This is a genomic window from Jiella soli (assembly GCF_020615385.1).
Lineage (GTDB): Bacteria > Pseudomonadota > Alphaproteobacteria > Rhizobiales > Rhizobiaceae > VKMB-3413.
The window spans coordinates 15,047-72,540 of sequence record NZ_JAJAVB010000015.1; the positions used below are offsets into that span (position 1 = coordinate 15,047).

The following is a 57,494-nucleotide window of genomic DNA, read 5'->3' on the forward strand; positions in this document are numbered from 1 at the left end:
GGCGCTGTGATCTTCGGCGCGCACGACAGCCGGCGCGCAACAGCCGCGGGATCGGTTATTGATCCAAGGTGACCGATGCCCGCCCCATTGGCCCCATCGGCATGGGCATCGACAAGGAAGGCGGACCGATGGACGCCCCTTCGTCATAACCGTCAGGTGAGGTCGATGCCGCCAGAGGGCCGTCTGCGCAAATTCTGGCAGAAGAGCGGATGGGCGCCTCGGTCCGGCAGTGCCAGGACCTGGCTGGCCAGGTATCAAGACAAGGGGGGAGATGAGGCGACATCAACGGTTCGTTCGGCCCGTGCGACGTCCTTAGGTTCCGGCTATCCGCGCGAGGTCGCCATGGTGTGTCCGATGCAGACAATCACCGCGTCCCGCGGACGGCACACCAGCCCTCAGGTGGAACGCATCTCCGCCATCTGCCAGGCAGCGCTTCAGATCAGCTCGATGGTCCAGTCGACGATGTCCTTCGAAATCTTGTCGAAGGCCTGGTCAAGGGCGGCGACATAGGCAGAATTCGAGCTACCGGAGACGGGCGCCGTGGCGTCGAAGATCCGCGTCGCTCGCACCGTCCCGTTGCGGTCGTTGAGCGCCTTGACCGAGATCTCGATCAGCGCGCGCGAGCCCTGGCCGATCGCGTCGATCTCGAATTTGCGGATCTCCATGACCAGCTGGTAGTCGATCGCAAGCCCCTGCCCCGGCACGCCGACGGCGCCGATGCCGCCGGTGTTTTCGAAAGCCTGCAACAGGCGCAGCTGCACCATGCGGGGCAGCCGGTCTCCCCATTGGCTGTTGGCCAGGAACTCGACCGAATACGGCGTGGGCTTGACCACGATCTTGTCGGAATCGAGCGTCTTGATGGCCGTCGGCTCGGGGATCAGGACCTGCAGGCGCGATCGGCGCATCGCGACCTGCGCCATGGCCGGCGAGGAGATCTCGAACGTGTCCGGCGGGACCGTGCTGGAGCAGGACGAGAGGCCGATCACTGTCAGAGCCGCCAGGATCGGCCGCGTCGCTTGCCGCTTCATACGCAATATCCCCAACGCCCCTGTTCCCCTTGGATTCTGCTGGCATCCGTCGCCGCAAGTGTCAATGTCGGGGCGTCTCCAGCCAGTCCACGCCTCCGGTATAGCGGCTGACCGGTGCCGCCGGGCCACGGTCGCGCCGCGGCCCGGCGTCGCACGGCCGGTCAGCGACGGGTGCGCCCGTCATACTGCTTCACCTCGTCGCCGCCATAGATCAGGCGACTGGGATTGTTGGAGAAGTCCGTCACCGCGTCCTGGATGCGGCTGACCGATTGGGTGACACCGCGGACCATCGTCTGCAGTTCGCGCAGCCCCTGGCCGGAGAACTGCTGCAGATTGGCCGAGATCGGCTTGATTTCCGTCTGCAGCGACGTCGCCATGTCGCGCACGGCCCTTGCCGCCGAGGCGACGTCGGAGCCGAGCGAGGTCCCATCGCCGGTGCCTCCCAGCGTCGTGTTCAGCGAGGCGAGCACGCTGTCGACCTTGGCGGACGCTTCGCGCAGCGTCGCGCTGATCTTGTCGGCGTTGGTGATGATGTCGTCGATGTCCTTGCGCCGGGCCCCGATATCGTTGGCGACGCCTGCGATCGAATCGGCGGCCTTGGCGACGTTGTCGGTCGCCGCGGAGACGTTTTCGACGGCCGTGTTCACCTTTCCCGGATCGATGCTGGCGAGGAGCGTGTCGAGCTGTGCCCTGGTTTCGGAGAACCCGCTAATGGCGCCATCGAGCGTCGTGACGGTGGAATCGACGCCGTCGATGATCGATTCGATCTGCGGCGTCTTCCGGTTCAGCGAAGCGGTGACGCCCTGGACATTGTCGATGACCTGATTGACCTTTTCGGTGTTGACCGAATTGACGAGGCCCTGCGCGGAATCGAGCGTCTGGTTCAGCTTGGCGCTCGCCTCGCCGACATTGTCGGAGATCGGCCCGAGATTGGCCATGAGCTTGTCGATGTCCTCCGACCGCTTCGCCACCGTCGCGGTGATCTGTTCGACGTTCTGCGCCGCGTTCGAGGCGCCGGTGATCGCCGCGTCGATCGCCTCCTGCCGCCCGGCAAGGTTCTGGGTCAGGCTCGACACGTCGGAAGCCGCCGCGGACAGGCTGTCGACCGTGCCGGAGACCTTCGCCGGGTCGACGACCGCAACCAGCTGGTTCGCAGACGTGACCGCCGTGTCGAGATTGCCAGCGACACGCGTCGCCGTCTCCGAGAGCGGCGCCAGATTGGCAAGAAGCTTGTCGACGTCGCCCGAACGCTGCGCCACCGTCGTGGTAATCTGGTTGACGTTCTGGATCGCGTGCGAGGCGCCCGAGATCGCCGTGTTGATCGCCTCCTTCTGCGAGCCGATCGTCTGGGCGAGGTCCGCTACGTTGGTCGCAGCGGACGAAAGGCCCGAGAGGGTCGACCTGACTTCGGCCGGGTCCACCGCCGCGATGACCTGATTGGCCCCGTCGAGCGTCTGGTTCAGCTTGGCGCTCGCCTCGCCGACATTGTCGGAGATCGGGCCGAGGTTGGCCATCAGCCTGTCGATGTCCTCCGACCGCTTCGCCACCGTCGCGGTGATCTGTTCGACGTTCTGCGCCGCGTTCGAGGCGCCGGTGATGGCTGCATCGATCGCTTCCTGCCGCCCGGCAAGGTTCTGGGTCAGGCTCGACACGTCGGAAGCCGCCGCGGACAGGCTGTCGACCGTTCCGGAGACCTTCGCCGGGTCGACGGCCGCAACCAGCTGGTTCGCAGACGTGACCGCCGTGTCGAGATTGCCCGCGACCCGCGTCGCCGTCTCCGAGAGCGGCGCCAGATTGGCAAGAAGCTTGTCGACGTCGCCCGAACGCTGCGCCACCGTCGTGGTGATCTGGTTGACGTTCTGGATCGCGTGCGAGGCGCCCGAGATCGCCGTGTCGATCGCCTCCTTCTGCGAGCCGATCGTCTGCGTCAGATCCGCAACGTTGGTGGCCGCGGTCGAAAAGCTCCCGATCGCGGTCTTCACCTGCTCGGGATCGACCGCAGCGATCAGGCCGTTCGCCGATTCCAGCGTGGTGTCCAGCCGCCCCGCAACCCGCGACGCGGTATCGGAAATCGGGGCGAGATTGCCGAGGAAGTGGTCGATCCCGTCGGTGTTCCGGCTGATCACCTCGCCGACCTCGCCGACGCTGTTGGCGGCCGTCTTCACCGATTCCACGACGCTCGCGACATTACCCGACTGTTCGCGCAGCGTGTCCGAGAGCGAGGCGACGTTGTCGACCGTGCGCCTGACGGCGGACGGTTCGACGGCGCCGAGGATGTTGCGGACATCGTCGATCGCGCCCGGCAGCCTCTTCGCAACGGTGTCGGCGCTGTCGGCGACCTGACCGAGGCTGCTCATGAAACTGTCGATCGCCCCTGTCTTCGACGCCAGCGCGTCCGTGAAGGTTTCGACATGGGCGGAGGTTTTGGTGATGTTCTCGGCTGTCGTCTGCACCGAGGGTCCGACGGCGTCCACGATCTTCTGGAACTGTCCGAGGATGTTGTTGGCGCGGTCGGCGATGTCGCGCGCCGTCGCGAGGATGTCGGTCACGTCGGAGGGATTGGCCCGGATCACCGGCACGACGTCCTGCTCCTGCGCCAGCTGGATGAGGTTCTGCTGGTCGACGCCGCCTCCCTTCAGCTCGATGAACGCGTAGCCGGTCAGGCCCTGGAAGCCGATATTGGCCTGGGTGGATTCCTTGATCGGGATGGTCGGATCGACTTCCGTCGAGGCGATGACGACGCGCGGATTGTTCGGATCGATCCGCAGCCCGGTGACCTGGCCGACGGGAAGGCCGTTGAACAGTACCTGGCTGCCCTGCTGGAGGCCGGTGACCGAGCCTTCGATGCGCACCAGGAGCGGCACCCGCGAGGAGCCGCTGGACGCGAAGACCGCCCAGTAGACGAAGCCGACGGCCAAGGCGAGGACGATCAGCGTGAAGATGCCGACGCGGACGTAGTTGGCTCTGGTTTCCATCACTTGGCTCCCACGAGGGCGGAGGAAGAGGAGGACGACGAGGGCTGCACGATGGTGCGCGCACGCTTGCCGTGGAAATAGGATTTCACCCAGGGGTGATCGAAGGTGAGCATCTTCGACAGCGGCCCCTCGACGAGGACCTTGCGGTCGCCGAGGACGGCGATGCGGTCGCAGGCCTGGAACAGGCTGTCGAGGTCGTGGGTCACCATGTAGACGCTGAGGCCGAGCGTGTCCCTGAGGGTCATGATCAGCTGGTCGAACTCGGCTGCGCCGATCGGGTCGAGGCCCGAGGTCGGCTCGTCCAGGAAGACGATCTCCGGATCGAGCGCGAGCGCCCGGGCGAGCGCGGCGCGCTTGATCATGCCGCCGGAGAGTTCCGACGGATATTTGTCCGCGGCGTCCGGGGCCAGGCCCACGAGATCGATCTTCAGCCGCGCCAGCTCGTGCATGAGGGCGGGCGAGAGATCCAGATATTCACGCATCGGGACCTCGATGTTCTCGCGCACCGTCAGCGACGAGAACAGGGCGCCCTGCTGGAACAGGACACCCCAGCGGCGTTCGACCGCCAGCCGCTGGCTGTCGTTCGCCTTGTCATAGTCGATCCCGAATATCTCGATCGTCCCGTCTTGCTTGCGGTTGAGCCCGAGGATCGTGCGCAGAAGCACCGACTTGCCCGCGCCGGACGGGCCGACGAAGCCCAGGATCTCGCCGCGCCGGACGTCGAGCGAGAGGTTTTCCAGGACCGGTGTGCTACCGAACGAGACGCACACGTCCCGGACGCGGATGATGATATCCTCGTCGGCCGGCTTTTCCTCGGCCGGCGTCTGGCGGGGAGCGGTGTCCCGGGCGATGGTCTCAGATTCCGATGGAGGCATAGAAAATCGCGAAGAGCCCGTCCATGAGGATGACCAGAAAGATCGACTTGACCACCGAGGCGGTGACCCTGAGGCCGAGACTCTCGGCGCTTCCGCCGACCTTCATCCCCTCGGCCGCGGCCACCAGCCCGACGATGATCGCCATGAACGGCGCCTTGCTGAGGCCGACCATGATCGTCGGCAGATCGACAGAGTTCTGCAGCCCCTGCAGGAAGTTCGCCGTGCTGATGCCGGAATATAGCTTCAGCGTGAGCATTCCCCCGACCAGAGCCGACAGATTGGAGATGAAGGTGAGAAGTGGCAGGGTGATGGTCAGCGCGACAAGCCGCGGAAAGATCAGCACGCCGATGGGGTTGAGGCCGATGACGTGCAGCGCGTCGATCTCCTCGCGCATCTTCATCGAGCCGATCTCGGCGGTGATCGCACTGCCCGAGCGGCCGGCGATCATGATCGCCGTCAGGAGAACGCCGAGTTCGCGCAGGACCAGGATCCCGACCAGGTTGACCGCATAGACCTCGCCGCCGAACCGGCGGAGCTGGAAGGCGCCCTGCTGGGCGATAATGCCGCCGACGAGGAAGCTTATCAGCGCGATGATGGGGATCGCCCTCACCCCCATCTGATCGACCTGATTGAAGATCGCAGCCGGCCTCATGCGGGTACGGCCGCTCAGACGGCGGCCGGCTCCGTACATGGCGCCGCCGATCAGGTTGAGCGAGCCGACGATCTCGTCCCTCACATTGAAGACCGCAGACCCCAATGTCTCGAGGAAGACGACGATCGGGTTGACCGACTTCGCCTGCTTCTCGGCTTGCTCGCTGTCCATCGACCGGCGCACTGCGGCAAACAGTGCCTGGTTCTGCTCGCCGATCCCGTCGAACTGGACCGAGCGGCCCGGCGATCCGAGTTCCCGAGCCAGTCGTTCCAGCACGTAGGCGCCGGCGGTGTCGATCCGGCCGATCTGCCCGCAATCGACCACGACCGACTTGCCGAGCTCCGACTGTCCCGTCTCCGCGACCAGTTTTTCCATGCGGCCGACCGTGCGGGACAGCCAGTCTCCTGATGCGCGCAGGCGCACCGCTCCGTCCTGCTTCTCTCCTTCGAGATGAGGCTCGACCGCGCGGCGCCGTCCGGGTTCTGCCGACTGAGCTGTATTGGTGCCGGGCATCCGCTTTCGAGCTGTCCTTGTTTCGGCCGGGTTGGATCAGATGACGCCGGAAGCGTATTGCGACGCACTCCGCGCGTTCGACGCCGCCATGCTTAACCGGTTAAGAACGCCTTGTCATGAATGGCCAGAGCGGCCGAGGTTCGAGGAGGTTTTTGCCCATGCCGCGTCGTCTTTCGGTCACAGTGGAGCACTTTCCGCTCGCCAAGGAGTTCCGCATCGCACGCGGCGCCAAGACTGAGGCGGTCGTCGTCACCTGCGAGATCGTCGACGAATATGGGCGCGGCTGGGGAGAATGCGTTCCCTACGCGCGCTACGGTGAGAGCGTCGAGAGCGTCGTCGCCGAGATCGAGAGCATCCGGGCCGAAATCGAAGGGGGCGCCTCGCGCGATACGCTCGGCCGCCTCCTGAAACCCGGCGCGGCGCGCAATGCGCTTGACTGCGCCCTCTGGGACGTCGAGGCGAAGTCGACCAGCCGCAGCGTCGGAGCCATGATCTGCGGCGAAACGCCTCGCCCGATCGAGACCGCCTATACGATCAGTCTCGGCGAAGCCGGCGACATGGCCGCGGCGGCCCGCGCTTCGGGACGCGGCCTCCTCAAGGTCAAGGTCGGCACCGGGAACGATCTCGAGCGGATCCGGGCGGTGCATGCGGCGGCGCGGGGCGCGCGGCTGATCCTCGATGCCAATGAGGGATGGCGCGCCGAAACGATCCGCCAGCACATGCTTGCCGCTGCGGCGGCGGGAGCCGTGCTCGTTGAACAACCGCTACCGGCCGGCGATGATGCGATTCTCGCCGAAATCCCGCACCCCGTCCCGATCTGCGCCGACGAGTCGGTCCATGCGACCGCCGATCTCCAATCGCTCGTCGGCCGATACGACTATGTGAACGTCAAGCTCGACAAGACCGGCGGTCTCACCGAGGCGCTGCGGCTCGTCGCCCGGGCGCGCGAACTCGGCTTCGGCGTCATGGTCGGCTGCATGGTGGGTACGTCCCTCGCCATGGCACCTGCCGTGCTGCTTGCGCAGACGGCGGAATTCGCAGATCTCGACGGTCCGCTCCTCCTCAAGCACGACCGCCGCCACGGCCTCACCTACGCTCAGACACTGGTCTCGCCACCAGCCAGGAAGTTCTGGGGATGACGGCGGCGGGAATGCGGGGGGCATATCGGCTGCTGCCGCTAAAGGCGGACGACCGTCTGCGAGCCCGGCATGCGGGCCGTTGGCAGGCTTTCGGCTCAGGCCGCGATGTCGGCCGGCCCGCGCGCTGTGGCGGACGCGATCCCGGCGGCCGCATCGAGAAAGATGTCCGCGCAGGCGTCCCAGCTGTAGGCCATCGAGCGATCCAGCGCATCGACCCGGTCGAGCGCCAGAGCCGCAAGGCAAGCCGTCCGCAGATCGTCGTCGATCGCGCCGGCATTCGTTCCGCCAACGACATCGTTCGGTCCGGGCTCGGGGAAGGCCGCGATCGGCAGCCCGCAGGCCAGCGCCTCGATGAGCACGATCCCGAACGTGTCGGTCTTCGACGGAAACACGAAGACATCGGCCGACGAATAGTAGCGGGCGAGCGCATCGCCGAACTGGGCGCCGGCGAAATGGACGTCGGGATACTGCCGTACCAGATCGCGCATGATCGGCCCGTCGCCGACCACCAGCTTGGAGCCGGGCAGATCGAGATCCAGGAAGGCCTCGATGTTCTTCTCGGGCGCGAGGCGCGAGACGGTGAGGAAGACCGGCCGCGGCAGGTCGAGCAGTATCGGTTCGGTCGGCCGGAATACCGCCCTGTCGACGCCGCGCGTCCAGTTCACCAGATTGACGAAGCCGCGCGCGAGGAGCTGCCGACGCATCGATTCGGTGGGAACGAGGCAGGCCGAAGCCGGCGCGTGGAACCAGCGCAGAAAGCCGTAGGTCAGGCTCTCCGGCACGGGCGCGCGCTTGCGCAGATATTCCGGAAACCGCGTGTGCAGGCTGGTGGTGAACGGCAGTCCGGACCGGATCGCCGCACGCCGCGTGGCAAGGCCGATCGGACCTTCCGTGGCGATGTGGATGGCGGTCGGCCGGAACTCGGAGATCGTTCTCGAAATGCCGTCGGCCGAGGCCAGCGCCAGCCGGATCTCGGGATAGGTCGGACAGGGCAGCGTCCGAAAGTCCTGCGGGCTGACGATCTTGACCGCATTGCCGCGCTCGCGCAGCTGGTCGGAAAGGCTCGACAACGTGCGCACCACACCGTTCACCTGCGGATGCCAAGCGTCGGTGGCGATCAGGAAGCGTTCCATCATGCGGCCTTTGCCGCGCGCTGGGCCTGCGCGGTGACGCCGCTCGGCAGCGGGTTCACCGACATTTCCTCGGAATGATGTCCCTGGCGCACCACCTCGCTCCAGCGGATCAGCTCCAGCGACCCGTCATGGCGCTCGGCGATCGCCGTGCAGCTTTCCACCCAGTCGCCGGTGTTGACGTATTCGATATTGGCGTGGCGGGTGAGCTGGGCGTGGTGGATATGGCCGCAGATGACGCCGTCGCAGCCGTGCCGCTCCGCCTCGTCGGCGAGCGCGGTCTCGAAGGCGCCGATGAAATTGACGGCGTTCTTGACCTTCAACTTGGCCCAGGAGGAGAACGACCAGTAGGGAAAGCCGAGGCGCCGCCGGATCTGGTTGAACACGAAATTGATCGCGATCGCCGCGTCGTAGGCCCAGTCGCCGAGATAGGCGATGATCCTGGCATTGCGCACGACGACGTCGAACTCGTCGCCATGGATCACCAGGAACCGCCGTCCGTCGGCCGTTTCGTGGACGTCGGTCAGCTTCACCTCGACGCCGCCGAAGTGCTGGCCGGGAAAGTCGCGCAGGAACTCGTCGTGATTGCCGGGGACATAGATGATCTCGGCGCCCTTGCGCGCCTTGCGCAGGAGCTTCTGAACCACGTCGTTATGCGCCTGCGGCCAGTGCCAGGACCGCTTGAGCCGCCAGCCGTCGACGATGTCGCCGACGAGGTAGATCTTCTCGGCGTCGTGGAACCTCAGAAAATCCACGAGCATGTCCGCCTGAGCCGCCCGTGATCCGAGATGGACATCCGAGAGGAACAGCGTCCGGAAGTGGCGCGTCGTCGTCAGCTGGTGCATGGTGGATGTCCCGTGCGGCTGGTCTGGGCTTGGGTGTCGGACCGCAAATGCCTGAGTCTGATTGCATTCGTGTGACGCAAGCAGGATCTGGGCCAATCGCGACCGCGGATCGGGAGGCGAAATCGCCGACGCGCGGGCAGCGGCGACATTGCCTGAAACGTGCGAATGGTTAGAACGGCCGCGAGATCGCGAACGGCGACGGCGACCGCGAGTGGGGGAACGGGAAACATGTCGGAAACGGAGATCGGCGGCGAACATCCGCCCGCGGGAGACCTCGACGAGCAGGCCCTGTTCTTCCACCGCTATCCGAAGCACGGCAAGCTCGAGATCCAGGCGACCAAGCCGCTCGGAAACCAGCGCGACCTGGCGCTCGCCTATTCGCCGGGCGTGGCCGCGCCCTGCCGCGAGATCGCCCGCGATCCCTCGACCGCCGCTCTCTACACCAGCCGCGCCAACCTCGTCGCCGTCCTGTCCAACGGCACGGCCGTCCTCGGTCTCGGCGATATCGGGCCCCTCGCCTCCAAGCCGGTGATGGAGGGCAAGGCTGTCCTGTTCAAGAAGTTCGCGGACATCGACGTCTTCGACATCGAGATCGACGCCCACGAGATCGACCACATCTGCGAGGTGGTCGCTGCGCTGGAGCCGACCTTCGGGGGGATCAATCTCGAGGACATCAAGGCCCCGGAGTGCTTCGAGGTCGAGGCGCGGCTGCGCGAACGGATGCACATCCCGGTCTTCCACGACGACCAGCACGGCACCGCGATCATCGTCTCCGCGGCGATCCGCAACGGGCTGATGCTGGCGGGCAAGAGGCTGGAGGACGCCAAGATCGTCACGTCGGGCGCGGGCGCGGCGGCGATCGCCTGCCTCAACCTTCTCGTCGAGCTCGGCGCCAAGCGCGAGAACATCACCTGCACCGACATCGAGGGCGTCGTCTACAAGGGCCGCGAGAAGCGGATGGACCGCTGGATGGCGGTCTATGCGCGGGAGACTGACAAGCGCACGCTGGCCGAGGTGATCGAGGGCGCGGACGTATTCCTCGGCCTGTCGGCCGGCGGCGTCCTGAAGCCCGAATTTCTTGCGGCGATGGCCGAGAAGCCGATGATCATGGCGCTCGCCAATCCGACGCCGGAGATCATGCCGGATCTCGCCAGAAGCGTCCGGCCCGACGCCATGATCTGCACCGGCCGCTCCGACTTTCCGAACCAGGTCAACAACGTCCTGTGCTTCCCCTACATCTTTCGCGGCGCGCTCGACTGCGGCGCAACGGGGATCACTGAGCGAATGAAGAAGGCGGCGGTCGACGCGATCGCCGCCCTCGCCCGCGAGGCGGTGTCCGACATCGCGGCGCAGGCCTACGGCACCGAGCCGGTCATCTTCGGACCGGACTATCTCATTCCGGCGCCGTTCGATCCGCGCCTGATCCTGAAGATCGCGCCCGCCGTGGCGAAGGCGGCCGAGGCGGACGGCGTCGCAACGCGCCCGATCACCGACATGCCGGCCTATCTCGATCGGCTGAACCGCTTCGTCTTCCGCTCCGGCCTGATCATGAAGCCGATCTTCCAGATCGCGCGCAGTTCCGGCAAGCGGGTGATCTTTTCCGACGGCGAGGACGAACGCGTCCTCAGGGCAACCCAGGTTCTGCTCGAAGAAAAGCTCTGTGAGCCGATCCTCATCGGCCGCCCCTCCGTGATCATCTCACGCCTCCAGCGCTTCGGGCTGAAGCTGACGCCCGGCGAAGACTTCCAGGTGGTCAATCCGGAGGACGACCCGCGCTATCGCGACTATGTCGACCACTATTTTGGCAAGGTCGGGCGCAAGGGGGTCAATCCGGACACCGCCCGGACCATCGTCAGGACCAACACGACGGTGATCGGCGCGGTGTCGGTGTCGCGCGGGGAGGCGGATGTCCTGATCTGCGGGCTGGAAGGCCGGTTCCCGCACCATGTGCGCGACATCAGCCAGGTGATCGGCGTTGCCGAAGGGGTCAAGCGGCTCGCCGCAATGAGCGTGCTGATCACCCAGAAAGGCACCAAGTTCTTCGTCGACCCGTATGTCCAGCGCGATCCCGGACCGGAAGAGATCGCCGAAATGACGCTGGCCGCGGCCGCCGAGATCCGCCGCTTCGGCCTGACGCCGAAGGGCGCCCTCGTCTCCCATTCGAATTTCGGCTCGGACGAGACCGAAGCGACGGTCAAGCTGCGCCGCGCGCTGAAGCTGATTCGCGAGCAGGCCCCCGAGCTCGAGATCGACGGCGAGATGCACGGCGACGCGGCGCTGAACGAAACCATGCGCCAGCGCAGCATGCCGAATTCGACGCTGACGGGAGAGGCCAATCTCCTGATCTTCCCGAGCCTGGACGCCGCGAACATCACGCTCAATGTCGTGAAGTCGATGACGGAGGCGCTGCATGTCGGCCCGATCCTCCTCGGCGCCGCCTGTCCGGCTCACGTCCTGACGCCGTCCGTCACCTCGCGCGGCGTAGTCAACATCGCCGCGATTGCGGTAGCCCAGGCGGTTGACCAGGGCGGGTGACGCGGCCGGCAGGGCGCGCGCGTCCTGTGGCACCGACGCTCTCGCCGCCGGGATCCAAGCGGTCGTCGTTTGGCGGAACGTCTCGGACCACCAGGCATCCTCGAACGGTTCTTCTCTCCGGTCGCTGAGATGCGGCGGAGCCGTCGATCATTCGGCCGGCGCCAGAGCCTTGCTCCGCGCGATCATGAAGCCGGCGAAGTAGTCCGCCAGCGCGCCATGCGCATCGAGCGGCAGGATGGACGCCACGTACTGGTCCGGCCGAACGAGAACCATGCAACCCTCACGGTCGATGCTTCGCAGGTCGAAGATGTCCTGCCCCGCCTTGAGGTCCGGGCTGAACATCTTCTCGTAATCGACGAGCCCGTAGCGGCCCTTTACTGGCTTCAGGAGCTGCGGCATCGCGTCGACCGCGAGGTCGCGATGGCCCTGCTGGAACACGGCGCGCAGGTCGATCACCGCGTCGATGTCGGCGCCCGCCGGCGTGTGGCGCCGCACGGGAGAGGCCGGGTCGCCGGCGAGGAAGGCACAGAGTGCGGCAAGCCGCGATCCCGGCGCGGCACCGTCCGGTCCGGCAAAGGCGTAGAGGCGCCAGCGCCCGTCCGCCGCAGCGACATGGCCGAGCTGCATCGGCTTGGCATCGGCGACGCGGATCACCGGCGCGGAGTGGAACCGCATGCCGATCGGCAGGCCGCGCGCCAGATGCTGAAACCCGTCGGCGGCGGAGAGGACGGACGCTGGCAGGCGCGTCGCGGTCCCCGCGGTGTAGCGGCCGTGCCGGACGAAATAGTCCTGCGTCACCTTCGGGTCGGGCTTGCGGATCTCGCTGCCCTTCTTCGTCCCGCTGAGGATCTCGGCCCATTCCCGGTCGAAATCGATCAGCTCCTTGGCCACCGCCTGGCGCTCGGCCGAATAGCTGTGCAGGAGCGCCGGCTCGGCGAGGCCCCTGATGACCGCGGCGAGCTTCCAGCCGAGATTGAACGCATCCTGCATGGAGACGTTCATGCCCTGGCCGGCCTTGGGGCTGTGGGTGTGGCAGGCGTCGCCCGCGATGAAGACCCGCGGCAGCCGCGTTTCGGTCGCGTCCTCCGGCACGTCGTCGAACTTGTCGGTCAGGCGCTGTCCAATCTCGTAGACTGACCACCAGGCGACCTCCTTCGCGCTGAAGGAATAGGGCGAGAAAATCCGCTGGACCGCAGCGATCAGGTCCTCGACCGTGATGTTGCGGTTCCGGACCCGCTCACCGGCATTCAGCTTGTCGAGCTCGACATAGAGGCGGACGAGATAGCCGCCCTCGCGGGGGATGAGGACGATCGAGCCCTCCTGTTCCGACTGGATGAGGGCCTTCATCCGGATGTCGGGGAAGTCGGTGACGGCGAGGACGTCCATCACGCCCCAGGCGGCATTGGCCGAATCGCCATGAAGCTCGCGACCGAGCGATCCGCGCACGGCGCTGCGCGCGCCGTCGCAGCCGACGACGTAGCGGGCCTTCAGTGTCTCGATCTCCCCCTCGTGCCCGGCATCCGCCCGTTCCAGCCGGACGTCGACGGCAGCGGCACCAGCCGGCGCCTCGGTATCGATCGTCAGATCGACGAGCCGCCGGTCGTAATGCGGCACCAGCCGCGTCGGCGCGTTCCGCATCACCTCAAGGAAGAAGTCGTGCACCCGCGCCTGGTTGAGGATCACATGCGGAAATTCCGAAAGCCCGTCCTCGGTGTCCTGAATCCGGCCGCTGCGGACGATCGAGCCGGGCCGCGTCTCGTCGGGCTTCCAGAAGCTCGTCTCGTTGACCCAGCAGGCCTCCTTCAGCACCTTCTCGGCAAAGCCATAAGCCTCGAACATCTCCATCGTGCGGCAGGCGATGCCGTCGGCCTGGCCCCGCAGGAGCGGGCCCGACTTCTGTTCGACGATCGCGGTCCGGATCTCCGGGAAGGCCGAGAGCTGGGCGGCCAGCGCCAGACCCGCCGGGCCGCATCCGACGATGAGCACGTCCACGGTCTCGGGAAGCGCGTCGCCTCCGCCAAGCTCCGCCGCCGGCTCCGCGACCGCCGGATCGCCCGTACGATAGCCGTTCAGATGAAACTGCATGATGTCTCGCTCCCATCACATTGATGCGTCGGCTGCCGCCGCATCTCTTCCGCATGCCTCGTCTTTCGGGCGCAGACTGTGGAGTGCGGGCTGTCGTCGCCGATCCCCGGGCGGAGAAGGGTCCTGCCCGGCGATATTGATTAGTGTGCATATGATTAGTATGCATGTCAATTGCGGCGACAGGCGGAGGATCGCATGACCGAGTTGATCGAGCGGCCGGGGCATCTGGCGCGGCGATTCCAGCAGATCGCGGTGGCGGTCTTTCACCGGGAGGTCGCGGCCGCCGGCTCCGACCTCACCCCGGTGCAGTTTGCGGCCCTGGAGAAGATCCGCGACAATCCCGGTCTCGACCAGGCGACCATTGCCGGTCTCATCGCCTATGACCGCGCCACGATCACCGGCGTCTTGGATCGGCTCGTCGCCCGCGACCTCGTCAGGCGCGCCACCGCCGAACGGGACCGGCGTCAGAAGCTTCTGTGGATCACGGAGGCTGGCCAGGACCTCATCGCCCGCATCTCTCCAGCGGTGGAGACGGCGCAGACGATCATGCTGCGCGGGCTGACGGAGGCGGAAGCGCAGGAATTCATGCGGCTCTTGCAGAAGACGGTGGAGGCCGGCAACGACCTCAGCCGCGCCCCGCTCAGATGAGACCGGCTGTCGACCGGGTTTTAAAATCGCGTCCTTCGGAGGCGAGGATTCGCGTCACCCGCGCCAATCATAAATCAACGAATACAAGCGGACGTCGCGAGTTCTTCGTGCAATACATTCACAGAGAAGTCTTGCAGGACGGTACTGGATACCGAAAACAGGCCTTTCGGGCTGACCAACTATGCGAGCCGGGCCAGGACCCGCTCGCGTCCCATCAGCGGCAGGAGCGCAGCGAGTTCGGGCCCGTGGTCGCGGCCGGTCAGAGCGAGGCGCAGCGGCATGAACAGCCCCTTGCCCTTGCGCCCAGTCTCGGTCTTCAGCCGCCCGGTCCAGTCGCGCCAGGTCGCCTCGCCCACCGGCCCGTCGGGAAACAGATCGCGGGCAGCGCGAAGGAAGGCGCGGTCGTCGTCGGAAAGCTCCGCCCGGTCGAACGCGTCCGCGAAGACGACGCCGGCCCAAAGGCGCGCATCCCCGACCTTGGCGCAATTGCCGCGCACCGCCGCCCAGAAGGGTTCGGCTTCGTCCCCCGGCACGCCCACCTCAGCGAGCCGATCGCGCGCGGCCTCGAAGGGCATTGCGTGGACGAGGTCGGCGTTCAGCCGGTCGAGTTCGGCGGGATCGAATCTCGAGGCGGTGGTCGAGGCCTCGCCGAATTCCAGCCGGTCGCCCAAAGCCTCGAGATTCGGCATGGCATCGATCGAACCGGGCATACCGACGAGCCCCGCCAGCGAGGCGAGCGCCATCGGCTCATAGCCCTCCTCCCGCAGCGTCTTCAGGGAGAGCGCGCCGCTGCGTTTCGAAAGGCCCTCGCCCGAGACCGTGGTCAGGAGATTGTGATGGCCGAAGGTCGGCACCGTCAGCCCCAGGGCCCGGAAGATGGCGATCTGGACGCCGGTATTGGTGACGTGGTCGTCGCCGCGGATGATGTGCGAGACGCCTAAGTCCCCGTCATCCACGATCGAGGGCAGCGTATAGAGATAGCTGCCGTCTTCGCGGATCAGCACCGGGTCCGACAGCGAAGCGAGATCGACGGTCTGCGGACCCCGGAGGATGTCGTTCCAGGTGATCTCCGTGCGCTGCGGCGCAAAGGGATCGCCCGCGAAATTGGGCAGCAGAAAGCGCCAGTGCGGCCGCCGGCCCTCGGCTTCGACGGACATCTTCTCGTCGTCCGTAAGCCGCAGGGCCTCGCGGCCATAGACCGGGGGAAGTCCGCGCGCCGCAAGGCGCTTGCGCCTCCGGTCGAGTTCGTCGGGCGTCTCGTAGCAGGGATAGAGAAGGCCCTCGGCCTTCAGCCTCTCGGCCGCCGCATCGTAGAGCGCGACGCGGTCCGACTGGCGCACCACCTGATCGGGCGCGATACCGATCCAGGCGAGATCGGCCTCGATCCCGTCGGCATATTCGCGCCGCGATCGCTCGGCGTCGGTGTCGTCGAAGCGCAGGACGAAGCGTCCGCCCGCGTCGCGTTTGGCATAGAGCCAGTTGAGGAGCGCCGTGCGCAGATTGCCGATGTGGATCTGGCCGGTCGGGGACGGGGCGAAGCGGACGGTGACGGTCATGCCCGGGAGGTAGCCAAGGTCGGGCGGCAAGGCAATCGCCACCGGCAACTCACGGCCGATCCGGTTCCGGGTCGAGTCGGTCCACGGCCCGTCCGGCTCCCGGCGCGGGATGGCCCGCCGCATCGCCGAGCTTCGGCGCCAGACGCGCTGCGAGCAGTGTCATGACCACCGTCATCACCACGCAGTAGAGGCCCATCGCCTCGATCTGCAGCGGATAGGAGACGTTCCAGTCGATCAGAACGCCGGTGATTCCCGGCCCGATCGCCGAGGAGAGAACCATCAGGGCGACGATCACCGAACGCACCTGGCCAAGATGCCGGACGCCGTAGAGTTCGGGCCAGAGTGCCCCGAGGAGCGTCGAAGACAGGCCGTTCGACATGCCGAGAAAGACCATGAAGACGAAGATCGAGGCCTCGGCGGTGAAATAGCCCGCCACGAGACAGGCGATCGCCATCGGAATCAGGAAGAAGGGCAGGAGCTTCACCGCGCTGAACCGGTCGATCAGACTGCCGCACAGAAGCGAGAAAACGAGCGTCGTCGCCGACATGACGGCAAAGCCGGAGGCGAAGACCTCGATCGACCAGCCTCGGAGCTGGGTGAGGTAAACTTGGTGGAAGAAGATCGTCGTGCCGATGAAGGGCGGCGCGAGGACGCTCATCGCGATCAGCCAGAACACCGGACTGGTCATTACCTCGCGCAGCGTCCAGTCCCGGACCTTCGGCTGGGGTCCAGCCTTCACCTCGGACTGTGGGTCGCGTTCGCGCCGCGTCGACCAGAAGATCGCCGGCAGCGCCAGAGCGACGAGGACGATCGCGCCGGCGATCCAGGTGCCGCGCCAGCCAAGGGCTGCCGTCGCGAAGACGAAGACCAGCGGCAAGAGGCCGGTTCCCGCATGGAAGCCGAGGGTCGTGATCGCCATTGCGCGGCCGCGATTGGCGGCAAACCAGCGCCCCGTCGCGGTCATCGAGATTTCGGTCATCATCCCCTGCCCGAACAGTCGCAGGAGGTAGATCGAGACGAAGAGCAGCGGGACGGAGTTCGAGAAGGCCATGGCGAGCGTCGCCCCGGCAAGGCAGAGGATGGTCACGCAGGCCACGCGCCAGGCCGGATAGCGGTCGAGCAGCCAGCCGAGCGTCGGCAGCGTGGCGGCACTCGCCAGCGTACCGGCCATGTAGAGGAGGCCGAACGCGCCGTTCGAAAGATCGTATTCGCGCCGGATGTCGCCATTCGACAGCGAGATGTAGAAGGTCTGGCCGAAGGACGAGAAGAAGCAGAGGAGAAAGCCGCCTGCGAGCCAACGCAGATTGCGGCCGATAAAGCCGAAGAATTCCATGCCTTGTCCGGAAAAATAGGTGCGGCCGGGCGCTTCGCCGGCAAAATCAAGTCGAGCTTAGCATTTCGGGTCTCGATGCGACAACTCCATCCGGAGGCTCGGCAGCACAGAGCCGCAGCGGCAATCTGCCCGAGAAACGGCTTGCGGGTGCCGGCCGGCAAACGCGGCAAGGTCACGCAGCGGAAGTAACTAGCGAACGATCGTTTGACACCCGATCTTTCGCAGGTATCATTTCTTGCGTTGCGCCTCAGCGGCAACCGGGGGACCCTCTGATGTTGTTTTCGACGCCCCGCAGAGCGCTTCTTCTCAGGCAGCGGGGTTATCTCCGCCATAGATCTTCTGGATATCTCTTTCCTCTGAGCCTTTGCATTTTCAGCATGGCCGTCCTCTGGTCTTCCGCCTATGCATCGGCCAGACCACTCACCGCTGCGGTTGTCTTCGACGACAGGTCTTCGGACGGCCTTTCGGCCGACAGCCGGATCGTCCTGCGCGGTCGAGATGCGTTCGTCCTGCAGCTCCAGACGGAGCCCGCGAATACCGCGTTCGAGGAGACCGCATTCACCGGGATCCACGTGCCGGTGGTCGGAGCGATGGACGAGCCCGGCACCATCGGCCAATCCTCAGAAGCGCTGGCCGAGGTGCTGCGTTCGCAGGGCTCGGTCGCCATCGACTTCGTCATCCGCTACCATGTCGCGGCAGTCCTCGAAAGCGCTTCCGACGAAGCGGAGGACTCGGACGCGCCCGTTCTGAAGATTGCCTTTGCCGCCTCGGCCTTCGATGTTTCCGCCGGAAAAGGCCTCGGCGAAGAGACGGCGGAATTGATCTTCGCCCCCAATGCGTGTTCACTCACCGATGAGACCTGTTTCGTGCACGACGCGTCCGGGCGGGTCGGAAAGGTCGCCCGTTCGGCAGCAGTCCAGCTCGCTCAGAAAATCGCGGCTCATCTTGCGGAGGGATATGGCTCTGAAACCGGCTCCGCGGCTGGCCAGCCTGAGCCCGGACTCGTTGCTGTGCGTTCGGAAGGGACGGAGCAGGGACAGCGCTCTGAGATCGAGACCGATGAAGCCTGCAGGTCGGGTGCGCGATATTTCAGACTGGCCTTCATCCGCTTCGAGCTCGCCCATCAAGGGCATATCGAGGACGCGATCGCGAACTGGAAATGCACGCAGGCCTTCGCCATCGTCGAGGCCGGCAACATCCAGACGGACTACGTCCTGAGAACGACGGCCAGCCAGTCGCAGGTGATCCGCAATCTGCGCAAGCTGACCGCCGAACTCGGGCTGCGCGCCGTTCCGACGACCGGGGACACGCCCAACGAGCTTATCCTGCGCGCCAATTGAGGCGCTGCGGTCTCGGCCGTGTCGGCAGCGCGGGAGCGGGCACGGCCGGTTCGAGAGCTTTCTTTGCATGGAGAGGCGTCAGCCGCGTGTCCGCGTGTCGCAGCAGGTCATCATCGTTCCGCAGAGGATGGGCCGGCGGCGCCGGCAGCCGCGCGTGCTGCAGCCTCAGACACTGCCGGACGTGAAGCTGCTGGCGACCAGGAGCCAGCCGTAAAGGACGAGCCCCGCCCCCAAGAGAACGGCCCCGAACCAGAACTGCCGCGCCGCGTAGCGGCGCTCCGGTTCGAAGTCCTCGCCAAATCCCCCGCGCTTGGTGGCTCTGAAATAGTCGCCGAACTGAAAGCTCGGCCGATGCCCCGCGGCCTTCCAGATCCTGCGCATGGCGAGGAAATAACGCAGGAGGAAGAGCAGCCCCACAAGCGTGGCAGCGGGTGCGATGGAGGTCAGCGGCGGCATTTCGATCATGGCAGACGGCTTTCTCTCTTTGCCCGTGATTGCAGAAAGCTGCGAACGGCGCGAGCGCCGCACTAGCGATGGCGGGCGCCGAAGCTCATATCCTGCGCCGCTAGCCTCAGTCGATCCGCGCCGCAAGCCACGGGTCCATCATGCCCTTCCCATCCTCGCGCTCGCCCTCCCGTCGGCTCCGACCGGAAGCTGACGAAGTCCCTGAGCCGGGATCGCTCCGCAGGAGATCGCCATGCCCCACGCAACCAAGAACGAGAGCGCCCTCCGCTGGTTCGGACGCTCCTTCGAGATCCTCCGCCCCGCCGAAAAGCGGGTGCTCGAGAGCGCCCATGACCGCCGACCGATCGCGGCCGATCAGAACGCCCGGATCAGCGCCGGCCTCTCCTTCGGCGAGCGATTGTCGGACCGGATCGCCGAAGTCGGGGGCTCCTGGGGCTTCATCATCGGCTTTCTTCTGTTCCTCATCCTCTGGGCGGTGGCGAACACGCTGCTGTTGGGGCGGGGCTCGTTCGATCCCTACCCGTTCATATTCTTGAACCTCATCCTATCGATGCTGGCCGCGATTCAGGCGCCGGTCATCATGATGTCCCAGAACAGGGCCGCGGCGCGGGACCGGATAGAAGCGACTCACGACTATGAAGTGAACCTCAAGGCGGAGATCGAGATCCTCGCCCTGCACGACAAGCTCGATGCCTTGCGGATGATGGAAATCGCCGCGCTGACACGGACGATCGAGACCGTGGCCCATAGGCTCGACCGGATCGAGTCGGCCCTTGGCGCCGATCGTACGGAGCCAACCGCACGCCCGGAAGAGCAGCAGGGATAAAGGCCGGGAACCCTTGCGAACCGCCCTGAAGAGGCACATGTGGGAACGGCGCCGGGGCGACCCGGCATTTGGATGCGACGCGCGAACAGGACAGGTGAGGCGGCGAAGGATGCCGCGCCCGAAGGCTTGCCTGTCGTCTGCCCGCGGAGGCACGACCTTCCTGACGTCGGCTTCCATCGGTGTCGCATCCGGCACTTTGTTACTTTCTTGCGCCGCAATGTTCTGCAAAAAGCGCGCCGAGGAACAAACTGGGCGCGGATGAGTGGGCCGAACCGTCGCCCGACGAACCCGCGGAGTGATTGTGTATCAGATCCTGAGCCTGATCGGTGAGTTCGGTCCGGTGATCGTGTTTGCCGGGACATTTTTCGAAGGCGAAGTCTTCGCGATCATCGGCGGCTTTCTGGCCTATCGCGGCTCCTATCCGCTCGAGATGATGATCGCCCTCGCCTTCGCCGGCTCCTTCATCGGCGACTTCGCGGTCTTCCTGTTCGCGCGCTTCTGGTCGAACCATCGCTGGCTGGTGCGGTGGCGTTCGCGTGAACGCTTCGCCAAGGCCCTCGCCCTCGTCGAACGCTACCAGGCCTTCTTCGTCATCCTGAACCGCTACATCTACGGGCTGCGCATGCCAGGCCTCATCGCCCTCGGCCTGTCGCGCATCTCGATCACCAGATTCTTCTTCCTGAACCTTGTCGGCGCTGCGCTGTGGGCGGGGATCTTCACCACCGTCGGCTTCGTCTTCGGCTATTCAATCGGCTCGGTCTTCGCCCATCTCCAGATCATGGAGCGCGGCGTGACCATCGCGCTCGGCGTGATCGCGGTTCTCCTGGCGAGCTGGTTCGCCTGGCGCCAGTGGGGGCCCATCCTGGTTTCGAAGGTCGGCAAGGGCAATGGCCGCAACGGCGGCTCGCGCGAGCGGCAGCGCGTGCTCGGCTTCGTGCAGGTCAGATCCCGATCGCGGCCTCTCCCCGATCGAGGATCAGAGGAATAATCAGATCCTCCTCGTCGGCGAGATGGCGAATCAGCCGGCGCAACAATTGCTCGCTCGCTGCCGCATAGGCATCGGCGGCACGGCGCGCCTCACTCGACGGCGAGGCCTCGCCCGCCGCTTCCATCGCGAGGAAGCGGTTTGCCGTCTCCGCGACCGCAAGGAGGTCCTGGTGGATCACCTCATGGTCCGATTCCAACAGCTCGAAACCACGCGCAAGCTTCGCCTCGGCCTGCTGGAAGACCGGAAAATAGTGGTGGTCCTCGATCTGATGGTGCCCCTCGAGTTCGCGCAGGAAGAAGCCGAGGCGCGGCGCGAACCAGCGCCGGAACGGGTCTAGCTCCACCTTGCCCTCGCGATGCTGCGACAGCGCGTCGGCGAGCGCCGATCCAAGATCGCGGAACATGTCGTGCCTGCCCAGCCAGAACTGCGCCGTCTGGCCGAGATTGGCATGACCCGACCACTGTTCGCGCGGGTATTTCTCCAGCAGCGCCTTGAGGTCCGCGGGAAGCCCGCCGCGTGTGTCGAGATCGAAATGCTGTTCCATGAAATCCGTATTTCCGACTGCCTCGGCAGCGTCCTGATCTGGTTTCGGGACGCCGCCCCGTCTTGCTCAATGAAAGGCGAAGGCTTCCATCGCGAGAACGCCGTAGTCGCGGCTTTCGTGCAGCCTTTCCGCCCGCGCCCCTTCGCCCGCAGCGCCGAGAGCCACGTAGAGCGGCATGAGATGCTCGTCGGTCGGATGGTTTTCAAGGGCGTGGGGCGCCCGTAGACGATAGTCCGCGAGCGCCGCGCGATCTCCCGAAACCAGTCTGTCGGTCATCCATGCGGCGAAGTCGGTGACCCAAGCCGGCGTATCGGCATCCCTTACCCCGGCCCGCAGATGGCCGAAGGCGGCCCGCAGATTGTGCGTCAGCGAACCCGAGCCTACCAGGAGGACGTCGCGCTCGCGCAGGAAGGACAAGGCTTCGCCCAGTTTCAGATGGTGGTCGGGTCCGTGCGACGGGTCGACCGAGACCTGCACGACCGGGATGTCCGCCTCGGGAAAGGCCAGGAGCAGCGGCACCCAGGCGCCGTGGTCGAAGCCGCGCCTGGTCATGACGCTGGTGCGCAGGCCCGATCCCCGGACCGCCGCCGCGATCTCCTCGGCGAGCGACGGGTCCCCGGGCGCAGGATAGGCCAGTTCGTAGAGTTCCGGCGCGAAGCCGCCAAAGTCGTGGATCGTCTCCGGAGCCGCATCCCCCGAAACCGCAACGCCGCCCTCCGCCTCAAAATGCGCGCTGGCGACGACGATCGCCCGGGGCCGCGGCAAAGAGTGCCGAAGCTCCTTCAGGAAGCTGGTGGCAGGCGTCTCGGCGAGCGCGATGTCGGGCGAGCCGTGCGAAATGAAGAGCGTCGGCATCGATGGCATGTGGGAACCTCCGTGGTTCCCGCCATGATATCGACCTTGTCGGTCCCGGTTGAGACCATGGACCGCAACGCTTTGTTCACCGGATGCGGCGAGCCGGAGCCCGGCTCGGGCTCGCCGCATTCGAACAGGAAGTCAGCCGGCGGCCAATGTGCGCTGCTCGTCCGGCTGAGCCTCGACATCGCGCTTCAGGAGCTCGGCAACGAGGAAGGCGAGCTCCAGAGCCTGATTGGCGTTGAGCCGCGGGTCGCAATGCGTATGGTAGCGGTCCGACAGGTCCTCAGCGAGGATCGGGCGGGCGCCGCCGGTGCATTCGGTGACGTCCTTGCCGGTCATCTCGATATGGATGCCCCCAGGATGCGTGCCTTCGGCGCGGTGCACGTCGAAGAAGGCCTGCACCTCGGCGAGGATCCGCTCGAACGGCCGGGTCTTGTAGCTGTTGAGCGTGATGGTGTTGCCGTGCATCGGATCGCAGGACCAGACCACCTTGCGGCCCTCGCGCTCGACCGCCCGGATCAGCTTCGGCAGGTGCGTCGCCACCTTCTCGTGGCCGAAGCGGGTGATCAGGGTCAGCCGGCCCGGCTTGTTCTGCGGGTTGAGCTTGTCGATCAGCCGCAGAAGCTCGTCCGGCTCGGAGGTCGGGCCGCATTTGAGGCCAAGCGGGTTCTGAATCCCGCGGCAGAACTCGATATGGCCATGATCCTCCTGCCGCGTCCGGTCGCCGATCCAGATCATGTGGCCGGAAGTCGCGTACCAGTCACCCGAGGTCGAATCGACCCGTGTCAGCGCCTGTTCGTAGCCGAGCAGGAGCGCCTCGTGGCTGGTGAAGAAATCGGTCTCGCGAAGAGACGGATGGCTTTCGGCATTGATGCCGATCGCGCGCATGAAGCTCATCGTCTCGGAGATGCGGTCGGCCATTCGGCTGTAGCGCTCGGCCTCCGGGCTGCCGGCCACAAAGCCGAGCATCCACTGATGCACGTTCTCAAGATTGGCGTAGCCGCCCTGCGCGAAGGCGCGCAGAAGGTTCAGCGTCGCCGCCGACTGGCGGTACGCCTCGATCTGCCGCTCGGGATTGGGAATCCGCGAGGCCTCGTCGAACTCGATGCCGTTGACGATGTCGCCGCGATAGACCGGCAGCGTCTTGCCGTCCTTGGTCTCGCTGTCCGAGGATCGGGGCTTGGCGAACTGCCCGGCGATGCGGCCGACCTTCACCACCGGCTGCGAGCCGGCGAAGGTGAGCACCACAGCCATCTGCAGGAAGGCGCGGAAGAAGTCGCGGATGTTGTCGGCGCCGTGCTCGGCGAAGCTCTCGGCGCAGTCGCCGCCCTGGAGGAGGAACGCGCGGCCGTTTGCGACTTCGGCCAAAGAGCGCGTCAGCTTGCGCGCCTCACCGGCAAAAACCAACGGCGGGAACGTGGCGAGACGCTTCTCCGTTTCGGCCAGCGCCAGCGGATCGGGATAGTCCGGCATCTGCCGGATGGGCTTCGTCCGCCAGCTCGACGGTGTCCAGTCCTTCGCCATGTCGTCAACTCCTGACCGGGCGGCCCCGGCGGTTCCTCTTCGTCTCGTCGTCCTTCAAGCAGAGACCACGGGCGCACAGCACGGTCGGCAGGATGCGGTCCGCTTGCGCGGCGTTTAAGCACTTCGTGAGGGCTTTGTCATCACCGCGCGGCCATGTCCGGCCGCCTGCGTCAGGCGACGTCGACGAACCTTGCGCCGCGCGCCAGCACCAGCCTGTCAAACAAGTCCGCCTCGCCGGCATCGAGCTTCACCGGACGCGGATAGCGCGGTTTCCGCCGGTCGCGCAACACGCGTGTCTCGAAGCCTTCGGTGCGATCGACGAAGCGCCTGAGCCCCACCTCGCCGTAAAGCAGCCGGAAGCCCTGCATCACCGCGTCGAGATAGCTCTGCAGGATCGCCGACTGCCGGTCCGCGGCGGTTTCGGCGCCCTTCTGGGCCTGGTAGATGTAGATCGGCACCCCGCCGACCGGTGCGTTCTCGATACCGAGATGGTCGAGATCGACGATGCGCCGCGCATAGCCCGCCTCGCGTTCGTCGACCGAGGGCAGATGCTCGGCCCGGTCGTAGACCACCACCCCGTCGATCGCTTCTTGCGCATCGGGATGGACCGACAAGAGCGCCATCTCGACATTCGGATCCCGGGGCAGCCAAAATCTTCGCCAACCCGCCACCTTGGCACGGCGGATGCCGAGGAACTTGGTGCGCAGCGTGTGGCGGTTCACCAGCGAACCATAGCCGAAATAGGCGACGACCTCGCCGGCATCGGCGAGGCGGACGAGGTCGGGGTGATCGTCATGCGGGATGTGCTCTGTCATGTCGCGGCGATCTTAAGGCAGGGCGAAGACCGAGAGAACACCCCCGGTGGCGGTATAGCGCGAAAGACTCTCATAGGCACCGACGGCGCCGGATCCGTCCTGTGGGTCGGTCAGCCCGGCCGCGAGCCCGATCCCGGCCCAGCCGCCGACGCCGGACAGCACCGCGACATACTGCTTGCCGTCATGCTCGTAGGTCGTGACATTGCCCACGATGCCGGACGGCGTCTTGAAGCGGAAGAGTTCGTCGCCGGTGGTCGCGTCCACCGCCTTCAGATAGCCCTCCAGCGTCCCGTAGAAGACGACGTCCCCGGCGGTCGCAAGCACCCCGGACCAGACCGAGAAGCGCTCCGGCACCGCCCATGCGATCTTGCCGGCGGCGCCGTCCCAGGCGGTAAGCGAGCCCATGATGCCGGGCTCTTCGAAGCCCTTCCCGGCGGCAGCCGGGTAGAGCTTCAGCGTCGCTCCGACATAGGGAAGGCCGGCGGTATAGGCAACGCGGAAGGGTTCGTAGTCCATGCAGACGTGGTTCGTCGGCACGTAGAACAGCTTCGTGCGCGGGGAATAGGCGGAGGGCTGCTCGTTCTTGGCTCCCGGCGCCCCCGGGCAGATTCCGGCGGTCTCGACATCCTCGCCCTCGCCGTCCTGATCGGTGGAATAGGCGGGATCGAGGATCGGGCGACCATAGGTCCCGCTCTCCGGATCCATGTCGATCGCCTTCGCCCAATTGACGGAGGGGTCGAACTTTTCGGCCACCAGGAGTTCGCCCGTCGCCCGGTCGAGCGTGTAGGCGAAGCCGTTGCGATCGAAATGGGTCAGCACCCTGCGGCTTTGCCCGTCGATCTCCTGCTCGGTCAGCACCATCTCGTTGACGCCGTCATAGTCCCACTCGTCGTGGGGCGTCATCTGGTAGACCCAGCGCGCGACGCCCGTCTCGATGTCGCGGGCGATGATCGCGTTCGACCATCTATTGTCGCCGGGCCGCTGGACCGGGTTCCAGGTGGAGGGATTTCCGGTGCCGTAATAGACGAGGCCGAGGTCCGGATCGGCCGAGAACCAGCCCCAGGGACAGGCCCCGCCGATCTGCCACTGCTCGCCTTCCCAGCTCTCGAGGCTGGAGTTGGGGCCGACCGGCTTGCCGAGTTCCGTGGTCTTCTCGGGATCGACGAGCATGTCGGAATCCGGTCCTGTGGCGTAGGCCCGCCACAAGCGCTTCCCGGTCCGTTCATCATAGGCCGTGAGCGGACAGTGCGCGCCGAACTCGCCGCCCGCCATGCCGACGATCAGCTTGCCCGCGATCGGCAGCACCGTTGCCGTGTTCACCTCACCCCTTGCCGGATCGCCGTTCTTGACCTGCCATTTGACTTCGCCCGTCGCCGCGTCGAGCGCCACGATGGTCGTGTCGGCCTGATGCAGGAAGATCGTGCCGTCGTCATAGGCGAGCCCGCGATAGACGGTGTCGCAGCACATAACCTCGATGGCGTCGGTCGACTGCTGCGGCTCGTATTTCCAGACGATCGCCCCGTCATTGTCGAGATCGAGGGCGTAGACGACGTTCGGAAACGGCGTGTGGACATACATAAGGTTGCCGACGACGAGCGGGCCGCCCTCATGGCCGCGCAGGACCCCGGTCGAGAAGGTCCAGGCGAGCCGAAGGTCGCCCACATTGCTGCGGTCGATCTGGTCGAGCTTCGAATACCGCGTGTTGGCGTAGTCGCCTGTCTGGATCGGCCAGGCGGCCGGATCGGCGATCAGCCTCTCCAGATCCGCGGCCTGCGAGGCGGCGGGAAGGAGTGTGAATGCGAATGCGCAGAGGCCGGCGCGAATGCGTGCGTTCATTGGGTTGTCCGGTGTCTCGGTGCCGCGTGACCGCGCGGTCCTAGCAAAGCGCGGCGGTTGAGGCGACCGCACGAAGGTCCAAGCGCCGCCGGCTCGCGAGGGCGGCATCCACACCGCCGCGGATCTGTCCCTGGAGCAGACTACGCCTCGAAACGAGCGGGAAGACCGGGGCGGCGCCGCTTGCCAGCGCCGTCGCTCCGCCACGCCCGCCCTCCCGCATCATTTCTCCTGCCGCTCGCCGTTCTTCACCCGGTAGCTCGGTTCGTACATGGTCACGATCTCCTCGGCCGCGGTCGGATGGACGGCCATGGTGGCGTCGAACTGGTCCTTGGTGACGCCGGCCTTCACCACGATGCCGAGAGCCTGTGCGAGCTCGCCGGCGTCCGGTCCGAGAATGTGCGTGCCGACCACTTTCCGGCTGGCCGCATCGACGATCAGCTTGATCATCATCTTCTCATCCCGGCCCGAGAGGGTGTGCTTCATCGGCCGGAAAATCGTCTTGTAGACTTCGATCTCGTCGAAGGTCTCGGCCGCCTGGTGCTCGGTCAGGCCGACCGTGCCGATCTCCGGCTGCGAGAAGACTGCCGTTGCGACGGTGTCGTAGTCGGGCTTGGTCGGGTTGTTTCGGTAGAGCGTCTCCACGAGACACATCGCCTCGTGGATCGCCACCGGCGTCAGCTGCATGCGGTGGGTGACGTCGCCGATGGCGTAGATGTTTTCGACGCTCGTGCGCGAGTACTCGTCGACGACGATCGCGCCGCGCTTGTCGATCTCGATCCCGGCCTTCTCGCAGCCGAGATTCTCGGTGTTCGCCTTGCGACCGATCGCCAGCATCACCTCGTCGGCATCGAGCACGTCGCCGCAGGCGGTACGCACTTCGAGGCGCCCGTCGGCCTTCTGGCGCACCTCTTCCAGCGTATCGCGGCAACGGACTTCCATGCCCTTCTTCGCCATCGCCTGGTGGAGTTCGTGGCGGATGTCGTCGTCGAAGCCCTGGAGGATCTCCTGCCCGCGGTAGACGAGCGTCGTCTCCACCCCGAGACCGAGAAAGATGTTGGCGAATTCGACGGCGATGTAGCCGCCGCCGAGAATCACGATCGACTGCGGCAGGCGCTTGAGGTGGAAGGCTTCCTCCGACGTGATGCAGTGCTCGGCGCCCGGCAGTCCCGGATGCGGATTGGGCCGTCCGCCGGTGGCGATGACGATCGTCTCCGCGGTGACGCGCTTATCCGTCGCCGTCAGACGGATCTCGTGCGGGCCCTCAAGAACGGCCCGGCTCATCAGCACCTCGGCGCCGGCCTTCTCCACATTGGCGTGATAGATCCGTTCGAGCCGCTCGATCTCGCCGTCCTTGTTGGCGATCAGCTGCGCCCAGTCGAAGCGCTTCTCGCCGAACTGCCAGCCATAGCCGCGCGCATCCTCCCAGGCCTCGGAGAATTGCGAGGCGTAGACGAGGAGTTTCTTGGGAACGCAGCCGCGGATCACGCAGGTGCCGCCGAAACGGTATTCCTCGGCGATTGCCACCTTCTTCCCGAGCATGGCCGCACGGCGCGCGGCTCGCACCCCGCCCGAGCCGCCCCCTATGACGAAGAGATCATAGTCGTATCCGGCTGTGCTCATGCTGAGACCCTCTTTCGTTCCCCCGCGTTTGCCCATCGCCCGCGGTTCGTCATGCGTCCGGCCTATTCGCAGAGATCGCAGCGGGCAAGCTCCGGCGCTGCACATATGCCCTCAAAGGCGAAGGGCGATACGACAAAGCGCACAAGAACGGCAGATGGGGAAAGACGGTCCGTCGACCGCAGCCCCTTCTCCCGAACCGGGCGCACGCCGCCCAATCCCGGCATGCTGCGGACATGAAGGTGCTGGACGGCGCTTTCAGAAATTTCGGCCACGACCATCTGTCGCACGCCGCCGCCGCCGCCGCCGAGAGCACGCGCCCCAAACCCATCGGCGCCGCAAACGAAGAAGGGCGGCCTCTCGACCGCCCTTTCTTTCCGTTCGACAGGCGCACCGGAACCGGTGCGGTCTTCAGGCAATGCACCGGGATTACTGGGCCGCCGTCGCCGGGGCCGCTCCGGACGCCGGCGCGGCAGTCGCCGAGCCCGCCTTGCCTGCGATCTTCTGCACCCCGTCTATCGACGCCTTCCGGAGATCGCGAACGATCCCGTTGCTCCACACATCCGCGGCCTTCAGCATCTCGCGCGTGGCCACCGGCCCCAACTTCAGGAGCTTCTTGCCGGTCTCGGAATTGTAGAAATTGGCAATCTCGGTCAGTTCCTGCTCCGTGAAGAGCTTGGCATAGACGCGGGCGACCTCGGTTTCGAGGTCCCCCCGGCGCGGCGCCAGCGCCAGCGCCGCATCGTCGACCATGTCCGAGATTTCCTGCTGCTTGTCCGGATTGTTGACGATCAGATCCGCCTTAATTTGCGTCGCCGCATTGGGCAGGATCTCGTCGAACTGGTCGGTCGCGTGGATCGCCGTGACGGCCGAGCGCGCGGCTTCGAGATGCGAGTCCGTGATGTCCTGCGCCAGAGCCTTCGCCGGGACCAGGAACAGAAGGGCGGCGGAAATGACGAGACCTCGGCGCGCCAGTTCGCTGAAGATCATGGGGATTGTCTCTCCGTTCGGTTTCGCCGGTCAACCGGATCGGCCGGCTTCGGCGCGTCGTTAAGAAATTTTGGTGCGCTCCGACAAGCCCGGCCCTTCGCCGGGTCAACCGGCAGCGGGACGCTGCAGCGTCTTGATCCCGGTGTCGGAAGCAAGGATCACCTCGCTCGCCAAGCCCAGGAAAAGACCGTGTTCGACCACGCCGGGAACGGAATGAAGCGCCCGCGAGAGGGCTTCTGGCTCGGGAATGCGGCCAAAAGATGCGTCCAGGATGAGGTGCCCGCTATCGGTGATGAAGGGGCTTTCCCCGTTCCGCCGCAGGATGATGTCGCCTTCGAGGCCAATTCCGGCAGCCACCTCGCGAATGGCGAGGTAAGTTGCCACCATGCCGAAGCCGTTGATCTCGATGGGCAGCGGGAAGGCACCGAGTACCTCGACCTTCTTGCTCTCGTCGACGATCACGAGGAGCCGGTCCGAGGCTGCCGCAACGATCTTCTCGCGCAACAGCGCGCCGCCACCGCCCTTGATCAGCCGCAGCTGCGAATCGACCTCGTCGGCCCCGTCGACGGTAAGATCGAGATGCGGCAGCGCCTCGAGCGACGTCGTGGGAACCTTAAGCTCGCGGCAGAGCGCCTCGGTCCGTTCAGAGGTGGTGACACCCATGACCTTCAGCCCGCCGCGCACCCGCTCGGCGAGCGCATGCACGAAGGCTTCCGCCGTGGAGCCCGTACCGATGCCGAGACGCATGCCCTCCTCGACCCGGGCCGCGGCCGCCTCGCCCGCCATCCTCTTCAACGCCGCCGCGTCCGCCATGCGATCCTCCCGCTGTCTTTCGTACGGGTCTATCAGGCTCGTCCCGAAATCGATAGGGACGAAGCCGCCGCCGCGCCTGGGGCCTCGAGAGAACGAAAAAAGGCCGCTTCGCCGGAGCAAAGCGGCCTTAACATCCGTTCGCCCGCCCTTTGCGGCCGTTTATCGGTAGAACGGCGGCAGGCGAGCCGGCCCTTCGATCAGCCGGCGACCTTGGCAGCGATCTCCGCGATGTGCTTGCCTTGGAACCTTGCGCCGTCGAGCTCGATCTGGCTCGGCATGCGCGATCCGTCGCCCTTGGCGATCGTCGTCGCGCCATAAGGCGAGCCGCCGACGATCTCGTCCGTATTCATCTGGCCGGCGAAGGCATAGGGCAGGCCGACGACCATCAGGCCGTGATGCAGAAGCGTCTTGTGGGCCGAGAGCAGCGTCGCCTCGTTGCCGCCGTGCTGGGTCGCGGACGAGGCGAAGGCGCCTCCGACCTTGCCGACCAGCGCACCCGTCGCCCAGAGCGGCCCGGTGCGGTCCCAGAAGGCCTGCATCTGCGAGCACATGTTGCCGTAGCGGGTCGGCACGCCGATGATGATGGCGTCGTAGTTCGGCAGTTCCATCGGATCGCAGACAGGATAGGGATGATCCGTCTTGAAGTGCGCCGCCTCGATCACCTCCTGGGGAGCGGTCTCGGGCACGCGCTTGATGTCGACGCTGGCTCCGCCGCTCTCCGCGCCTTCCGCCATGGCCTTCGCCATCGTCTCGATGTGTCCGTAGCTCGAATAGTAGAGGACCAGGACTCTCGCCATTCCGATGCTTCCTTCTTGCTGGATCTGATTGTCACGGCTGGATGCCGGGCTCTGCAGATACAGGATGAAGCGATGGGCGGCTTGAAGGTTTCGCGTGACGCTCCGTCGCTGCATGCGAGACGGTGCTCACATTCGGCAACGGAACGAAGGCTTGCATTCGCCCCGAGCCTGTCACTTATGACGGAAAACGACAGCTGGAGTCTTGGATGTCACAGGGTCTTCCTGCCACGGCCGCAATGCTCGCCATCGGCGACGAGCTGCTTTCGGGCCGCACCAAGGATCGCAATATCGGGCATCTCGCCGAGGTGCTGACGATGGCGGGGATCGACCTGAAGGAGGTCCGCATCGTCGGCGACGAACCGCACATCATCGCCGACACGCTGAACACGCTTCGCCGCCAGTACGACTACGTCTTCACCTCCGGCGGCATCGGGCCGACCCATGACGACATCACCGCCGATGCGGTCGCTGCCGCCTTCGCCCTGCCAATCGACGAGCATCCCGAGGCGGTCGCGCTTCTGTCGGATCATTACGCGCGACGGGAGATGCCGTTCACCGAGGCTCGCCGCCGCATGACCCGCACGCCGAAGGGCGCCGCACTGATCGACAATCCGGTCTCCGTCGCTCCCGGCTTCCGCATCGAAAACGTCTTCGTCATGGCCGGCGTCCCCGACGTCTTCAAGGCCATGCTCGGGAAGGTGGTCGAGGGATTGCCGCAGGGCCGCGCGGTGCAAAGCGTCGCCATCCCCTGCCCCTATGGCGAAGGCGACATCGGCGACCCGCTGCGCGAACTCGCCAAGCGGCACGAGGGCGTCGTCATCGGCTCCTATCCGAAGTTCGACGGAAAGCACTATTCGACCGAGATCGTCCTGCGCGCCCGCGACGATGCCGCGCTGGGCGAAGCCGCGAAGGATGTCCGGCGGATGCTGGCCGAGATGGATGACACAAAGCGGGTCTGAGGGTGGTCGAGAGGCGAGCGTGCGTGGCGCTGAGCCGGCTTCGCTCCTCCGAACCTCTGTTGGTTGCCGCATCGGGTTTTGCCGAGAATCGGGTCCAGCTTTTCGGTCGGTGCTCTCGCACGACCGCCGCCTCGCGTGGGAGGAGGACCATCGGAGAGCGCCGCCCTCGCCGGCTCCGCCCGCGAGGAGCACACCTCCCAGGCTCAGCGCACCTGGTCGAGCAGGCGCTTGCATTCCAGAAGTTCGAGCACGACGGCGTCGAGCGCCTCGACGCTCTCGCGCGGCAGCACGATGCGACCGTCGGTCGGCCGCTCGCGATCCCGGCGCAGGAAGCCGACCAGCGAATGCGGGCGCTCGCGGCCTGCCGCATCAGACTCCAGTTCCGCCGCCGCTGCCACCGGCGGCAACGCCTCAGGTTCCGGCGAGATGATGTCGAGATCGTCGACATGTGCCGGCATGGCGGCCTCGACCGCGGGACGCTCGTCCTCCTCGCCGCTCGGCACGGGCCCCTGCGCCTGTAGCGTCTCGAGCCCGACAAGATCGCCAGAGCCGATCGCGACGACGAACCGGCTGCCGTTCTCCTTCAGGATGCGCTGCACGCCTTTGATGGTGAAGCCTTTGACGTAGAGAAGGTAGCGGATACCGCGCAGGAGTTCGACGTCGTCCGGCCGATAGTAACGCCGGCCCCCGCCGCGCTTCAGCGGCCGGATTTGCGCAAACCGCGATTCCCAGAACCGCAGGACGTGCTGCGGCAGGTCGAGTTCGTCGGCCACCTCGCTGATCGTGCGAAAGGCGTCGTCGCTCTTGTCGGACATGCCGGGATTTTCCGTCTGCTGTCGCCGCCCCGGGGCGCCGCTATTCGGCCGCCTTCAGCATTTCCATCTCGGGCTCCGGGCTGCGGCGCTGCGAATGGGCGTCGAGGATCCGATCCTTCAGGACGTTGGACGGCTTGAACACGGCCACGCGTCGCGGCGAGATCGGCACTTCCTCACCCGTCTTCGGGTTGCGGCCGACGCGCTCGTTCTTCTCGCGAACCAGGAAGGAACCGAAGGAAGAAATCTTGACGGATTCGCCGCTCGCGATCGTGCCGCAGATCTCCTCCAGCACCATCTCCACCAGCTGTGCCGATTCCGTCCGGGACAATCCGATCCTGCGAAACACCGCTTCGGCAAGATCAGCCCGTGTCAGCGTCTTGTCTCCCATCCGTGTCCCCTAATGCTGTGGAAGACCGCACCGCACTTGATCGGTGCGGAACCTCAGATATTTCCGCACTCTAGCGAAAACGTCATCTGAATCAAGGTTGATTCTACCAGCGGATCAGGCAGGCTCCCCAGGTAAATCCGCCGCCCATCGCTTCCAGGAGGACGAGGTCGCCACGCTTGATGCGCCCGTCGGAAACCGCCGCATCGAGCGCCAACGGAATCGACGCCGCGGAGGTGTTGCCGTGGCGGTCCACGGTGATCACCACCTTCTCCGGCGCAATGCCCAGCTTCTTGGCCGACGCGTCGATGATGCGGCGGTTTGCCTGATGCGGAACGAACCAGTCGATCTCGTCCGGACCAACATTCGCGGCTTCGAACGAAGCCTCGATGACGTCGGTAATCATTCCCACGGCATGCTTGAATACCTCGCGGCCCTGCATCCGCAGGTGACCGACGGTGCCGGTGGTCGAGGGTCCGCCATCGACATAGAGCTTTTCGCAGTGCGCGCCGTCGGAGCGCAGCCGCGAAACGATAATGCCGCGCCCGTCCTCGGTCTCCCCCCCGCTGTGCGCCTCGAGCACTACCGCGCCGGCGCCGTCGCCGAACAGAACGCAGGTCGTGCGGTCCTGCCAGTCGAGCAGCCGGGAGAAGGTCTCCGCGCCGATGACCAGAGCCCGCCGGGCCATGCCGGACTTCAGGTAGAGGTCGGCAGTCGTCAGCGCGTAGACGAAGCCGGAACAGACCGCCTGAACGTCGAAGGCGAAGCCGTGGGAGATTCCGAGCGCCGCCTGGACCTGCACGGCGGAGGCGGGAAACGTATTGTCCGGCGTCGCGGTGGCGAGGACGATCAGGTCGATGTCGGCCGGCTCCAGCCCGGCCGCGGAAAGCGCGCGGCGCGCCGCCTCCTCCGCGAGCGAGACCGTCGTCTCTCCGTCTCCGGCGATGTGGCGCGAGGCGATCCCCGTGCGCTGCCTGATCCATTCGTCGGAGGTCTCGACGATGCCCTCGAAGTCCTGGTTGCGCATGACGCGCTTGGGAAGCACCGACCCGGTTCCGACGACGACGGACCTCACTTTCTCATTCATGGAATACTGCTTTCGGAACTTTCGGTCGCTTCGCCGGTCACCCGGCCATGGAAGCTGGCGAGATCGGCGGCAATCTCCTCGCGCAGCCGGGTTCGCGCCATCGTGTGAGCCAAGTCGATCGCGGCGGCGATGCCCTCGGCGTCGGTGCCGCCATGGCTCTTGATGACGATGCCGTTGAGGCCGAGGAAGACGCCGCCATTCACCTTGCGCGGGTCCATCTTGTCCCGCAAGCGGTCGAAGGCGCTCTTGGCAAGAAAATAGCCGATCTTCGCCAGAAGGGTCCGCGTCATGGCAGCCCGAAGATATGCGGCGATCTGCCTGGCCGTGCCCTCCGCCGTCTTCAGCGCGATATTGCCGGTGAAGCCTTCCGTGACGACCACGTCGACCCTTCCCTGGCCCAGATCGTCGCCCTCGACAAAGCCGTGATAGTCGATCCGCGGTGGCGGCTGTTCCTTGAGGAAGCGGCCGGCCTCGCGGATCTCGTCCTGGCCCTTGACCTCCTCGACTCCGATGTTGAGCAGGCCGACGGTCGGCCGCTCCAGGCCGAACAACGCCCTGGCCATGGCGCCGCCCATCAGTGCGAACTCGATCAACTGCTGTGCGTCGGCTCCGATCGTCGCGCCGACATCGAGAACGATGCTCTCGCCCTTGAGGGTCGGCCAGATCGCCGCGATCGCCGGACGCTCGATATCGGCCATGGTCCTGAGACAGAACTTCGCCATGGCCATGAGTGCGCCGGTATTGCCGGCCGAGACGCAGACATCGGCCTCGCCGGTCTTGACTGCCTCGATCGCACGCCACATCGACGATTTGTGCCGGCCCTGCCGCAGCGCCTGCGAGGGCTTGTCGTCCATGCGGACGGAGATCTCGCAGTGATGGAAGACGGAGACCTTCTTCAGCTCCGGATATCGCTCCAGCACCGGGAGCGTCGCCTCCGAAACGCCGAAGATCACGTAACGGGTGTCCGGACGGCGCTCCAGCGCGATCGCCGCGCCTGCGAGGACCACCGCCGGACCATGATCGCCGCCCATCGCGTCCAGCGAAATCGTGATGCCGGATTGAGAATTCAAAGCACTCTCGCTTTCCTTCGCCGCATCACTCTAGCGGGACGAATTCGACATTCCGGTCCCGGTGGGTACGGGAAGCCGCTCAAACGTCAACTTCAAATTCTCCAGCAGGTTCATCGGCGCGCGGTCGAACACAAGGATCCGACGCCTGCCGGTCTTCATGAAGATGGGATGGGGTCTCGATATCGGACCATCGGATCGCGGCCGGAAAATACCCGTTTGCGCGAGAACGGCAACCGGCCAAGTGAGCATCAGTCCTCGTCCGGTGACGGTTTCGGCGAAAGCTTGGCCAGAACCTCGAAGGGTGAGGGTTCCTTCTCCTGCGGAGCAGGATCGGTATCGACCGCACCAAATCGTTCACCGGCCTTGCGCGGGTAAGGATCGAGCGCCAGGGCCACGGCTTCCGCGACATAGGCGCCGAGGTCGAGCCGGTCCCCGGAAAACAGCTCCGGCGGATCCTCGCCTTCCGGATCGATGTGGAGCTCCTGCTCTTCCGGCGCGGCGATCCGCGCGAGCTTCGATCCTTCCGGAACGAACGTCTGAGCAAACGGCTCGTCGATCCGCTGAGCGACCGGTTCGAGGCTGACGACGCTTTTCTGAAGAATTCCCGCGCCTATGCGGCCGCCGATTCGCACACCGTCTCCCCGCCAGGGAAAGGCCCTGAGATCGACCGTCAGCTCCGTCACTTCGAGAACGCCGAGTTGCCGCGCCAGCCACTCGCGCTCGCGCTCGCCGGCAGCGAACTCGATCGGGAATCCGGCCCGGGGCAATCGGACGGTGGAAATCTCCAGGCGAAGGGCGCTGATCGGCATCTGTGTCATGAGGCAATCTCCGCCTCGAGGCGGCCTTGTAGAATGGCGTCGGCTGGAATAGCGCGGAAGCGCTCTTCCACCGCCCTCATGTAGGTCGCGAGCCGGCGCGATTCATCCTCGCCGCCGGGAGCTTCGATCGCGCGCCCCCGCAACGCCTCGGCGAGCGCTGCCTCGGGCGCGGCGCCATCCCCCAAGGCCGCGTCGTAGGCGGCGACCCGCTCGTAGAAGACGCCCGTCAATCCGCGCATGCGCTTCGGCACCGACTGATCGCCGATCCCGATCTCGCGGATACTGTCTTCGACGTCGGAGATGAACCGGTCCACGATGTCTTGTGCCAGCGGCGCGAGTGCCGGATCGATCCGGCAGCGCCTCAGGAACAGATGGACGTGGATCGACAGGGCCTCGAAGCGGCCGGAAAACGTATCCGCGATACCCAAATCGCCATAAAGGTCCGGCCGCCTCGTCAACGTGACGAGCGTTTCGTAGAGGCGGGCGACGATCACGCGGTTGCGGCGGCGGGTGCGCCAGCTCTCAAGCATTCCAAAGCCCGGGTCAGTGGCGGATTGTGCGGGCCGTGCCACAGGCCGGACGCGATTGCAACGGCGCAAAAGGTGGATTACCAAAGCGCCGGCGGCGCTCGACCGCCTGAGCGGCCGCCATTCTCGGTGCCGCGCCATGAATTGGGCACAGGTTCGCGACAGAACGGTTGCGGACGAAACCTGTCCGGGGGAACAGCCAGCGTGATGCACAGTATGATCAGGGCGCGGTCGATCGTGTTCGGAGCAGCCATGGCGGGACTCGTGATCCTGCCCGCCTGCTCCACCAGCCAGGTCCTCAACCAGGGCTATGTCGTCGACGAGAAGTCGCTCGAGCTCGTTCCGGTGGGATCGAGCCGGGATCAGGTTCTGCTGGCGCTGGGCTCGCCTTCGACGACCGCGACCTTCGACAATGAGGTGTTCTACTACATCTCGCAGAAGCGGGTTCGGCCGGTCGCCTTCATGGAGCCGCATCTCGTCGACCAGCGCGTGCTAGCGATCTATTTCGACAAGGACGGAAAGGTCGCCCGGATCGCCAATTACGGCATGCAGGACGGCCGGCTCTTCGACTTCATCTCGCGGACAACGCCGACCGGCGGCAAGGATGCCTCCTTCCTCGGCCAGGTGCTGAGCGACACCGTCTCCGCCGCACCGGGTCCGCGCCTCTAAGGCAGGATGGATTCGAGCGGGATCGACATTCCGCTCTCCGTCTCCGCTGAAACAGGATGTCTTCGTGGGACCGGTTCCCACGCCTGTACATCATGATCCGACGGAACCGATACCCGTCATCGTCGGCCGGAGATCCGGCCGGCAGAGGATAGAAGAAGGCCCCGCGAGCGCCAGCTCGCGGGGCCTTTCCGTTGGTTGCGATGGCGCCGCCCGTGGCGGCGCCGGACTCACTGGTGGGCAAGGACCGCGAGCAGCAGCAGCGCCACGATATTGGTGATCTTGATCGCCGGATTGACGGCTGGTCCGGCCGTATCCTTATAGGGATCGCCGACGGTGTCGCCCGTCACCGACGCCTTGTGCGCTTCCGACCCCTTCATGTGGCGGACGCCCGCCGCATCGACGAAGCCGTCCTCGAAGCTCTTCTTGGCATTGTCCCAGGCGCCGCCGCCGGAGGTCATCGAGATGGCGACGAAGATACCGGTGACGATGACGCCGAGGAGCATTGCGCCGACCGCCGAGAAGGCCTGGCTCTTGTCAGAGATCGCATAGACCGAGAAATAGACGACGATCGGCGCCAGCACCGGCAGCAGCGAAGGAATGATCATCTCCTTGATCGCCGCCTTGGTCAGGAGATCGACTGCCCGCGCATAGTCCGGCCGCTCGGTGCCGGCCATGATGCCCGGCTTCTCGCGGAACTGGCGGCGCACTTCCTCGACCACCGAACTCGCCGCCCGGCCGACCGCGGTCATCGCGATGCCGCCGAACAGGAACGGGATCAGGCCGCCGAGGAGCAGGCCGACGACGACATAGGGGTTGGTCAGCGCGAAATCCGGCTGGACGCCCCTGAAGTAGGTGTAGCCGTTGCCGGCATCCGCCTGCTTCACGAAGTACTGGAGGTCGTAATTGTAGGCCGCGAACAGGACCAGGGCGCCGAGACCGGCCGAGCCGATCGCATAGCCCTTGGTCACCGCCTTGGTGGTGTTGCCGACGGCATCGAGCGCGTCCGTCGAGCGACGGACATCGGCGGGAAGCCCCGCCATCTCGGCGATGCCGCCGGCATTGTCGGTGACCGGTCCGAAGGCGTCGAGCGCAACAATCATGCCGGCGACGCCCAGCATGGCGGTCACGGCGATGCCGGTCCCGTAGAGGCCGGCGAGCTGGAAGGTCGAGATGATGCCGGCGACGATCACGATCGTCGGCAGTGCCGTCGCCTCCAGCGAGACGGCGAGGCCCTGGATGACATTGGTGCCGTGGCCGGAGACCGAAGCCTCCGAGATCGAACGCACCGGACGCGACCCGATGCCGGTGTAGTATTCGGTGATCCAGACGATCAGCCCCGTCACCGCCAGACCGATGATGCCACATATGAACAGGTTGAGGCCGTTGATCGTGATCCCGGCGGTCGATTGGCCAATGTCGCCGAAGCCGATGGTCGCCCAGGTGGCGGCGGCGAGCCCGCCGATCGACAGAAGCGTCGTCACCCACAGGCCCTTGTAGAGCGCGCCCATGATCGACCCGTTGGCGCCGAGGCGTACGAAGAAGGTCCCGATGATCGAGGTTACGATGCAAGCGCCGCAGATCGCCAGCGGGTAGACCATGACGCTCTCGACGACACTCGAACCGGCGAAGAAGATCGCGCCGAGCACCATGGTGGCGACGACGGTAACCGCATAGGTCTCGAAGAGGTCGGCCGCCATGCCGGCGCAGTCGCCGACATTGTCGCCGACATTATCGGCGATGGTCGCAGGATTGCGCGGATCGTCCTCCGGAATGCCGGCCTCGACCTTGCCGACGAGATCGCCGCCGACATCGGCGCCCTTGGTGAAGATGCCGCCGCCCAACCGGGCGAAGATCGAGATCAGGGATGCGCCGAAGCCGAGCGAGACCAGCGCGTCGATGACCGTCCGGTCGACGGCGGCAAAGCCCAGCTGGGTCGTGAGAACGTAGAAATAGACGGTGACACCGAGCAGCGCGAGGCCGGCGACCAGGAGCCCGGTGATCGCACCGGACTTGAAGGCGACGGAAAGGCCGAGGCCGAGCGAACGCGCCGAGGCCTGGGCGGTGCGGACATTGGCCCGGACCGAGACGTTCATCCCGATGAAGCCGGCCAGACCGGACAATATCGCGCCGATCGCGAAGCCGATGGCGGCATAGAGCGACAGGAGGAACCAGTCGAGCGCGAAGACGACGATACCGACGATGGCGATGGTCGTGTACTGGCGCGCCAGATAGGCCTGCGCCCCCTCGCGGATCGCTTCGGCGATTTCGCGCATGCGCGGCGTGCCCTGATCGGCCGCCATCACGGATTTCGTCGCCCATCCGGCATAGGCGATCGCGAGCAGCCCGCACAGGGCCACAACTAGTAGAATAGTCGGCATGCCGTTCCCTCACTCCCCGCCGGCGCGATTGCCCGACGCCTTCCCATTATCGTTCAGGCCCGAACGGACCCCGCCCGTTGCCGGGCTGGGCGAGGTTATATGAGGGCAGTATGCCGTCAAGCGCCGCGACGAAGAGAGGCGTCAGGCCGCGGCCCGGCTCCGCCTCTCGGCGAAGGACTGCACCGCCAGAGCCAGGAGGCAGAGCCCCGCCACGGGAAAGACCAGCGTGTTCATCGTGTCCCAGCCGGCGGTGACGAGCGTGTGGCCCGACAGGAGCGAGGCGGAGGCGACGGTCGAGAACAGGACGAGGTCGTGCAGCCCTTGCGTCTTGTTCTTCTCCGACGGCCGATGGGTCTCCGCTACCATCGCTGTCGCGCCGATGAAGCCGAAATTCCAGCCGAGGCCGAGCAGCACGAGGCCGAGCCAGAAGTTCCAGACGGCCGTGCCGGACAGGAAGATCGCGGCGGCGGCGGCCAGGAGTAGAAGGCCGCAGGCAATGACCGGCACCTTGCCGACGCGAGCGATGATCCGGCCGGTGAAGAAGCTCGGTCCGAACATGGCGAGGACATGCCACTGGATGCCGACGAAGCCGACATCCTGAGGCAGGCCGCAGGCGACGATCGCCAGCGGCGCCCCGGTCATGACGAAGGTCATCAGCCCGTAGCTGCCTGCGCCGCAGACGAGGGCGGCGAGGAAGCGCGGCTGGCGGACGATCTCCGCCAGCGGCCGCGCCGGAGCCGCCTCGTCGGCAACGGCCTCGCTCGGGCCTTCATGCATGCGCAGGAAGCCGATGACGGCGGCACCGATCAGGCCGAGCGCTGCCATGCCGAGGTAGGCGCCGGCGAAATGCACCGGCAGGAACAGATCGTCCGTCAGGAGCACGGTCTGCGGTCCCACCACGGCAGCGACCATGCCCCCCGCAAGCACGATGCCGATCGCCCGCGGCTGATAAGCTTGCGGCGCGTTATCGACTGCGGCGAACCGATATTGCTGGGTGAAGGCATTGCCGACGCCGACGAGACACAGCGCGAGAGCAAAGAACAAGAAGCTCGACGCAAACAGCGCTCCGGCCGCAAACAAGCCCCCAACGGAAACGACCAGCGCGCCGGCCGACAAGCCGAGGCGGCGACCGACGACGCGCATCAGGGCGGCGGCGGGAAAGGCGCCCAGCGCCACGCCGAGCGTAAAGCCGGTGACAGGAAGGGTCGCCAGCGACTTGTCGCCGATGAGCAGCCAGCTTCCGGCGAGGCCGCCGGTCGCCATGGTGATCGGCCCGGCCGAGCCGACGATGGCTTGCGCGGCGGCGAGCACGAACGCGTTGCGCCGGGCGGTGGCAAGTTGAAGACCCGCCTGCCCGGGCGCTGCCGCGAGAGTCACTTCTTGGTCTCGCCGTCGGCCCGCTGGCTGCGGGCGATGCGGTCGAGGACGGCATTGACCAGCCGCGGCTCGTCCTCGACGTAGAAGGCTTTCGCGACGTCGATATACTCCGTGACGATCACCGCGATCGGCACGTCGCGACGCTGCAGGAGTTCGAACACCCCTGCCCTCAGGATCGCCCTCAGCGTCGTATCGAGACGCGACAGCGGCCAGTCTGTGGGCAGCGCGCCGTGAATCAGCGGGTCGATCGTCTTCTGCTGGCGCACGACGCCGGACACGATATCGCGGAACCAGGCGGGATCGGCGTCGCGATAGGTGTCGCCGTCGATCTCCCGACCGAGACGGAAGGCCTCGTATTCGGCCACCGTCTCCAGAAGCGAAGCGCCGCCCACATCCATCTGATAAAGCGCCTGCACGGCGGCGAGGCGCGCCGCGCCCCGCTTGTTCGCCGGTTTCACCTCGCGCTGTTTCGGACCGGTGTTCGACATGGTCAGGCTCCGAGCCGGTCCCGAAGCGCGACCATGGTGAGCGCCGTGCGCGCCGCTTCGCCGCCCTTGTCCTTGCGGGCGGGATCTGCCCGCTCGAGCGCCTGGCTCTCCGTCTCGCAGGTGAGGATGCCGTTGCCGAGCGCGAGGTTCTCGTCGACCGACAGCGACATCAGCGCGCGAGCGGATTCGTTCGAGACGACCTCGAAATGATAGGTCTCGCCGCGGATGACGCAGCCGAGCGCGACATAGCCGTCATAGTCGGTTTCGCCCTCGTCGGCCCCGGTCAGCGCGAAGCTGATCGCCGCCGGAATTTCTAGCGCTCCCGGCACGGTGACGACGTCATAGCTGGCGCCGGCGGATTCCAGCGCCGCCTTCGCGCCAGCAAGCAGATGGTCGGCGATATGCCCGTAGAACCGGGCCTCGACGATGAGGAGATGCGGCTTGGAAGCCATGTTGTTCTTGTCCCTTTGACGGTCGGTGGCCCGATCGAGCCCGTGAAGATCCCGGCCTGCGCGGCGCGAGCGGACGAAGCCGACTCGGCGCAGAGCCACCTCCCGCATATCGGTATGGCGGCCTCTGACGGCTAGGCGGAGTTTGCGCTGAACAGGCGCTCGGCATAGCGCGCAATCTGGTCCACCTCAAGGTTGACGCGGTCGACGACCCGTCTTTCGTTCCAGGTGGTGACGTCGAGCGAATGGCGGATCAAGAGGACGTCGAAGACGTCGTCCTCGACGGAATTGACCGTCAGCGACGTGCCGTCGAGGCAGACCGAGCCCTTCTTGGCGACGAAACGCTTCAACTCCGCCGGCGCCCGCAGGCGAAAGCGCACCGCCTCGCCTTCCGGTTCCACGCCGATGATCTCCGCGAGGCCGTCGACATGGCCGGAGACGAGATGGCCGCCGATCTCGTCGCCGATCTTCAGCGAGCGCTCGAGATTGATGCGCGTGCCCTCGCCCCAGCCATGCGCCGTCGTCAGCCGCAGCGCCTCCTCCCACGCCTCGACCTCGAACCAGCGTTCGTTCGCTCCCTCGCCCGGCAGCTCGGTCACCGTCAGGCAGACGCCGGAACAGGCGATCGAGGCGCCGATGGCGATGGTCGCCGGATCGTAGTCCGTCGCGATGCGGAAGCGCTTTCCTGCTTCCCGCTCGCGCACCGACAGAACCCGGCCGACATCCGTCACGATCCCGGTAAACATCCGTTCATCTCCGTTCGAACTCGCTCCAGCGGTCGTCGGCGAACCGATACTCCCGCCGCAGCCGGAAGCGCTCTCTCGCCGCCGCGACATCTATCGGAGCTGCGACGCCCTCTGCACCGATCTCCACCTGTCCCTCGACGAGGATCAGCCGGTCGACGAGATCGGCTTCGAGGAAGCTCGCTCCGGTCTCGGCGCCGCCCTCGACGAGAATGCTGGCCGTGCCGGTCGCCGCGAGATCCTCCATCAGCTCCGGCAATGCAATCCGCCCCGTCTCCGGATCGGCCTCGCAGGAGACGAAGGCGACGCCTGCCTCCGCCAGCGCCGCGCGGCGCACCGGATCGGCATCGACGAAAGTGGCGACCAGCGTCGGCACCGTCTTGGCGGTGCGCGCCACCGTCATCTCCGGCGCGAGCCTCAGACGGGGATCGAGGATGATCCGGCTCGGGGATCGCTCCGCGAGCCCGGGCAGCCGGCAGTCGAGCCGGGGGTCGTCCTCGAGCGCCGTGCCCGAACCGATCAGGATGGCATCGTGCCGCGCGCGCTCGAGATGGGTCTGAGCATCGGCGACAGAACCGGTGATCTTGACCTGGCCGCCCCCTCTGATTCCAATCTTTCCGTCGGCCGAAAGCGCCATCTTCAGAGTAACTTCTGGGCGGGACTTGAGGTGACGCGAGAGGTAGCCGGAGATCATGTCCGCCGCTTCGGGCACCATCACCCGCGGGGTCACGGAAAGGCCGCCCGCCATCAGGATGCGGTGCCCCTTGCCGTCGACTCTGGGGTCCGGATCGGCGGCGGCGGAGACGACGCGAGCGATGCCGGCGGCAACCAGCGCCTCGGCGCAGGGCGGCGTGCGGCCATGATGGGCGCAGGGCTCGAGCGTGACATAGGCCGTCGCGCCGCCCGCCCGTTCGCCCGCTTCCGCCAGCGCCTGGGTTTCGGCATGCGGGCGGCCGCCAAGCGCGGTCACCCCGCGGCCGACGATGATCGGGCCGGCGCCCTCGTCGGCGACGATCAACGTGGCGACGGAAGGGTTGGTCCCGGTCAGGCCGACATGGCGCATGGCATAGCGGATCGCCGCGGCCATGAAGCGGTGGTCTCCGGGACGAACTGGCGCGAAGGCACCGGCGCCCGCATCCTCACGGAGTGTCATCGGCTCGCTCCGCGGTCGTCGAAGGCGGTTCTGCCGGCGGCATGACGGTAGCCGTCCCGCCGGCCCGCGCGAGTTCGCCGATGACCGACTGGAAATCGCTCGCCTCGGCAAAATCGCGATAGACAGAGGCGAAGCGCACATAGGCGACGTCGTCGAGCCCCTTCAGCGCCTCCATCACCATCTCGCCGATGGTGCGCGACGGGATCTCGGCTTCACCCGATTGCTCGAGACGGCGCACGATGCCCGAAATCAGCCGCTCGACGCGGCCGGCCTCGACCGGGCGCTTGCGCAGCGCGACCTCGATCGAGCGCGCCAGCTTGTCGCGGTCAAAGGGCACCTTCTTGCCGGACTTCTTCAGGACGTGGAGTTCGCGCAGTTGAACCCGCTCGAAGGTGGTGAAGCGGCCGCTGCAGTCCGGGCAGATGCGCCGGCGGCGGATCGCGGCGCCGTCCTCGGCCGGGCGCGAATCCTTCACCTGGCTGTCCTGCGAGCCGCAATAGGGACAGCGCATCGTTCCCCTCTCCTGCCTCTGCAAACGAAAAGGCCGCGTCGCTGCGGCCTCTTCCAGATAGTTACAAGCCGATCAGGCGAAAAGCGGAAAGTCCGCCTACATCGCCTGGTAGATCGGAAAACGGTCGGTGAGCGCCATGACCTTCGCCTTCACCGCCGCCTCGATCTCGGCATTGCCGTCCTCGGAATTCGACTTCCGCAGCCCGTCGAGTACCTCGATGATCAGGCTGCCGACTTCGCGGAACTCCTGGATGCCGAAGCCCCGGCTCGTCGCGGCCGGGGTTCCCAGACGCACGCCGGAGGTGATCGTCGGCTTCTGCGGGTCGTTCGGCACGCCGTTCTTGTTGCAGGTGATGTTGGCGCGGCCGAGCGCCTGCTCCGACGCCTTGCCGGTGAGGTTCATGGGCCGGAGGTCGACCAGCATCAGATGCGTGTCCGTGCCCCCCGAGACGATGTCGAGCCCGCCCTCGCGCAGGGTCTCGGCCAGCGCCCGGGCGTTCTCGACAACGGCGCCGATATAGGAGCGGTAGGCCGGGGTCAGCGCCTCGCCGAAGGCCACGGCCTTGCCGGCGATGACATGCATCAGCGGGCCGCCCTGAAGGCCGGGGAACACCGCCGAATTGATCTTCTTGGCGATGCCCTCGTCATTGGTCAGGATGAGACCGCCGCGCGGACCGCGCAGCGTCTTGTGCGTTGTCGAGGTCGCGACATGGGCGTGCGGGAACGGGCTCGGATGATGGCCAGCCGCGACGAGGCCGGCGAAATGCGCCATGTCGACCCAGAAGATCGCGCCGACCTTGTCGGCGATCTCGCGGAACCTCGCAAAGTCGATCCGGCGCGAATAGGCCGAGCCGCCGGCGACGATCACCTGCGGCTTGTGCTCGAGCGCCAGCGCCTCGACCTGATCGTAGTCGATCAGGCCGGTCGACAGGTCGAGCCCGTACTGGACCGCATTGAACCACTTGCCGGACAGATTCGGCTTGGCGCCGTGCGTCAAATGGCCGCCGGCATCCAGACTCATGCCGAGCAGCGTATCGCCCGGCTTCGACAGCGCCAGAAGCACCGCCTGGTTGGCCTGGCTTCCGGAGTTCGGCTGGACATTGGCGAACTCGCAGCCGAACAGCTTCTTCACCCGATCGATCGCGAGCGTCTCGACGACGTCGACGAACTCGCAGCCGCCGTAATAGCGCCGGCCGGGATAGCCCTCGGCATATTTGTTCGTCAGCACCGAGCCCTGCGCCTCGAGAACGGCGCGCGATACGATGTTTTCCGACGCGATCAGTTCGATCTCGTGGCGCTGGCGCTCCAGCTCCTTGCCGGTTGCGTCGAACACTTCGGGGTCGCGCTCGGCGAGGGTGGCGGTGAAGAAATCGGCAAAGCGCGACGACGGATCGCTACGGCTGACCTGGCTCATTCTGGCACTCCTTCAGGGGATCGATCGGCGGCCCACGGCGAAAGCCTGCGCGCTTTACCACAGCCGCCAGGGGATCACCAACCGGACTGCGACATGCCATGTCGTCGCTGGCGCAGGAAAGGAAGGAAGCGGGAAGCTGGCCGGTCACGCCGTCCCTGCCCCGCCAAGCAAGGACCACCCGTGGCCCCTGCCGGAATCGAAACGCGCGGAAGAGACCTCCCGCGCGTTCGCATCAGGTTCGAGATTGGCGGCGATCAGTAGCCGTCGTCGCCCCGCACATACGGGTTCTGCTGGTTCGCCGCGTAGGCGGTGGTCGTCAGATCGCCCATCGCCAGCTGCTCGGCGCCGTCGCGGTGATAGATGTCGTCGCGGAACTGCGGGACCGTCGGGTCAGTCGCCCAAGCGGAGATGTAGGTGAAATAGACCGGCACCGGGCTCGCCAGGTCGACATCCTGACGATCGCGGGCCGCGATCACCTGCTCGATGCGCTGGCGATCCCAGCCCGGCGTGTCGCGGGCCAGCCAAACGATAAGGTCGCGCACGTTCTGCACGCGCACGCAGCCGGAGGATTCGAACCGCATCAGCTCTGAGAACAGGCTCTGCTGCGGCGTGTCGTGCATGTAGACGGCATAAGGGTTGGGGAAGTTGATCTTCACCGAAGCCATCGCGTTGTTCTTGCCCGGATCCTGGCGGAACAGGTACTTTTCGGCCTCGCTGCTGTGCCAGTCGATCGACTGCGGCGGGATCTCGTTGCCCTTTCCGTCGTAGATATGGATGTCGCTGCGCTCCAGATAGGTCGGGTCCTTCTGCATCAGCGGAATGATGTCCTTGCGCACGATCGAGGCCGGCGCGTGCCAGTACGGATTGAGGTTGAGATTGGTGATCTTCGATTCGAGGATCGGGGTCTGGCGGTCGATCTTGCCGACAATGGCGACATGGCGCTGGACCACGACGCCGTTCTCGACGGCCTCGATCGAAGCGGCCGGAATATTGACCATCACGAAGCGCTGCCCGAGGTCCTTGACGACCATCTCGTTCAGCCGCTGGATGTTGGTCATGAGCTGGTTGAGACGCAGCTCCACCGGCACGTTCATCGCCTTGTAGGTCTCGGTGGAGACGACGCCGTCGGCCGGCAGCCCGTGCCGGGCCTGGAAGCGCTTCACTGCACCTTGGACATAGGTATCGAAGGCGGTCGACAGGCCGGCATTCGAGGCAAGATCACCGGCGATCGCCAAGCGCTGGCGAAGGACCGGGACGGCGCCGTTGTCGATGCCGATCCGGAGCGGCCCAACCTCTGGCACCATCGGCCAGCCGCCACCAGCCGCGATCTGCTGGTAGGAATAGGCCGCGCTCTGCGTCGCCTGCAGCGTCGCGGAGGAAAAGATCGGCGTGTTGGAAAGGACCTGGCGCGGGCTGGAGCCGCGCGTATCGAACTGATCGTCCCAGTTGCCGCGGGTCGGGGCATTCAGAAGATCGCTCAGCGCATCCTGCGCGAAGGCGACTCCGGGCAGAAGACTCGCTCCGGCGGCGGCGGTCCCCAGAAGAAATCCGCGGCGCGTGGAAATCCTGTCGGAGAACCGTTTGGTTGACGTCATCATAAGCCCCCTTGATCGACCCGGCCGCGGCATCGGCGCGACTTTAAGCGTTCGGTCTTAACGGAAGCTTCACCCTCTCCAGCGCCCTCGCGGGCCGGACTCGCCTTCCGTCATCAACGGGTTAGGCATTCCAATATGGCCAAAGCGTGAAGCCGGCGGCCAACATCGGCGGGAACGGCCGCGACTTCGCGAACCGGGAGATCACGGGAAACCTTGCCCGGGGTTCGATGCGCAGCACCCCGCTCCCGGTGTCCGGGTGCGGGGTGATCACGCAGACTTGAGTCCGTCCCAGGAGCTTAGAGCCGGTAGAGGATCTGGTCGTTCCAGAACCGGTCGAGACGCTGCAGGGCTTTGTTCATCTTCTGGAATTCCTGCTCGTCGAGCCCGCCGACCTTGTCGATCGAACCGATGTGACGGTCGTAGAGTTCGCCGACGATCTGCGCCACCTCGAGGCCCGCCTTGGTCAGCGAGACCCGGACCGCGCGCCGGTCGACGCGCGACTTCTGGTGATCGATGAAGCCGAGATCCACGAGCTTCTTCAGATTGTAGGAGACGTTGGAGCCGAGATAGAAGCCCCGGGTCCGCAGCTCGCCGGCGGTCAGAACCGAATCACCGATGTTGAAGAGCAGCAGCGCCTGGACGGCGTTGATGTCGGTGCGCCCCGCCCGGTCGAACTCGTCCTTGATCACGTCGAGCAGCCGCCGGTGCAGGCGCTCCACCAGCTGCAACGTCTCGAGGTAAAGCGACTTCAGCTCGTTCTTTGCTTCGACCGGGGCCGTATTCAGGTTCTTCGTCTGGGCGACCATAGTATTGCTCCGCTGTTGAGGTGATGGATTTTCTTTTCGCTTCCATCTTGGAGACCAATCTACGCGGCGCACCTAAAATTCGACTTAAACCGCAGACTTAATACGAGATTACACGATTAGAGACGATCCTCTTGCTTAACGATTTCCAGCACGTCCCTCAGTAGCCGCGGGAGGCGCGGTTCTCCCGCCAGGCGATCACCCTCAGCACCCCGAGCATCATCAGGCCCCAGGCGTGGAAGGCGAGCCAGTAGACTTCCTGGCCGAACAGCTCGGGAAAGCCGAGATGCATGACGCCTTCGGCGAGCGCGATGAGGACCCAGACCACCGCCCCCCAACCGGCCGTCATCCAGAGCCCGATGCCGGCGATCGGATAGAGCACGGCCAGCGCCGGCGCCGCCATCTTCCACCAGATCGGCATGAGATCGAAACGTCCGAGCGGACCCGGCTCGATGCCGACCAGTTTCGCCCAATAGCCGATGCCGGCGAAGAAGAGGATGACCGCCGAGAGTCGGTAGAGCCATATCGTCAGCCGGCGATTGAGACTCGCCGCCTTGTCTCGCGGAGACAGTTCGATGGTCATGATCGTCATCTCTCCAGAGCACGCTGCGGACCCGCCTCATCATCGGCGACCGTGGCGGCTATTTGGCGCGCGAACCTGTTCCCGAGCGCTCCTGCGCAAACCGCCACGGCGCTGGCGCAAAGCTCGCGATGCCAGTCCCGTCATCAAAGAACATGCCTGCCCGACGCGGCAAGGCGGGGAACTGCCGGGCCTGCTCCGATTCACGCCCTCGGCCTTTCCGCGCGAAGCCGACGCTTTCGCCTTGCGGCACAGAGGACCGGGTTCGTCCGGCCATCTCCGAAATCTTGCGGTAACCGGTCGGAAGGCCTACCGAAGCGGGAGCGGGCGCGTCAACGCCCGTCCACCGCTTGCCCGCTTCCCGGACGAGGGCCGGGCGTCGGCGCCGGAGGACAACCATCGTGACGGTGAAAGACATGACTTCATTCGCCCCTTCCCATGAAGCGATCACCGAGCGGATCGACAGCGCGACCGGCGGGCTGCGCATGCGACGCCTGCGGCAGGCGGACTGGACGAGGCGGCTCGTGCGCGAAACGGCGGTCTCGGTCAACGATTTGATCTGGCCGATCTTCGTGCGCGACGGCGAAGGCGAACCGCAGCCGGTCGCCTCGATGCCCGGCGTCTCGCGGCTGTCGGTCGCCGGCTGCGTCGAGGCGGCCAAGCGCGCCCGTGACCTCGGCATTCCAGTCCTTGCGCTGTTTCCCTACACCGATCCGGGCAAGCGCGACGAGACCGGTTCGGAAGCGCTCAACGAAGCCAATCTCGTCTGCCGGGCCTCGCGCGCGATCAAGACGGCGGTGCCGGAGGTCGGCATTCTCTGCGACGTCGCGCTCGACCCCTATACCAGCCACGGCCATGACGGCGTCATGAAGGGCGAGACGATCCTCAACGATGAATCGGTCGAACTTCTCTGCCGGCAGGCGGTCGTCCAGGCCGATGCCGGCTGCGACATCATCGGCCCGTCGGACATGATGGACGGCCGCGTCGCCTGCATCCGTGCCGCGCTCGACGAAGCCGGCCATCGCGACACGATGATCATGGCCTACAGCGCCAAATACGCCTCCGCCTTCTATGGCCCGTTCCGCGACGCGGTCGGCTCCGGCGGCATGCTGAAGGGCGACAAGCGGACCTATCAGATGGACTATGGCAACACCGACGAAGCCACGCGCGAAGCCGCGCAGGACATCGCCGAAGGCGCCGACATGATCATGGTCAAGCCGGGCCTGCCCTATCTCGACGTGCTGGCGCGGCTCGCGCGCGAATTCGGCGTACCGACCTTCGCCTACCAGACTTCGGGCGAATACTCTATGATCATGGCGTCGGCCGAACGCGGCTGGCTCGACGCGCCGAAGGCGATGATGGAGACGCTCGCCGCCTACAAGCGGGCGGGCGCAGCCGGCGTCCTCAGCTACTTCTCGCCCCACGTAGCAGAAGCATTGCGCACCGTCCCGCGCTGAAGTCCGCCCGGCTGCAGCGGGTGCAAGAGCCAGGCTGCTACCGGCTGAGGGCCCGCAGTATTGCACCGGCAATCGAACATACCCATCTCGAACGCAACAGAGACACTTCGAGAAGGAACCGCCGTGACCGACTTCACCGCTCCGCGCACCAGGGAATACGATCCGCGATCGCTCGATCAGCCGCGGCTCTATTCAGGCGTCCGCACGCGGCGGATGGTCTCCTTCCTGATCGACTACACGATCGTGCTGCTGCTGATGATCCCGGCGGCGATCGTCGTGTTCTTCCTCGGCATCCTGTCCTTCGGGCTGGGTTGGAGCCTCTATGCCATTCTCTTCCCGGTGGTCGCGATCCCCTATGTCGGCTTCACCATGGGCGGGTCTCACCAGGCGACACCTGGAATGCGGTTTGCCAATGTCCGCGTGGCGCGGCTCGATGGCGAACGCGTCGATCCGGCGATCGCGGTCCTGCATGGGGTGATCTTCTGGGCGGCGAACGCGGTGCTGACGCCGTTCGTCCTGCTCGTCGCCCTGTTCACCCCTCGCAAGCAGCTCCTGCAGGATCTCCTGCTCGGAACGGTGGTCGTGCGCAACGATCGCTGATTCTCGATCGAGGCAGCCAGACCTTTGACGGCCGGCTCCGCGGCGACGCGGAGCCGGCCGTTTTGCGTCCAGAGGCATCCACCGCTCGCGGATTTCGGCGCTCGCCCTCGGCGTTGAACGGTGCGGCAGGGGCGAGATGCCGCAAACGGCTTGCCACGAAACGGTGTGGCGGGGATAAGGTCGCGCGGGAAACAAGACGCGGCGGTACATGGATTCGCTCCACATCTGGCTCACCTATGCTCTCATTCTGGCGAGCGTGGTGGGCTATGCGATCGAGCGCTGGCCGATCGAGGCAGTGGCGGCGGCTTCGCTCAGCGCCTTTCTGCTCCTGTTCTCGGCCCTGCCCTTCCGCGACGCGGCCGGCGCTCCTGTCACGAGCGGCGACCTTCTGTCCGGCTTTGCAAACCCCGCGCTCATCACCGTCCTCTCGCTGCTGATCGTCGGACAGGGCCTGTTCGCGACCGACGCGATGTCGCGGCCGACGCAATGGCTGGCGCGGGTCGGCGGCTCGGCAGGAACCGGCGCGATCGCGCTGATCCTGGTCAGTGCCGCCCTGCTCTCCGCCTTCCTCAACAATACGCCGGTGGTGGTGATCTTCATCCCGATCCTGACCATGATGGCGACCCAGCGCGGCATCCACCCGGCGCATGTCTTCATGCCGCTGTCCTTCCTGTCGATCCTCGGCGGCCTCACGACGATGATCGGCTCCTCCACCAACCTCCTCGTCGCAGGCGTCGCGGCCCGCTCGAACATCCATCTCGGCTTCTTCGACATCACCATCCCGGGCCTCGCCATCGCGGTGGTCGGAGCGATCTACGTCATCCGGGTCATGCCGCGGATCCTGACGCCGCGGGAGGGATCCGACGGCCGGTTCGTCGATTCCGGCGGCAAGCAGTTCCTCGGCGAGATCGACATCGTCGAGGGGCACGCCTATCTCGGCTTGAAGGCGCGCGCCGGCCTCTTTCCCGGCCTTGGCGACCTGACGCCGCGGATGATCATCCGCGACAACCAGACAATCCTGCCGCCCTTCGACGACATCGCGCTGTCGGAAGGCGATCGGCTGATCGTCACGGCGACGCGCCGGGCCTTCTCCAAGGCGCTCTCTTCCGGGAACCTCAAGATCAAGACGCTCGACCCGTCGGGCGATGAGAGCGGCAAGAAGGCGAACAAGATCGGGCCGGACATGGTAATGGCCGAAGCCGTGGTCGCTCCAGGCTCGCGCTATGCCGGCCGAACCATGCAGTATTCCGGCCTCAGAACGCAGTTCGGCATCACCCTGTTCGGCCTGCAGCGCAAGAGCCGGATGGCGCGCGCGGCGCTGTCCGAGATAAGGCTCGAGCCGGGCGACACGCTGCTTTTGTGCGGACGCGAGCCGGCGATCGCGGCGCTCCGAGGCAATCACGACCTTCTCCTGCTCGAATATTCGGCGCAAGCCATCCCGCAAAGCGCCAAGGCGAAGATCGCCGCCGGCATCTTCCTCGCGATCGTCCTCTTCTCGGCCGCGGGGATCCTGCCGATCGAGGTGCTGGCGATGACGGGCGCGGTCCTGATGGTCGCGACCGGCTGCCTGACGCTCGGCGAGGCCGCGCGCTCGGTCGACCGATCCATCTTCATGCTGATCGGCGCCTCGATTGCGGCAGCGACGGCGCTGGAGCGCACCGGTGGCGCCGCGCTGATCGCCGACGCAACGGTGGATGCGCTCTCCGGCCTTCCACCGGCCGTCCTCCTGTCCGGCTTCTTCCTCGTCATCGCCGTCATGACGAATTTCCTGTCGAACAACGCGACGGCGGTCTTGTTCACACCCATCGCCCTCGACATATCCCGTCGCATCGGCTCGCCGCCGGAAGCCTGGCTCGCCTGCGTCATCTTCGGAGCCAACGCATCCTTCGCGACGCCGATCGGTTACCAGACCAATCTTCTCGTGATGGGTCCGGGGCGCTATCGTTTCGCAGACTTCGCAAAGGCCGGTATTCCGCTCGTCCTCCTCGTATGGTTAACATTTTCGCTGGTTGGTCCATGGTACTATTCGCTTTGAGGGAGGACGGCCGGCCGTGACAGTGCATCATCCGCAGACGCCGCAGTTCTTTCTTACCTCGCCCTCGCCCTGCCCCTATCTGCCAGGCCAGGCGGAGCGGAAAGTGTTCACCCACCTCGTCGGCGAGCGGGGGCAGGCCCTGCTCGACCTTCTGAGCCAGGGCGGCTTCCGCCGCAGCCAGAACATCGCCTACCGCCCGGCCTGCGAGCGCTGCAGAGCCTGCGTCTCGGTCCGCATCCTGGTCGACGAGTTCCAGCCGGGCCGGTCGATGCGCCGGGTCCTGTCGCGCAATTCGGACCTTGTGGGCCGCATCGGCGATCCGGAACCGACGACCGAACAGTATTCACTGTTCCGTAGCTATCTGGACGACCGCCACGCCCGCGGCGGCATGTCGGAAATGAGCGTCCTCGACTACGCCATGATGGTCGAGGACAGTCAGGTCGAGACCAAGCTCATCCAGTACCGCAAGCGTGGGCCGGACTCGTCCTTCTCGCGCCGATCGGACGGAGATCTCGTCGCCGTTGCCCTGTCCGACGTGATGAGCGACGGCATGTCGATGGTCTATTCCTTCTACGATCCGGAGGAATACGATCGCAGCCTTGGCACCTACATGATCCTCGACCATGTCGAGCGCACGCGGAAGCTCGGCCTGCCCTATCTCTATCTCGGCTATTGGGTGAACGGCTCGCGCAAGATGGACTACAAGATCCGCTTCCAGCCGCAGGAGCATCTCGGCCCCAAGGGCTGGGAGCGCTACCAGGGCTGAGACCACCGGCGCCCGCGACCTGCCGGGCCCTTCATGCGCCGATGTCGCGGCCGCGCATGCCGGGCGGCCGCCGAACCGGGCAATGTCGAGCCATCCATGACCGCATCCTCCCTCAACGTCGACGCGGCAACGCCTCCCACCTCGGCCCAAGGCCTGTCCATCGTCGGCTTCGGCGGCCTCGTTCTGTCGGTGGACGTCCCGCTGATCCGGCTGTCGGAGAGCGGGTTCTGGACCGTGCTCCTGATCCGTGGCCTGCTGACCTTCCTCGTCGCCGTCGCGGTCTGGTGGGTGGACGGCAAGGTCACGCAGCGGCGCCGGAAGCTGATCGCCGGCAGGTCCGGTCTTGTCGTCACGGCACTCTATGCGCTGGCTGCGACCACCTTCATCGTCGCGGTCTTCCACACGAGCGCCGCCAATGTCGTCTTCATTCTCGCATTCAATCCGATGTTCGCGGCGATCCTTTCCTGGCTGATCGCCGGCGAAAAACCGTCGACGGCAACGCTCCTGGCGATCCCGGCAACGCTCGCGGGCGTGTTCCTCATCATCGGCGCCGGCCTGACCACCGGCCATTGGTATGGCGACATCGCCGCCCTCGCCACCGCCTTCCTCATCGCACTCGCGATCACCATCGCCCGGCGCAGCCGCACCGACATGCGGTATGCCTCGGCCCTCGGAGCCGTGGTGCCGGCGGTCTTCGCGATCCCGTTCGTCGCGGGCGAAGGGCTGCAATCCGATGCAATCGTCTGGCTTGTCCTCGACGGGGGCTTGGTGCTGCCTCTCGCCACCATCTGCCTGGCCCTCGGCCCGATGCTGGTTCCTGCCCCTGCGGTGTCGATGGCCTATCTCCTGGAGACGGTGCTGGCGCCGCTCTGGATCTGGCTGATCTTCGGCGAACGACCCCTGGACCTCGCACTCGCCGGCGGGGCCATCGTCGTCGTCACGCTACTCGCGCATTCAGCCGCCGAGCTCACACGCATAAGGCGCTCGGCCGCTCCGCCCCTTCGGCGGCCGTTCACCCACGGCTGACCCCGATTGACCGGTGAATTTATCTGACTTAAGTCAGGTATATGCGATCCGATCCCATCTCCCGCTTCCGCCGCTTCAGCCGCACCGTGACAGCCGAGGTCGGCGCGCTCGACACCTCCTTCCTCGGACGCGGGCGCTCGCTGGGTACCGCCCGCGTTCTCAACGCCATCGGCCATGGCCGGACCGATGTCGCGGCGGTGCGAGAATATCTCGGTCTCGACTCGGGCCTGATGAGCCGGCTCCTGCGCCAGCTGGAGGACGAAGGCCTCGTCGAGACGCTCGCGCACGAGGAGGATGCGCGGCGGCGCGTGGCGCGTCTTACTGCGGCGGGACAGCGTGAGTTCGAAGCCTATGAAGCGCTGTCCGACGAGCGGGCGGAAGCGACGCTCGCGCGCCATCCCCATCCCGAGGCGCTGCTCGCCGCAATGGACCTCGTCGCCTCCGCCCTCGGCCGCGACCGCATCGCGATCGAGGAAGCCGACCCGCTGAGCGATCCTGCGCGCTACTGCCTCGGCGAATATTATGCGGAACTCGCCCGGCGTTTCGAGCGCGGCTTCGACGTGTCCCTGTCTCGCGATCCGGACGCACGCGACATGACCTGGCCGCGCGGGGTCTTTCTCCTGGCGATCTCCGATGGCCTGCCGATCGGTTGTGTCGGCCTCAAGGGATCGGGCGGGGAGACCGCCGAGATCAAGCGGCTCTGGGTCGCGCCATCGGCTCGTGGCCTCGGCCTCGCCCGGCGCCTGATGGAAGCATCCGAGGACGCCGCACGCGGACTTGGGATTCGCATCCTCCGGCTCGACACCAACAGCGCCCTACCCGAAGCGCTCCAGCTCTATCAAAAGACGGGCTGGACCGAGATCGACCGGTTCAACGACGATCCCTACCCGGACGTGTTCTTCGAAAAGCAGCTATGACCGGATGTAGCCGGGCCACCGGCCCCGCGGTCAGCCCGCGAACTTGTTCGACTTCGGAAAGCCCTTCGGCACCAGGCGCCCGGCCTGTGCGCGATCGCCGCGCCATTCGAGGAGCTCGTTCTCGGAACGCGTGAAGCTCCGGCCCGCCGAATCCGTCCAGGTCAGCCCGTCCGCCATCTTGAAGACGGTGACGTCCGAGACGCCGCCATCCTTGTAGCGCTGCAGCCGGACGCCCTTGCCTCGCGCCATCTGCGGCACCTGCGAGAGCGGGAAGACCAGCATCTTGCGGTTCTCGCCGACGATGGCGACCGTGTTGCCCTCGCCGATCGTAACGGCAAAGCGCAGGACAGCGCCGCCGGTGACATTGACCAGCTGCTTGCCCTTGCGGGTTGCCGACAGCATCTCGGCCTCGCTGGCGGTGAAGCCGTTGCCGTCGGAGGAGACCAGCAGCCGGACGCGTTCCGGCTCGGCCACGAAGGCGACGGCGATGTCCTGGTCGTCGTCCATCTCGACCGCGAGACGGATCGGCTCACCCTGTCCGCGCCCACCCGGAAGCTTGTCGGCCAGCAGCGTGAAAGCCCGCCCGCCGGTCGACAGGAAGATGAGCTTGTCCGTCGTCATGGCGTGGAAGGCGAGCTTCAGCCCGTCGCCCTCGCGGAAGGACAGCGCCCCGGGATCCGTCAGATGCCCCTTCATGCCGCGCAGGAAGCCCTTCTGCGACAGGACCACGGTGACCGGCTCCTTCTCGATGAACGCCGTCGTGATATCGTCGAGCGCATGGTTCGGCGCGTCGGCGAACATGGTGCGGCGCTTGCCGAGCTTGGTCTTCTTGGAGAAGGTCTCGCGCACCGCCCGGACCTCGGCGGCGATCTTGTCCCACTGCTGGGCCTCGGAAGCGAGCAGCGCTTCCTTCTCCGCCTTCTCGACGGTGAGATCGTCGAACTCGCGCTTCAGCTCGATCTCCTCGAGCTTGCGCAGCGAGCGCAAACGCATGTTGAGGATCGCCTCGGCCTGAACGTCGGTCAGCTCGAACCGCCGGATCATCTCCGCCTTCGGCTCGTCCTCCTCGCGGATGATCCGGATCACCTCGTCGATATTGAGGAAGGCGATCAGATAGCCGGCCAGGATCTCGAGCCGTCGTTCGATCTGGCCGAGCCGGTGCCGTGCTCGCCGCAGCAGGACCTGGCGCTGGTGGGCGAGCCACTCCGACAGCGCCTCCTTCAGCGACAGGACCTTCGGCACCTTGCCGCCGGACAACACGTTCATATTCAGCGGAATGCGGCTTTCGAGATCCGTCAGCCGGAACAGCGATTCCATCAGGATCGCGGGATCGACCGTCCGGCTCTTCGGCTCGATAACGATCCTGACGTCCTCGGCGGATTCGTCGCGGATGTCGGCCAGAAGCGGCAGTTTCCTGGCTTGCAGGAGTTCGGCGATCTTCTCGATCAGCTTCGACTTCTGGACCTGGTACGGGATCTCGGTGACGACGACGACATAATTGCCGCGGCCGACATCCTCCTTCTCCCAGCGCGCGCGGACCCGGAACGAACCCCTGCCGGTCTCGTAGGCCTCGCGGATCTGGGACTGGCTGTCGACGATCACGCCGCCGGTCGGAAAGTCGGGGCCCTGCACCGAGCGCAGCAGCGTATCGGTGGTGGCGTCCGGATGCTCGATCAGCTTCAGCGCCGCATCGCAAAGCTCCGCCGCGTTGTGCGGCGGGATCGAGGTAGCCATTCCCACCGCGATGCCCGAGGAGCCGTTGGCCAGAAGGTTCGGGAAGGCGCCGGGCAGGACGACCGGCTCCTCGTCCTCCTCGTTGTAGGTCGGGCGGAAATCGACCGCGTCCTCGTCGATGCCGCGCAGGAGCAGCATCGCGACGTCGGTCATCCGCGCCTCGGTGTAGCGCATGGCCGCGGCACTATCGCCGTCGACATTGCCGAAATTGCCCTGCCCGTCGATCAGCGGATAGCGGACGGAAAAGTCCTGGCTGAGGCGCACCAGCGCGTCGTAGATCGCCGCGTCGCCATGCGGATGGAACTTGCCCATCACGTCGCCGACGATGCGCGCACACTTCTTGTAGCCTTGGCCGGGATCGAGCCGAAGGACACGCATGGCATGGACGATGCGGCGGTGGACCGGCTTCAGC

51 protein-coding genes (1 of these 51 cut by a window edge) are annotated in these 57,494 nt (G+C 66.1%); 14 read left to right on the plus strand and 37 right to left on the minus strand.

The genetic code is table 11. From position 1 onward, the window contains the following. Positions 1–434: 434 nt before the first annotated feature. From LH400_RS08565 to LH400_RS08580, 4 genes are all read right to left on the minus strand, one after another. Positions 435–1,028, minus strand: coding sequence for an ABC-type transport auxiliary lipoprotein family protein (locus tag LH400_RS08565; RefSeq protein ID WP_229152258.1), 594 nt, complete (start codon positions 1,026–1,028; stop codon positions 435–437). A 161-nt stretch (positions 1,029–1,189) separates the two neighbouring features. After that, positions 1,190–4,003 (minus strand): MlaD family protein, encoded by a 2,814-nt coding sequence (locus LH400_RS08570; RefSeq protein WP_229152259.1) that lies wholly within the window; start codon positions 4,001–4,003, stop codon positions 1,190–1,192. Further along, positions 4,003–4,878: an ABC transporter ATP-binding protein gene (locus tag LH400_RS08575; RefSeq protein ID WP_229152260.1), complete on the minus strand. Its 876-nt coding sequence runs from the start codon at positions 4,876–4,878 to the stop codon at positions 4,003–4,005. Before LH400_RS08575 ends, LH400_RS08570 begins: the two co-directional genes overlap by 1 nt. Beyond that, positions 4,859–6,043 (minus strand): ABC transporter permease, encoded by a 1,185-nt coding sequence (locus LH400_RS08580; protein WP_255616899.1) that lies wholly within the window; start codon positions 6,041–6,043, stop codon positions 4,859–4,861. The genes LH400_RS08575 and LH400_RS08580 overlap by 20 nt, the downstream gene beginning before the upstream one ends. 158 nt (positions 6,044–6,201) lie before the next feature. On the opposite strand from LH400_RS08580, the gene dgcA reads away from it, so the two are divergent. Then, a complete protein-coding gene (gene dgcA / locus LH400_RS08585) occupies positions 6,202–7,182 on the plus strand; it encodes an N-acetyl-D-Glu racemase DgcA (protein WP_229152262.1) in 981 nt (326 codons plus the stop codon). Positions 7,183–7,277: 95 nt separating this feature from the next. Here the strand turns inward: dgcA and LH400_RS08590 are convergent, their stop codons facing one another. Both LH400_RS08590 and LH400_RS08595 read right to left on the minus strand, forming a co-directional pair. Continuing rightward, the gene (locus tag LH400_RS08590; RefSeq protein ID WP_304502361.1) at positions 7,278–8,318 is read right to left on the minus strand and encodes a glycosyltransferase family 4 protein; all 1,041 of its coding nucleotides are present in this window, start codon (positions 8,316–8,318) and stop codon (positions 7,278–7,280) included. Beyond that, positions 8,315–9,157, minus strand: coding sequence for a UDP-2,3-diacylglucosamine diphosphatase (locus LH400_RS08595; RefSeq protein ID WP_229152263.1), 843 nt, complete (start codon positions 9,155–9,157; stop codon positions 8,315–8,317). The genes LH400_RS08590 and LH400_RS08595 overlap by 4 nt, the downstream gene beginning before the upstream one ends. A gap of 228 nt (positions 9,158–9,385) precedes the next feature. Between LH400_RS08595 and LH400_RS08600 the strand changes: the two genes are divergently transcribed. Next, complete coding sequence (locus LH400_RS08600) at positions 9,386–11,692, plus strand: NADP-dependent malic enzyme (RefSeq protein WP_229152264.1); 2,307 nt, start codon at positions 9,386–9,388, stop codon at positions 11,690–11,692. A 147-nt stretch (positions 11,693–11,839) separates the two neighbouring features. Here LH400_RS08600 and LH400_RS08605 read toward each other — a convergent pair whose 3' ends face one another. Next, positions 11,840–13,777 carry an FAD-binding monooxygenase gene (locus LH400_RS08605; protein WP_229152265.1) on the minus strand — a complete coding sequence of 646 codons (1,938 nt, stop codon included), beginning with the start codon at positions 13,775–13,777 and terminating at the stop codon, positions 11,840–11,842. Between the two features lie 195 nt (positions 13,778–13,972). Between LH400_RS08605 and LH400_RS08610 the strand changes: the two genes are divergently transcribed. Then, entirely contained in the window at positions 13,973–14,425 is a 453-nt protein-coding gene (locus LH400_RS08610) for a MarR family winged helix-turn-helix transcriptional regulator (protein ID WP_229152266.1), read from the plus strand. 179 nt (positions 14,426–14,604) lie between these two features. Here LH400_RS08610 and LH400_RS08615 read toward each other — a convergent pair whose 3' ends face one another. Next, positions 14,605–15,981 (minus strand): glutamate--tRNA ligase, encoded by a 1,377-nt coding sequence (locus tag LH400_RS08615; protein ID WP_229152425.1) that lies wholly within the window; start codon positions 15,979–15,981, stop codon positions 14,605–14,607. Positions 15,982–16,030: 49 nt separating this feature from the next. Then, positions 16,031–17,314, minus strand: a complete 1,284-nt coding sequence (locus tag LH400_RS08620) for an MFS transporter (protein WP_229152267.1) — start codon at positions 17,312–17,314, stop codon at positions 16,031–16,033. Positions 17,315–17,691: 377 nt separating this feature from the next. Here LH400_RS08620 and LH400_RS08625 point away from each other — a divergent pair, with 377 nt between their 5' ends. After that, positions 17,692–18,654: a hypothetical protein gene (locus LH400_RS08625; RefSeq protein ID WP_229152268.1), complete on the plus strand. Its 963-nt coding sequence runs from the start codon at positions 17,692–17,694 to the stop codon at positions 18,652–18,654. A 165-nt stretch (positions 18,655–18,819) separates the two neighbouring features. Here LH400_RS08625 and LH400_RS08630 read toward each other — a convergent pair whose 3' ends face one another. Further along, complete coding sequence (locus tag LH400_RS08630) at positions 18,820–19,119, minus strand: hypothetical protein (protein WP_229152269.1); 300 nt, start codon at positions 19,117–19,119, stop codon at positions 18,820–18,822. Between the two features lie 232 nt (positions 19,120–19,351). Here LH400_RS08630 and LH400_RS08635 point away from each other — a divergent pair, with 232 nt between their 5' ends. Beyond that, positions 19,352–19,945, plus strand: coding sequence for a DUF1003 domain-containing protein (locus tag LH400_RS08635; RefSeq protein WP_229152270.1), 594 nt, complete (start codon positions 19,352–19,354; stop codon positions 19,943–19,945). A 301-nt stretch (positions 19,946–20,246) separates the two neighbouring features. Then, positions 20,247–20,933, plus strand: coding sequence for a DedA family protein (locus LH400_RS08640; RefSeq protein ID WP_229152271.1), 687 nt, complete (start codon positions 20,247–20,249; stop codon positions 20,931–20,933). Here the strand turns inward: LH400_RS08640 and LH400_RS08645 are convergent. The 9 genes from LH400_RS08645 to wrbA all read right to left on the minus strand — a co-directional run bounded on the left by LH400_RS08645 (position 20,887) and on the right by wrbA (position 30,727). Then, entirely contained in the window at positions 20,887–21,477 is a 591-nt protein-coding gene (locus LH400_RS08645) for a hemerythrin domain-containing protein (RefSeq protein ID WP_229152272.1), read from the minus strand. The genes LH400_RS08640 and LH400_RS08645 overlap by 47 nt on opposite strands. A 66-nt stretch (positions 21,478–21,543) precedes the next feature. Beyond that, positions 21,544–22,341, minus strand: coding sequence for a dioxygenase family protein (locus tag LH400_RS08650; RefSeq protein ID WP_229152273.1), 798 nt, complete (start codon positions 22,339–22,341; stop codon positions 21,544–21,546). Positions 22,342–22,473: 132 nt separating this feature from the next. Further along, positions 22,474–23,859, minus strand: a complete 1,386-nt coding sequence (locus tag LH400_RS08655) for a class II 3-deoxy-7-phosphoheptulonate synthase (protein WP_229152274.1) — start codon at positions 23,857–23,859, stop codon at positions 22,474–22,476. A gap of 170 nt (positions 23,860–24,029) precedes the next feature. Further along, positions 24,030–24,674 (minus strand): gamma-glutamylcyclotransferase family protein, encoded by a 645-nt coding sequence (locus LH400_RS08660; RefSeq protein ID WP_229152275.1) that lies wholly within the window; start codon positions 24,672–24,674, stop codon positions 24,030–24,032. 12 nt (positions 24,675–24,686) lie between these two features. Continuing rightward, complete coding sequence (locus LH400_RS08665; protein WP_229152276.1) at positions 24,687–26,510, minus strand: methanol/ethanol family PQQ-dependent dehydrogenase; 1,824 nt, start codon at positions 26,508–26,510, stop codon at positions 24,687–24,689. A gap of 219 nt (positions 26,511–26,729) precedes the next feature. Beyond that, positions 26,730–28,130, minus strand: a complete 1,401-nt coding sequence (gene gor / locus LH400_RS08670) for a glutathione-disulfide reductase (RefSeq protein WP_229152277.1) — start codon at positions 28,128–28,130, stop codon at positions 26,730–26,732. Between the two features lie 426 nt (positions 28,131–28,556). Further along, positions 28,557–29,117, minus strand: a complete 561-nt coding sequence (locus LH400_RS08675) for a DUF2059 domain-containing protein (protein ID WP_229152278.1) — start codon at positions 29,115–29,117, stop codon at positions 28,557–28,559. 105 nt (positions 29,118–29,222) lie between these two features. Then, a complete protein-coding gene (gene rpiA / locus LH400_RS08680; RefSeq protein ID WP_229152279.1) occupies positions 29,223–29,930 on the minus strand; it encodes a ribose-5-phosphate isomerase RpiA in 708 nt (235 codons plus the stop codon). Positions 29,931–30,127: 197 nt separating this feature from the next. After that, positions 30,128–30,727, minus strand: coding sequence for an NAD(P)H:quinone oxidoreductase (gene wrbA / locus LH400_RS08685; protein ID WP_229152280.1), 600 nt, complete (start codon positions 30,725–30,727; stop codon positions 30,128–30,130). A 206-nt stretch (positions 30,728–30,933) separates the two neighbouring features. Here wrbA and LH400_RS08690 point away from each other — a divergent pair, with 206 nt between their 5' ends. Next, positions 30,934–31,686 (plus strand): competence/damage-inducible protein A, encoded by a 753-nt coding sequence (locus tag LH400_RS08690; protein ID WP_229152281.1) that lies wholly within the window; start codon positions 30,934–30,936, stop codon positions 31,684–31,686. A gap of 203 nt (positions 31,687–31,889) precedes the next feature. On the opposite strand, the gene LH400_RS08695 is transcribed toward LH400_RS08690, so the two are convergent. The 6 genes from LH400_RS08695 to LH400_RS08720 all read right to left on the minus strand — a co-directional run bounded on the left by LH400_RS08695 (position 31,890) and on the right by LH400_RS08720 (position 36,433). Then, positions 31,890–32,501 (minus strand): MerR family transcriptional regulator, encoded by a 612-nt coding sequence (locus tag LH400_RS08695; protein ID WP_229152282.1) that lies wholly within the window; start codon positions 32,499–32,501, stop codon positions 31,890–31,892. A 40-nt stretch (positions 32,502–32,541) separates the two neighbouring features. Then, entirely contained in the window at positions 32,542–32,889 is a 348-nt protein-coding gene (locus tag LH400_RS08700) for an integration host factor subunit alpha (protein ID WP_229152283.1), read from the minus strand. A 103-nt stretch (positions 32,890–32,992) separates the two neighbouring features. Further along, the gene (locus tag LH400_RS08705) at positions 32,993–33,973 is read right to left on the minus strand and encodes a beta-ketoacyl-ACP synthase III (RefSeq protein WP_229152284.1); all 981 of its coding nucleotides are present in this window, start codon (positions 33,971–33,973) and stop codon (positions 32,993–32,995) included. Beyond that, positions 33,970–35,004, minus strand: a complete 1,035-nt coding sequence (gene plsX / locus LH400_RS08710; RefSeq protein WP_229152426.1) for a phosphate acyltransferase PlsX — start codon at positions 35,002–35,004, stop codon at positions 33,970–33,972. Before plsX ends, LH400_RS08705 begins: the two co-directional genes overlap by 4 nt. A gap of 287 nt (positions 35,005–35,291) precedes the next feature. After that, positions 35,292–35,861: a YceD family protein gene (locus tag LH400_RS08715; protein WP_229152285.1), complete on the minus strand. Its 570-nt coding sequence runs from the start codon at positions 35,859–35,861 to the stop codon at positions 35,292–35,294. Next, positions 35,858–36,433 carry a ubiquinol-cytochrome C chaperone family protein gene (locus LH400_RS08720; protein WP_229152286.1) on the minus strand — a complete coding sequence of 192 codons (576 nt, stop codon included), beginning with the start codon at positions 36,431–36,433 and terminating at the stop codon, positions 35,858–35,860. The genes LH400_RS08715 and LH400_RS08720 overlap by 4 nt, the downstream gene beginning before the upstream one ends. Positions 36,434–36,604: 171 nt before the next feature. On the opposite strand from LH400_RS08720, the gene LH400_RS08725 reads away from it, so the two are divergent. Next, positions 36,605–37,057, plus strand: coding sequence for an outer membrane protein assembly factor BamE (locus LH400_RS08725; protein WP_370638364.1), 453 nt, complete (start codon positions 36,605–36,607; stop codon positions 37,055–37,057). A gap of 227 nt (positions 37,058–37,284) precedes the next feature. Here the strand turns inward: LH400_RS08725 and LH400_RS08730 are convergent, their stop codons facing one another. From LH400_RS08730 to LH400_RS08780, 11 genes are all read right to left on the minus strand, one after another. Continuing rightward, positions 37,285–39,435, minus strand: coding sequence for a sodium-translocating pyrophosphatase (locus LH400_RS08730; protein WP_229152287.1), 2,151 nt, complete (start codon positions 39,433–39,435; stop codon positions 37,285–37,287). Between the two features lie 141 nt (positions 39,436–39,576). Continuing rightward, positions 39,577–40,812 carry an MFS transporter gene (locus LH400_RS08735; protein WP_229152288.1) on the minus strand — a complete coding sequence of 412 codons (1,236 nt, stop codon included), beginning with the start codon at positions 40,810–40,812 and terminating at the stop codon, positions 39,577–39,579. Beyond that, positions 40,809–41,300, minus strand: coding sequence for a transcription antitermination factor NusB (nusB, locus tag LH400_RS08740; RefSeq protein WP_229152289.1), 492 nt, complete (start codon positions 41,298–41,300; stop codon positions 40,809–40,811). Before nusB ends, LH400_RS08735 begins: the two co-directional genes overlap by 4 nt. A gap of 2 nt (positions 41,301–41,302) precedes the next feature. Beyond that, entirely contained in the window at positions 41,303–41,752 is a 450-nt protein-coding gene (locus LH400_RS08745; RefSeq protein ID WP_229152290.1) for a 6,7-dimethyl-8-ribityllumazine synthase, read from the minus strand. 131 nt (positions 41,753–41,883) lie between these two features. Next, positions 41,884–42,495: a riboflavin synthase gene (locus LH400_RS08750; RefSeq protein ID WP_229152291.1), complete on the minus strand. Its 612-nt coding sequence runs from the start codon at positions 42,493–42,495 to the stop codon at positions 41,884–41,886. A 4-nt stretch (positions 42,496–42,499) separates the two neighbouring features. Next, positions 42,500–43,645, minus strand: a complete 1,146-nt coding sequence (gene ribD / locus LH400_RS08755) for a bifunctional diaminohydroxyphosphoribosylaminopyrimidine deaminase/5-amino-6-(5-phosphoribosylamino)uracil reductase RibD (protein ID WP_229152292.1) — start codon at positions 43,643–43,645, stop codon at positions 42,500–42,502. Further along, positions 43,632–44,156, minus strand: coding sequence for a transcriptional regulator NrdR (gene nrdR / locus LH400_RS08760; protein WP_229152293.1), 525 nt, complete (start codon positions 44,154–44,156; stop codon positions 43,632–43,634). The genes ribD and nrdR overlap by 14 nt, the downstream gene beginning before the upstream one ends. A 96-nt stretch (positions 44,157–44,252) precedes the next feature. Beyond that, on the minus strand, positions 44,253–45,569 hold the full coding sequence (glyA, locus tag LH400_RS08765) for a serine hydroxymethyltransferase (protein WP_229152294.1): 1,317 nt from the start codon (positions 45,567–45,569) through the stop codon (positions 44,253–44,255). A 254-nt stretch (positions 45,570–45,823) separates the two neighbouring features. Continuing rightward, on the minus strand, positions 45,824–47,164 hold the full coding sequence (locus tag LH400_RS08770) for a L,D-transpeptidase family protein (RefSeq protein ID WP_229152295.1): 1,341 nt from the start codon (positions 47,162–47,164) through the stop codon (positions 45,824–45,826). 296 nt (positions 47,165–47,460) lie between these two features. Further along, complete coding sequence (gene ldtR, locus LH400_RS08775; RefSeq protein ID WP_229152296.1) at positions 47,461–47,970, minus strand: transcriptional regulator LdtR; 510 nt, start codon at positions 47,968–47,970, stop codon at positions 47,461–47,463. A gap of 157 nt (positions 47,971–48,127) precedes the next feature. Further along, positions 48,128–48,550, minus strand: a complete 423-nt coding sequence (locus LH400_RS08780; RefSeq protein ID WP_229152297.1) for a DUF6163 family protein — start codon at positions 48,548–48,550, stop codon at positions 48,128–48,130. A 413-nt stretch (positions 48,551–48,963) separates the two neighbouring features. Between LH400_RS08780 and hemB the strand changes: the two genes are divergently transcribed. The 6 genes from hemB to LH400_RS08810 all read left to right on the plus strand — a co-directional run bounded on the left by hemB (position 48,964) and on the right by LH400_RS08810 (position 55,348). Further along, a complete protein-coding gene (gene hemB / locus LH400_RS08785; protein ID WP_229152298.1) occupies positions 48,964–50,004 on the plus strand; it encodes a porphobilinogen synthase in 1,041 nt (346 codons plus the stop codon). A gap of 123 nt (positions 50,005–50,127) precedes the next feature. After that, entirely contained in the window at positions 50,128–50,604 is a 477-nt protein-coding gene (locus tag LH400_RS08790) for an RDD family protein (protein WP_229152299.1), read from the plus strand. A gap of 208 nt (positions 50,605–50,812) precedes the next feature. Then, positions 50,813–52,639, plus strand: a complete 1,827-nt coding sequence (locus LH400_RS08795; RefSeq protein ID WP_229152300.1) for an SLC13 family permease — start codon at positions 50,813–50,815, stop codon at positions 52,637–52,639. Positions 52,640–52,655: 16 nt separating this feature from the next. Then, positions 52,656–53,405 (plus strand): arginyltransferase, encoded by a 750-nt coding sequence (locus LH400_RS08800; protein ID WP_229152301.1) that lies wholly within the window; start codon positions 52,656–52,658, stop codon positions 53,403–53,405. A gap of 96 nt (positions 53,406–53,501) precedes the next feature. After that, the gene (locus tag LH400_RS08805) at positions 53,502–54,431 is read left to right on the plus strand and encodes a DMT family transporter (RefSeq protein WP_229152302.1); all 930 of its coding nucleotides are present in this window, start codon (positions 53,502–53,504) and stop codon (positions 54,429–54,431) included. Between the two features lie 41 nt (positions 54,432–54,472). Then, the gene (locus LH400_RS08810) at positions 54,473–55,348 is read left to right on the plus strand and encodes a bifunctional helix-turn-helix transcriptional regulator/GNAT family N-acetyltransferase (protein WP_229152303.1); all 876 of its coding nucleotides are present in this window, start codon (positions 54,473–54,475) and stop codon (positions 55,346–55,348) included. A 30-nt stretch (positions 55,349–55,378) separates the two neighbouring features. Here LH400_RS08810 and parC read toward each other — a convergent pair whose 3' ends face one another. Continuing rightward, positions 55,379–57,494, minus strand: the 3' portion of a protein-coding gene (gene parC, locus LH400_RS08815) for a DNA topoisomerase IV subunit A (RefSeq protein WP_229152304.1). It continues 137 nt past the right edge of the window; 2,116 of the gene's 2,253 nt are visible here — the last part of the coding sequence; the start codon falls outside the window, past its right edge — the gene reads right to left on this strand; it ends in the stop codon at positions 55,379–55,381.

Coding starts and splice junctions, on each gene's coding strand:
- LH400_RS08565 (WP_229152258.1), bottom strand. CDS start 1,028: ATGAAGCGGCAAGCGACGCGGCCGATCCTGGCGGCTCTGACAGTGATC.
- LH400_RS08570 (WP_229152259.1), bottom strand. CDS start 4,003: ATGGAAACCAGAGCCAACTACGTCCGCGTCGGCATCTTCACGCTGATC.
- LH400_RS08575 (WP_229152260.1), bottom strand. CDS start 4,878: ATGCCTCCATCGGAATCTGAGACCATCGCCCGGGACACCGCTCCCCGC.
- LH400_RS08580 (WP_255616899.1), bottom strand. CDS start 6,043: ATGCCCGGCACCAATACAGCTCAGTCGGCAGAACCCGGACGGCGCCGC.
- dgcA (WP_229152262.1), top strand. CDS start 6,202: ATGCCGCGTCGTCTTTCGGTCACAGTGGAGCACTTTCCGCTCGCCAAG.
- LH400_RS08590 (WP_304502361.1), bottom strand. CDS start 8,318: ATGATGGAACGCTTCCTGATCGCCACCGACGCTTGGCATCCGCAGGTG.
- LH400_RS08595 (WP_229152263.1), bottom strand. CDS start 9,157: ATGCACCAGCTGACGACGACGCGCCACTTCCGGACGCTGTTCCTCTCG.
- LH400_RS08600 (WP_229152264.1), top strand. CDS start 9,386: ATGTCGGAAACGGAGATCGGCGGCGAACATCCGCCCGCGGGAGACCTC.
- LH400_RS08605 (WP_229152265.1), bottom strand. CDS start 13,777: ATGCAGTTTCATCTGAACGGCTATCGTACGGGCGATCCGGCGGTCGCG.
- LH400_RS08610 (WP_229152266.1), top strand. CDS start 13,973: ATGACCGAGTTGATCGAGCGGCCGGGGCATCTGGCGCGGCGATTCCAG.
- LH400_RS08615 (WP_229152425.1), bottom strand. CDS start 15,981: ATGACCGTCACCGTCCGCTTCGCCCCGTCCCCGACCGGCCAGATCCAC.
- LH400_RS08620 (WP_229152267.1), bottom strand. CDS start 17,314: ATGGAATTCTTCGGCTTTATCGGCCGCAATCTGCGTTGGCTCGCAGGC.
- LH400_RS08625 (WP_229152268.1), top strand. CDS start 17,692: ATGGCCGTCCTCTGGTCTTCCGCCTATGCATCGGCCAGACCACTCACC.
- LH400_RS08630 (WP_229152269.1), bottom strand. CDS start 19,119: ATGATCGAAATGCCGCCGCTGACCTCCATCGCACCCGCTGCCACGCTT.
- LH400_RS08635 (WP_229152270.1), top strand. CDS start 19,352: ATGCCCCACGCAACCAAGAACGAGAGCGCCCTCCGCTGGTTCGGACGC.
- LH400_RS08645 (WP_229152272.1), bottom strand. CDS start 21,477: ATGGAACAGCATTTCGATCTCGACACACGCGGCGGGCTTCCCGCGGAC.
- LH400_RS08650 (WP_229152273.1), bottom strand. CDS start 22,341: ATGCCATCGATGCCGACGCTCTTCATTTCGCACGGCTCGCCCGACATC.
- LH400_RS08655 (WP_229152274.1), bottom strand. CDS start 23,859: ATGGCGAAGGACTGGACACCGTCGAGCTGGCGGACGAAGCCCATCCGG.
- LH400_RS08660 (WP_229152275.1), bottom strand. CDS start 24,674: ATGACAGAGCACATCCCGCATGACGATCACCCCGACCTCGTCCGCCTC.
- LH400_RS08665 (WP_229152276.1), bottom strand. CDS start 26,510: ATGAACGCACGCATTCGCGCCGGCCTCTGCGCATTCGCATTCACACTC.
- gor (WP_229152277.1), bottom strand. CDS start 28,130: ATGAGCACAGCCGGATACGACTATGATCTCTTCGTCATAGGGGGCGGC.
- LH400_RS08675 (WP_229152278.1), bottom strand. CDS start 29,117: ATGATCTTCAGCGAACTGGCGCGCCGAGGTCTCGTCATTTCCGCCGCC.
- rpiA (WP_229152279.1), bottom strand. CDS start 29,930: ATGGCGGACGCGGCGGCGTTGAAGAGGATGGCGGGCGAGGCGGCCGCG.
- wrbA (WP_229152280.1), bottom strand. CDS start 30,727: ATGGCGAGAGTCCTGGTCCTCTACTATTCGAGCTACGGACACATCGAG.
- LH400_RS08690 (WP_229152281.1), top strand. CDS start 30,934: ATGTCACAGGGTCTTCCTGCCACGGCCGCAATGCTCGCCATCGGCGAC.
- LH400_RS08695 (WP_229152282.1), bottom strand. CDS start 32,501: ATGTCCGACAAGAGCGACGACGCCTTTCGCACGATCAGCGAGGTGGCC.
- LH400_RS08700 (WP_229152283.1), bottom strand. CDS start 32,889: ATGGGAGACAAGACGCTGACACGGGCTGATCTTGCCGAAGCGGTGTTT.
- LH400_RS08705 (WP_229152284.1), bottom strand. CDS start 33,973: ATGAATGAGAAAGTGAGGTCCGTCGTCGTCGGAACCGGGTCGGTGCTT.
- plsX (WP_229152426.1), bottom strand. CDS start 35,004: ATGGGCGGCGATCATGGTCCGGCGGTGGTCCTCGCAGGCGCGGCGATC.
- LH400_RS08715 (WP_229152285.1), bottom strand. CDS start 35,861: ATGACACAGATGCCGATCAGCGCCCTTCGCCTGGAGATTTCCACCGTC.
- LH400_RS08725 (WP_370638364.1), top strand. CDS start 36,605: ATGATCAGGGCGCGGTCGATCGTGTTCGGAGCAGCCATGGCGGGACTC.
- LH400_RS08730 (WP_229152287.1), bottom strand. CDS start 39,435: ATGCCGACTATTCTACTAGTTGTGGCCCTGTGCGGGCTGCTCGCGATC.
- nusB (WP_229152289.1), bottom strand. CDS start 41,300: ATGTCGAACACCGGTCCGAAACAGCGCGAGGTGAAACCGGCGAACAAG.
- LH400_RS08745 (WP_229152290.1), bottom strand. CDS start 41,752: ATGGCTTCCAAGCCGCATCTCCTCATCGTCGAGGCCCGGTTCTACGGG.
- LH400_RS08750 (WP_229152291.1), bottom strand. CDS start 42,495: ATGTTTACCGGGATCGTGACGGATGTCGGCCGGGTTCTGTCGGTGCGC.
- ribD (WP_229152292.1), bottom strand. CDS start 43,645: ATGACACTCCGTGAGGATGCGGGCGCCGGTGCCTTCGCGCCAGTTCGT.
- nrdR (WP_229152293.1), bottom strand. CDS start 44,156: ATGCGCTGTCCCTATTGCGGCTCGCAGGACAGCCAGGTGAAGGATTCG.
- glyA (WP_229152294.1), bottom strand. CDS start 45,569: ATGAGCCAGGTCAGCCGTAGCGATCCGTCGTCGCGCTTTGCCGATTTC.
- LH400_RS08770 (WP_229152295.1), bottom strand. CDS start 47,164: ATGACGTCAACCAAACGGTTCTCCGACAGGATTTCCACGCGCCGCGGA.
- ldtR (WP_229152296.1), bottom strand. CDS start 47,970: ATGGTCGCCCAGACGAAGAACCTGAATACGGCCCCGGTCGAAGCAAAG.
- LH400_RS08780 (WP_229152297.1), bottom strand. CDS start 48,550: ATGACCATCGAACTGTCTCCGCGAGACAAGGCGGCGAGTCTCAATCGC.
- hemB (WP_229152298.1), top strand. CDS start 48,964: ATGACTTCATTCGCCCCTTCCCATGAAGCGATCACCGAGCGGATCGAC.
- LH400_RS08795 (WP_229152300.1), top strand. CDS start 50,813: ATGGATTCGCTCCACATCTGGCTCACCTATGCTCTCATTCTGGCGAGC.
- LH400_RS08805 (WP_229152302.1), top strand. CDS start 53,502: ATGACCGCATCCTCCCTCAACGTCGACGCGGCAACGCCTCCCACCTCG.
- LH400_RS08810 (WP_229152303.1), top strand. CDS start 54,473: ATGCGATCCGATCCCATCTCCCGCTTCCGCCGCTTCAGCCGCACCGTG.